Source organism: Flavobacterium fluviatile, from assembly GCF_010645065.1.
GTDB lineage: Bacteria > Bacteroidota > Bacteroidia > Flavobacteriales > Flavobacteriaceae > Flavobacterium > Flavobacterium fluviatile.
Window position 1 is genome coordinate 1 of record NZ_JAADZW010000013.1, and the last position, 57671, is coordinate 57671.

The window sequence follows — 57671 nt, forward strand, 5'->3', positions numbered from 1 at the left end:
TTCTGTAATGCTGCAACTATAGCCAATTTATCAGCTACAGGAACAGCCATCAAATGGTACGCTGCCTCAACGCTTGGTTCAGAATTGCCAACGACAACTGCCTTGGTTAGCGGTACGACTTATTACGCTTCGCAAACACTGAATTCGTGCGAGAGTACCAATCGTACAGCAGTTGCGGTAACGATCAACACTACAGCAGCACCTACAGCAAGCGCTGTACAATCTTTCTGTAATGCGGCAACTATAGCGGATTTATCGGCTACAGGAACAGCTATCAAATGGTATGCTACAGCTACGTCAGGTACACAATTATTGGCAACTACAGTTTTAGTGAGTGGAACAAAATATTATGGATCGCAAACACTGAATGGTTGCGAGAGTATATCACGAACTGAAGTTACGGCAATACTCAACATGACAGCCGCACCGACAGGAAATACAAGTCAGGAGTTTTGTAATAGTGCTAAAATTGAAGATTTAATCGTTGTAGGCTCAAATATACAGTGGTTTACTAGCGCGACAGGCGGAGTATCTTTAAATAGTAATGTACTATTAATCAACGGTGTAAAATATTATGCTTCTCAGACCATTAATGGATGTCAAAGTACAAACCGCCTATCGGTTACAGCAATAATAAAAACTGTTCCGAATCCAACAGGACCTGGAATTCAACAATTTTGTTCAGAAACTAATCCTACGATAGCAGATCTTAAAGTAAGTTCAAATATGGTGGTGTGGTACGATTCATTTACGAATGGCAATATTTTGCCTTTTGATTATCGTTTAACAGATGGAGAGACTTTTTATGCTGGAAATTATGATAGCAATACAAATTGTGAAAGTTCTTCCAGATTGCCAGTTACTGTAAAAATTGTCGAGAATAAACTGGAATATTATAATCTAATTACTGTTAATGGTAATAATCTGAATAATAAACTTACCATAAAAGGAATAGACAATTTCCCTGTGAATACTATTGAAATTTTTAATCGATATGGAAATTTAGTATGGAAGACTGATAATTATAATAATGAAAACAACTTCTTTGATGGAAAATCTAATTCAAAGGATGTGTTTATGAAGAATAATTTTTTGCCAACAGGTACATATTACTTTGTTTTAAAGTACAGAACGAATTGTAAATCCAATCAGTTAAAAGGATTTTTACAAATTGACAACAACCAGTAAATAATGAATAATTGTTTAAATCTAAAAATAGCAGCATTAATGCTTGTTGTTTTTTCAAAAGTTTATGCTCAGGCAGATGTCAAACTGTCCAGCTATTTTTTTACTCCAATGACATACAATCCGGCATATGCGGGAAGTTATGAAGGTATTTCTTTATCCGGAGTTTATAATTCCCAATGGGTTGGATTTGAAGGAGCACCTAAAACAATTGTTTTTTCAGGTCATGGTACATTTGTCAATTCTCATACCGGTATGGGACTTGATGTTATTAACGATGAAATCGGGGCAAGTAAAGAGACGAGTGTTGCAGGAAATTTTTCTTACCATTTTAACCTAAACAGCAAGTGGAAAGTTGCGTTGGGAATAAAAGCAGGGGTTAATAGTTATAAAGTGGATTACAATTTATTGGCAATTGAAAATCCGGAAGAGTATAGTGGCTTTTCAGGCACTGTAAACAATATGAATTTTAATTTTGGGACAGGTTTTTATCTTCATGATGATAAGTTTTTCCTGGGTCTTGGGATACCGAATATTATAGCTGAAAAAAACTTTAATGAAAATGTTTACATTTTATCAAACAATAATAAATTCTATATTACCACTGGCTATAAATTTGAGGTTAATCCAGACATCTCTTTACAGCCAACTATTATGACAAGACTTTCTGAGGGCGAATCACAAAGCACGATGTTTGCACTTAATTCTATATGGTCGGAGAAATTTTATGCCAGTTTAAACTTTGAACCAGGTGTTTCTGTTGGGTCCTTTATTGGTGTCAGGTTTCTGGAAAAATTTATGGTAGGCTATTCTTATGATGCATCAATTAATAGTTTCTCAAGATATAATGACGGTTCACATTCTTTTTTCGTGAATTTTAGATTAGAAGATTTTTGGAAGAGAGAAAGATGCAGTTGTTATTCTTTTTAAGTCAATCTTAAAAAATAAAATCGAATTCTTTTCTGTAATTAACTCATAAAAAAACCGGTAAGTATTGAACTTGCCGGTTTTATGTTTTATAGATTGAACTCTTATTTTTTACAAATCAAATCCTAAATTCACGCCCAATTTCATAGCAATGATTTTAGTAATTCTTTGTTTTAGTTCCGGTATTTTGATGCTTTCGATAACGGCATTTGAGAATGCGTACATCAATAAAGCTTTAGCTTCTTTCTTCGGAATTCCGCGGGACTGCATGTAGAACATGGCCGTTTCGTCAAGCTGTCCAACTGTACATCCGTGAGAACACTTTACATCATCAGCAAAAATTTCCAATTGCGGTTTTGCGTTGATTGTTGCCTTGTCACTTAATAAAATATTGTTGCTTTTTTGGAAAGCGTTTGTTTTTTGAGCTTCTTTTTCTACGAAAACTTTTCCGTTGAAAACTCCTGTCGAACGGTCAGTGAAAATTCCTTTATAATCCTGAAAACTTTCGCAGTTAGGCTGTGCGTGATTTACCAAAGTATAATGGTCAACATGCTGTTTGTCATTCAGGATAGAAATTCCGTTAAGCGTACTTGTTAGTCTTTCTCCGAAATGGTAGAAGTTTAAATTGTTGCGCGTAATGTTTCCTCCAAATGAGAAAGTATGAACAGAAGCGTGGCTTTCCTGTTGTTGAGAAACATAAGTATTGTCAATTAAATTTGCTTCACTGTTATCATTTTGAATTTTATAATAATCAACTATGGCACGTTTTTGAGCGAAAATTTCAGTAACAGAATTGGTTAAAACCGGATTTTCATTCAGACTTTGGTGACGTTCTATAATCTGAACATGTGAATTTTCACCCACAATAATCAGGTTTCTCGGCTGAACCATCAAGGCGGCTTCATTTCCTGTTGAGAAATACATTATCTCGATTGGCTTATCAGCCACTTTTTTCTTTGGAATATTGATAAAGGCACCTTCAATTGCAAAAGCTGTATTCAATGAAGTCAAGCTGTCATCTTTACTTGCAATCTGATTAAAGTACGTATCGATAACCATTTTATATTTTGGTTTGGTCAATGCCGACGACATCAGACAAACATCGATTCCGTCATGAGTCGTAGAAGACAAGTGCGAACTGAAAACACCATCAATAAACACTAATTTATACGTGTCGATTTCGTGCAAAAAATATTTTTTTACCTGATTGAATTCGATTGCATTTTCCTGCTTTGGAAAAACCGTAAAGTCATTTTTTAAGATGGCGTTTAGCGATGTGTATTTCCAGGCTTCTTCCCTTTTGGTTGGGAAACCTTTATTTTCGAAGTTTTTTATAGCATTTGTACGTATGTCATGTAAATCTGAATGTACATCGACACGCTCTTCAAAAGCCATAAAAGACGATACTAATTTTTCTTTTAAATCCATTGTTCTTTTGTTTCCTTCGGTGTTTCAGGTTTAAAGTTTCAGGTTGACTGCTGGAACTTAATTCCTTTGAAATCCATTTTATTTCAGGTTTTTTGTTTCAGGTTTTTTTACTTAAACTTATTCCCCTTGAAATCTTTTTTATTTAGGTAAGTGATAAAGTTTTTTATTTTACCGCTTAAATTTTCATAATCTTTTTTTAAAGCTTCGAATTTTTCTTCTGAAATATATTCAAAATCAAAAATCTGATATAACTGAGACCTTGTTTCTCCGGCTGAACCTTTTGCGATAGATAAAAATTGTCGAAATTCTAAATTTCCATCCCTTTCAAAACCTTCAGCAATGTTATCTATCACCGAACCCGAAGAACTTTTTATTTGATTTTTAAATCTGAGGTCAGATCTTAACTCAGTTTCAACTGAAATAAAATGTATTTCTTTTGCTAATCGTCTCGCCTCTTTCCAGATTTCTAAATCTTCAAACCTCGTAATTGTTGTCATTTCTATTTTAATAAATTTAAGTTTAAACTTACAAAATGTAATTCAACTTGAAACTAAAAAAACATGAAACTTGAAACAAAAATTTAGTTTTCTGCTTTGATCCAGTCGTATCCTTTTTCTTCTAATTCGTAAGCCAGTTCTTTTCCACCAGATTTTACGATTCTTCCGTTGTAAAGAACGTGAACGAAATCCGGAACGATATAATCTAACAAACGCTGGTAGTGAGTGATGACGATAATTGCGTTTTTGTCGCTTTTTAATTTGTTTACGCCATTTGCCACAATTCTTAATGCGTCAATATCAAGACCAGAATCGGTTTCGTCCAGAATTGCTAATTTTGGCTCTAACATTGCCATCTGGAAAATCTCGTTTCTTTTTTTCTCTCCTCCTGAAAAACCTTCATTTAAAGAACGGGATAAAAACTTACGGTCGATTTCTAATAATTCAGATTTCTCACGAATCACTTTCAGCATCTCGTTTGCAGGCATTTCTTCCTGACCGTTTGCTTTACGGGTTTCGTTGATAGCCGTTTTCATGAAGTTCGTAACGCTAACTCCGGGAATTTCTACCGGATACTGAAAAGAAAGGAAAACACCTTTGTGCGCTCTTTCTTCGGGAGCCAAATCGCCAAGATCTTCTCCGTCAAGGATCACTTCTCCGTCTGTAACTTCATAGTTTTCGTTTCCTGCAATAACAGCAGAAAGCGTACTTTTTCCGGAACCGTTTGGTCCCATGATAGCGTGTACTTCGCCAGCTTTAACTTCTATATTAATTCCTTTCAGGATTTCTTTATCACCGATTGCGGCGTGAAGGTTTTTTATTGATAACATCTTTTTTTTGTTTAAAGTTTCAAGTTTCAAGTTCTCAGTTGTGCTGAAAAGCGAAACTTTGAAAAATCTTTTATTTTAATATGATATAAAATTCTTTTTTATTGGTTGCAAAAGTAAGTTTCGGATCAAAAACTTGAAACCTGAAACATGGAACTTTTTTATCCCACAGATCCTTCCAAAGAAATCTCTAATAATTTCTGAGCTTCAACTGCAAATTCCATTGGCAATTTGTTCAGGACATCTTTACTGAAACCGTTTACAATTAAGGCAATCGCTTTTTCAGTCGGAATACCTCTTTGGTTACAGTAAAAAACCTGATCTTCCCCAATTTTACTTGTCGTTGCTTCATGCTCGATTTTTGCAGATGGATTTTTACTTTCGATGTAAGGGAAAGTATGTGCTCCGCAATTATTACCCATTAACAAAGAGTCACATTGAGAAAAGTTTCTTGCATTCTCGGCTCTCGGCGAAATCTGCACTAAACCACGGTAACTGTTTTGAGATTTTCCTGCTGAAATACCTTTAGAAATAATAGTTGATTTAGTGTTTTTACCTAAATGGATCATTTTTGTTCCCGTATCAGCTTGCTGGTAATTGTTGGTGACAGCGATAGAATAAAATTCTCCTACCGAATTATCTCCTTTAAGTACGCAAGAAGGATATTTCCACGTTACAGCAGAACCTGTTTCAACCTGTGTCCAGGAAATTTTAGCGTTTGTTTCGCACAAACCTCTTTTGGTTACGAAGTTGTAAACCCCGCCTTTTCCTTCTTTGTTTCCGGGGAACCAGTTTTGAACTGTCGAATATTTGATTTCAGCATCATCCAAAGCGATTAATTCAACTACAGCAGCGTGCAATTGATTTTCGTCACGGCTTGGAGCAGTACATCCTTCAAGGTAAGAAACGTAGCTTCCTTCATCAGCAATAACCAATGTTCTTTCGAATTGTCCCGTTCCTGCCTGATTGATTCTGAAATAAGTTGAAAGTTCCATTGGACATTTTACACCTTTTGGAATATAACAAAAACTTCCGTCAGAGAAAACCGCTGAGTTTAAGGCAGCATAAAAGTTATCTTTTTGAGGTACAACCGTTCCTAAATATTTACGAACCAATTCCGGATGTTCTTTGATAGCCTCAGAAATCGGACAGAAAATAATGCCTTTTTCTCCTAAAGTTTTCTTGAAAGTCGTTGCTACCGAAACAGAATCAACCACAATATCCATTGCGATATTGTTCATCATTTTTTGTTCATCAACAGAGATTCCCAACTTTTTGTACATTTCTAAAAGTTCAGGATCAACGTCGTCAAGAGTTTTATTTGGATCTACCGCTTTTGGAGCTGAATAATAAGAGATTGCCTGAAAGTCCGGTTTTTCGTATTGTACGTTTGCCCATTCCGGTTCGATCATTTCTTTCCAGGCACGGAAAGCCTCTATGCGCCATTCGGTCATCCACTCAGGTTCTTCTTTTTTAAGAGAAATTGCTCTTACAATCTCTTCGTTTAAGCCAATAGGGAAAGTTTCAGATTCTATATTGGTATAAAATCCGTACTCATATTCTTTGGTTTCCAGTTCGATTTTTAAATCGTCTTCGGTGTATTTGCTCATTTTTTTTTTATTGAAGATTTTAAAATTGAAGGATTTAAATATTAAAATACTTCTGTAATTAAATCTTTAAATTTTGCAATTATTTATTGTTTATAGCGAAAATGATTCTCCGCATCCGCAAGTTCTGCTTGCATTCGGATTATTGAAAACAAATCCTTTTCCGTTTAATCCTCCGGAGAATTCTAAAATTGTTCCGGCTAAATAAAGGAATGATTTTTTTTCAACTGCGATTTGTATATCATTGTCTACGAATATTTTGTCATCATCTCCCTTGTTTTTGTCAAATTTTAAATCATAAGACAAACCAGAGCATCCACCGCTTTTTACTCCTACGCGTACGTAGTCATGTGCGGCATCAAAACCATCGTCAGTCATCAAATCGATGATTTTCTTTTTGGCTGTATCAGAAACTTTTATCATTGTTTATGGTATTTGTATTTTTCTTTCGCTTTTAATCCAAAATCAAAAAAATATTGTTTTTTTAAAATGCTGGATTTCAATACTGAAATGAAATTATTTGCAAAGATACTACTTAAAAACCTTTTTCCATAACGGTTCACATTATTATAACAAATGTTAAAATAGATATAAGTTATTTAAACTGTTTATCACTAAGATTTTTCTTAAGAATCAGATTAAGTCTGAATAATTTAGATTTTAATAAAATTTACCTTGCGTTAAAATATTCGTTGATTTAAGGAATAGAAAAATTGGATTTCCTAGCTTTGTTTCATCTTTTGTAAATGAAAAACTATGAAACTTTATCCTATAGAATCAGGAAATTTTAAATTAGACGGAGGCGCAATGTTTGGAGTGGTGCCAAAAACAATCTGGAATAAAACCAATCCGGCCGACTCTAATAATTTAATTGATATTGCAGCCCGTTGTCTGCTTATTGAAAATGGGAACCGGTTGATTTTGATAGACACCGGAATGGGTGATAAACAATCAGAGAAATTTTTTGGGTATTATTCACTTTGGGGATCACATTCTATAGATAAGTCATTGGCTAAATATGGTTTTCACCGAAATGATATCACAGATGTTTTCATGACTCATCTTCATTTCGATCATTGTGGCGGAAGCGTTCAGTTGAATTCTGATAAAACCGGATATGAACCTGCTTTTAAAAATGCCAGATTCTGGACAAATGAAAATCATTGGGAATGGGCAACAAAGCCAAATGCCCGAGAAAAAGCTTCTTTTTTAACAGAGAATATCTTGCCGATGCAGGAAAGTGGCCAGCTGAATTTTATTGAAAGACCACAATCTAATTTCTTGGCGACTTCAGAAGTTGGTTTTGGAATTTTATTTGTTGATGGACATACCGAAAAACAGATGATTCCGCACATTCAATATCAGGATAAGACCATTGTTTTTTGTGCCGATTTATTGCCAACAGCCGGGCATTTGCCTTTGCCGTATGTTATGGGTTACGATACGCGTCCGCTGTTAACGATGGATGAAAAAGCCGATTTTTTAAATCTGGCAGCCGCGAATAATTATTATTTGTTTCTGGAACATGATGCCCATAACCAGATTATTACGGTAGAGCATACTGAAAAAGGAGTGAGATTAAAAGAGGTTTTTACTTGTGAGGATATTTTATAAAAGTAGAATTTTAATTTGCGCGGATTTGTGGAATTCGAGTTGCATTTTTTACTCAAGTTCCCAGCCAAAACCGGTTTGAAATACATAATCATTTTTTGAAGTGCTTGATGGAGGTTTGCTGTCAAAGTTGTATAGAAAGGATAGTTTAACATAAAAATTCAGAGGTAAATCATATTTTGTATCCAGGTTAAAGTCGGTACGGATTCTGTTATTTTCGGTTAAACTCGGAAAAACATTTAATTTGGACTGAATATCAAAATCACCTGCATCGTAAATATTTAGTTCTGTTCCCAAAAAGGCCTCTAAGCTTTTATTGGCAGAAGCTTCAGTTATATATTTTTCGTGGTTGAATGAAAGTCCTGCTGCTATACCCCAATATTTTGTATTATCATGAATAAGATATTTTCCCACACCACCTTTTGACAAAATACGCAAATCAATATCCTGTTCTGTATTTGACAATGTAGTAATGGACATTTGGGCAAAATAATCCTTTTTTAACAGTTTCGTAAAACTCAGGTCGGTATCGATCCTGCGAATAGATTCAATATCGTCCTGAACAGATTGCATCTGCTTATAAGTAGCTGTAGAAAACCATGTTCGCGCCGTATAACCCAAGCCAACGTTTATACTTAGTTGCTGGAGATTCTGAGCCTTTGTCAATTTTAAACCTACATCAAACGAGGCATCCAGACGATCCCAAAAACTATCATTAACCGCCTTAATGTAAACAATATCCTGAAGATTTACTTCTTTTCTTTCCTGATTACTCAAATTAATAACGTAAGTTTTTTTCGTTGCATAATCGGTAAACAAACCTCCATTTAATAAATCACCATTAGTTAAATTAATCATATGCGATTTATTGGAAATGATAGAGACAATATCTTTCCATTTAATCCTAAAATCGTCCTTGCTGTAATCTGTTTCAATTTCCAAAGCGCCATTTTTCATGAGTTTTATTTTTCCAACCATTACATCTTTGTTTTTTAAAACAATAGTATCGTTTTGCGCACTGGTTTTCATTAAAAATAATAGAAAAATCAGAATGGTAATTTTTTTCATTTTTATATTTGTATGTAATTAATCAATCAGTTGATAATCATAAATTTAAGAATAAAAAATAAATGTTTTTAAGATTTCTAATCAACCTCTTCTTAGAATTGAAATCTTAAATTTCATAACACATTGTTAACGTTTAGTTTTTTGTAACAAAATATCATAATTTAGTCGCATCTTTAACTTTACATTATAAATAGATACATGAGTCATATAAAACCACTTAATCTATCTGCTTTTGCATTACTTGTTTTAGCAGGCTGCAGCGCAACTTTACAAGCGCAAGTTTCAGTTCCAAAAGAATTTATAACTGCTTCTTCAGCTGTTGTTAAAAAAGCTCCGGTTACTGAAAATGAACTGAAAAGATGGTCACATCTTGATCTTATCAAAGATTCTATTCCGGGAATGAGTGTTGATAAAGCTTATGCTGAATTATTACAAGGAAAAACAGGTAAAAAAGTAATTGTTGGAGTTGTCGATTCAGGTGTTGATATCGAACACGAAGATTTAAAGGGGGTAATCTGGACAAATCCAAAGGAAATCCCGGGTAACGGAATTGACGATGATAAAAATGGTTATATTGATGATATTCATGGATGGAATTTCCTTGGCGATGTTGTCGATGAAAATCTTGAAATGACCCGCATTGTTAAAAAAGGTGATGACGGTTCTCAGCAATATAAAGATGCTCTGGCACAGTACACAGAAAAATACGAGAAAGCTTTAAAAGATAAGGAACAGGTAGATTTTTTACTGGATGTTCACAAAACGATACAAACAGCTTTAAATAAAAAGGAGTATAAAAGCGAAGATTTAAATTCAATTACCTCTACCGATCCAAAAGTGGCGAGAAGCAAAATGGTAATGACACAAATTTTTACCAATGCCGGTCCAACATTTAATCCGGAAACTGAATTAGAAGATTACAGAGAGCATGTTTACAATGAATTAAATTTCAATTTAAACAAAGAATTTGACGGCAGAAAAGTGTTAGGTGATAATGCAGAAGACATTAGAAGCACGAAATACGGAAATAATATTGTATTTGGGCCGGACAAAGAAAAAGCATTACACGGAACACACGTTGCCGGAATTATTGCACAGGTTCGCGGGAACGATTTAGGCGGAGACGGTGTTGCCAACAATGTAGAAATTTTGACTGTAAGAGCGGTTCCTGATGGAGATGAATATGATAAAGATATCGCTTTGGCTATTCGATATGCCGTTGATAACGGAGCTAAAGTAATCAACGGAAGTTTCGGAAAAAGCTTTTCTCCACATAAAAAATGGGTGTATGATGCAATAAAATATGCAAAGAAAAAAGATGTTTTAATTGTTCATGCCGCAGGTAATGACGGTTATAATATTGATGAAACCAAAAACATTAATTATCCAAACGATTCTGAAGATAATATTAAAGAATTTGCTGATAATCTGATCACAATTGGAGCTATTAATAAGACTTATGGAGAAAATGTAATTGCCGGGTTTTCTAACTTTGGAAAATTAAACGTAGATGTTTTTGCTCCGGGTGAAGAAATTTATGCAACAATTCCAAACAATAAATACAAATATTTGCAGGGAACTTCAATGGCATCGCCAAATGCAGCAGGAGTTGCGGCTTTGATTCGTTCATACTATCCAAAACTAAAAGCAGCTCAGGTTAAAAAGATTTTAATGGATTCAGGAGTAGCTCTTCCTGAAAAAGTGGTTTTAGGTGAAGAGAAACAAGAAGCTGTTTCTTCCACAGAGTCATCTAAAACAGCAAAAATGGTAAATGCTTACAATGCTTTATTGATGGCTGAGAAAATGTCAAAAAAATAATTAAAATACACTATTAATTTAATGGAAGAGCGAAAGTTCTTCCATTTTCTATTATAATTAAGATGCGAAAAATAATTCTACTTTCTTTTTTGAGTTTGGGCTTAAATTCAGTTTTTGCACAAAATTCCCCGTACTGGCAACAACACGCCGATTATAAAATGGAGGTTTCGATGGATGTAAAAAACTATCAGTACAAAGGAAAACAGGAATTGGTTTACACGAACAATTCTTCTGATACTTTGAAAAAAGTGTACTATCATTTGTTCTTTAATGCTTTTCAGCCAGGAAGCGAAATGGATGCACGCCTTCATTTTATAAAAGATCCTGACGGAAGAATGGTAACAAAAGTAAAAGGAGCAGACGGAAAAGATATAAAGCAAAGCCGAATTGAAACTTTGAAACCAAATGAAATTGGATTTTTAAAAATAACCAATTTTAAACAAGATGGCGTAACGGCACAAACAAGAGTTTCGGGAACAATTTTAGAAGTGACTTTGGCAAAACCGATTCTGCCAAATTCCAAATCGACTTTTACTTTAGATTTTGACGGACAGGTTCCGGTTCAGGTGCGCCGTTCGGGAAGAAATAATTCGGAAGGGGTTGAACTTTCCATGTCGCAATGGTATCCAAAATTAGCCGAATTTGATTTTGAAGGCTGGCACGCCGATCCTTACATTGCAAGGGAATTTCACGGTGTCTGGGGTAATTTTGATGTAAAAATCACTATTGACAAAGATTACACAATTGGTGGTTCCGGATATTTACAGGATAAAAATAAAATTGGTCACGGTTACGAAGATGAAGGCGTAAAGGTGGTTTATCCAAAGAAAGCAAAAACACTTACCTGGCATTTTATTGCACCAAATGTACACGATTTTACCTGGGCCGCTGACAAAGAATATACCCATGATATTGTAAAAGGACCCAACGATGTTGATTTGCATTTCTTTTACAAAAACAATCCAAAAACTACTGAAAACTGGAAACAATTAGAGCCTTTAATGGTTAAGGTGATGGATTATTACAATCAAAAAGTAGGCGTGTATCCATACAAACAATACTCCTTTATTCAGGGTGGAGATGGCGGAATGGAATATGCCATGTGTACTTTAATGTTAGGAAACGGAACTCTTGAAGGAATTACAGGAACTGCAACTCATGAATTAGGACATTCCTGGTTTCAGCATATTCTGGCGTCAAATGAGTCAAAGCATCCATGGATGGATGAAGGTTTTACAACTTATATCGAAGACAGTGCTTTGAATGAATTAGCCGGAGATAAAAAAGTTTCAAATCCGTTTAAAGGAAATTATGCAGCTTATTACAGTTTAGTAAATTCAGGCAAAGAACAGCCGCAAACAACACATGGTGACCGCTATGATGAAAACCGTCCGTACAGTATTTCATCTTATGTCAAAGGAAGTATTTTCCTTTCGCAATTGGAATATGTGATTGGAAAGGAAAATGTTGATGCGACTTTAAAAAGATATTTTAACGATTTTAAATTCAAACATCCAACGCCAAATGATATCAAAAGATCTGCAGAAAGAGTTTCCGGAGCTGAGTTAGACTGGTATTTGACAGACTGGGCACAAACAACCAATACAATTGATTACGGAATTGCAGCCGTTGCTGATAATTCAGGAAAAACAACGGTTACTTTAGAAAGAATTGGAAGAATGCCAATGCCAATTGATTTAAAAGTGGATTATACAGACGGCACTTCTGAAACGTTTTACATTCCGTTACGAATGATGAATTTCATTAAGCCAAATCCAAATCCAAACGACAAAAGAACTGTTTTGGAAGACTGGGCCTGGGCACAATCCAATTACAGTTTTACGATTGATAAAAACAAAACGGCAATCAAAAAAATCACCATCGATCCAAGCGGATTAATGGCTGATGTGAAACAAGCAAACAATGTTTTTGAAGTGAAGTAAAAGCTTCAAATTAAAAGTATAAAAAAGGTCCCGTGGAGAAATATATTCTAAACGGGACCTTTTATTTTAGATATTAGGTTCTTAGCTTAAATGCTCCAGCATATCTTTTGTCATCGATTCCAAATCAAATTTATGATTCCATTTCCAATCTGCTCTTGCAGCACTGTCATCAATACTTGCAGGCCAGCTGTCCGCAATTTTCTGGCGGAAATCAGGGTTATAGGTAATTTCAAATTCCGGAATATGTTTTTTAATTTCGGCAGCAATCTCGGTTGGTGTAAAACTCATTGCTGCTAAATTATAAGAAGAATGTATTTTGATTTCGTCAGCAGGAGCTTTCATAATATTGATTGTCGCAGCAATGGCATCGTCCATATACATCATTGGCATTTTGGTTTCTGATGACAAAAAGCACTCGTATTTTTTATCGGCTATTGCTTTATGAAAAATATCAACAGCATAATCTGTAGTTCCGCCACCTGGAGGAGTTGACCAGCTGATTAGGCCGGGATAACGAATACTGCGAACATCAACACCGTACGTATTATGATAGTATTCGCACCATCTTTCGCCGGCTTGTTTACTGATTCCATAAACAGTTGAAGGCTCCATAATGGTATATTGAGGTGTATTTTCTTTTGGGGTTGTGGGACCAAAAACAGCTATACTGGATGGCCAGAATATCTTTTTTATCTTTTTGGCTTTCGCCAGGTTCAAAACATGAAATAAGGAGTTCATGTTCAAATCCCAGGCAAAAGCAGGGTTTTTTTCAGCTGTTGCCGATAAAAGTGCTGCCATCAAATAAACATCTGTAATATGATGAATTTCTACCAGATGTTCAATTTGATTAAAATCCAAAGCATTAATTACTTCAAACGGACCCGAATTAACCACATCTGTATTTAATTTCCGAATATCAGAGGCAATCACATTTTCTGTTCCATAGAGCTTGCGCAGTTTTACAGTTAGTTCTGTCCCAATTTGGCCACAAGCGCCAATGATTAATATTTTTGGATTCATTTGAATAGATTTAAACAACAAATATAAAATATTCGCAAATAATCATCCATTTTTTATTGTTAAATTATGAATTTAATAATAAATAATATTGTTTTTTATTTAATTCATTCTCAAAATACTTCTTTAAACTTCTGGAAAATGGTTGTAAATCAAAATTCATAATTGTAAATTTACTTGTAACTTTGTAGCTTAATGTTTAACCTGATGAAATCCACCATTCAGAAAAAGTTTGCTCTGACAAACCTTAATAAATTAAGATGGTGATAGCATATAGGATCATTAAAAAATAAATTTTTACCTATATGAAATACAAAACAGCTCTTTTTCTGCTTTTAATTTTTATGCTGAATTCATGTCAGAATGAAAATGAAAGACGTCTTGCAGAAAATAAAAAAGAAGCAAAAAAGAAGGAAATCATTTTTAATAATATCAATAAAGAATGGTCATTTATTGACGAACCGATCAATGAAATCTCAGAAAAAAACGTAACCGACTGGAAAGAGTGGCGTGAGTTTTTAAAAGAACTGGGCGGAAAACCAAGAAAAACGATTGGTGCATTCCAAAAAAAATCTGCTGCAATTGCTAAAAAGGCAATAGCCTTAAATAATAATATTCCTGTACAATTTAATCAGCCTCAAATCAGAAGCCGAATTTCTATTTTGATAACCAAAGTAAAAATGATGGATTTATTCATTCATTTGCACAAAATTCCGGATGATAAAGTCGCTTTTTTAATTGGAGAAATCAATAAAGAATTGGTTTCATTACAGAGACAAATGGATAAAATTGTAGAGAAAAGCAAAATTCCGCAAGAAGAAGGAGAGTCCGATTTTTTAAGAATGTTAGATACTGCCCGCGCAATCCCGAATTCGATGCCGCCAGTAGATCAAAATTTGCCTAAAGTTGAGTAAAAACGCCTTATATACTACTTACGACAATCTGCCGAAAGCACAGCAGATTGCATCAGATTTACTGGAAGGAAAACAGATAAAAATGCATCTCAGCGGTTTGCTGGGATCTGCAGTTTCCTTTGTAATTCGTTCTGTTTTCAAAAAAACCGAACTGCCTTTTTTAATTGTTTTAGACAACAAAGAAGAAGCGGCGTATTATCTGAACGATTTGGAGCAAATGATCGGTGAACAGGATGTTTTGTTTTATCCTGCCTCATTTCGTCGTCCGTATCAGGTTGATGAAACTGATAATGCCAATGTTTTGCTTCGCGCTGAGGTTTTAAACCGAATCAATTCCCGAAAAAAACCGGCCATAATTGTTACGTATCCTGAAGCGCTTTTTGAAAAAGTCGTGACGCGTCAGCAATTAGATAAAAACACTTTAAAAGTATCATTGAATGATAAGATTTCAATCGATTTTATCAATGAAGTTTTATTTGAATACGAATTTAAAAGAGTCGATTTTATTACAGAACCGGGCGAATTTTCTGTTCGTGGAGGAATTGTCGATGTATTTTCTTTTTCAAACGATCATCCGTACCGAATTGAATTTTTCGGAAATGAAGTCGACAGCATCAGAAGTTTTGATGTTGAAACCCAGTTATCGGTTGAAACGCATAAAAAAATCACGATTATCCCGAATGTCGAAAACAAACTTTTTCAGGAAAACCGCGAAAGCTTCTTAGATTATATTGCGGAGCAAACGGTTATTTTTATCCAAAATACTGATGGACTTTTTAGTCAGTTAGACAAACAATTTGAAAGGGCAGAAGAAGCTTTTGAAAAACTTTCGAAAGAAATTAAGCATGCAACGCCCGAACAATTGTTTTTAAATCAGGCATCCTTTATAAAGAGATCATTAGATTTTTCTGTTGTAGAATTATCAAAACCGGTTTATAAATCTACTAAGAAATTCGAATTTCATATTCAGCCGCAGCCTTCTTTCAACAAACAATTTGATTTGTTACTGAACAATCTGAGCGACAATCATTTTAACGGCTATAAAAACTATTTATTCTGTTCGAATGAAACGCAGGCAAAACGTTTTCATGATATCTTTGAGAGTTTGGATGAAGCCAATTCAGAAAATATCCGAAAACAATATCATACGATTGTACTGCCTTTATATCAGGGTTTTATTGACGAAGAAAATCAAATAACGGCTTATACGGATCATCAGATTTTTGAACGTTATCATAAATTCAATATCAAAAACGGCTATTCAAAAAAGCAGAATATCACTTTAAAAGAGTTAACAGCACTTTCGGTAGGCGATTATGTAACACACATCGATCACGGAATCGGGAAGTTTGGCGGATTGCAAAAAATTCAGGTGGAAGGAAAAACGCAGGAAGCTATAAAACTGGTTTATGCCGATAATGATATTGTATATGTAAGCATTCATTCGCTTCATAAAATCTCAAAATACAACGGAAAAGACGGAACGCCTCCAAAAATCTATAAATTAGGATCGAACGCCTGGAAGGTTTTAAAACAGAAAACCAAAGCGCGCGTCAAACATATTGCATTCAATTTGATTCAGCTGTATGCGAAACGTCGTTTGGAAAAAGGATTTCAGTTTGCGCCTGACAGTTATCTGCAAAACGAATTGGAAAGTTCGTTTATTTATGAAGATACGCCCGACCAAATGAAATCGACGGCTGAAGTAAAAGCCGACATGGAAAGCGATCGTCCTATGGATCGTTTGGTTTGCGGTGACGTAGGTTTTGGAAAAACAGAGGTTGCGATTCGTGCCGCGTTTAAAGCCGTTGACAATAGCAAGCAAGTAGCAGTTTTAGTTCCTACAACTATTCTGGCTTATCAGCATTACAGGACTTTTTCAGAACGATTAAAAGATATGCCCGTTACAATTGGTTACTTAAACCGTTTCAGAACGGCAAAACAAAAGTCACAGACTTTAAAAGATTTAGCCGAAGGAAAACTCGATATTGTCATCGGAACACATCAATTGGTCAACAAAAATGTGGTTTTTAAAGACTTAGGCTTATTGATTGTCGATGAAGAACAAAAGTTTGGTGTAAACGTAAAGGATAAATTAAAAACAATTGCTGCGAATGTCGATACACTAACTTTAACGGCGACACCAATTCCGAGAACGCTGCAGTTTTCGTTAATGGCCGCAAGAGATTTATCGGTAATTACAACACCTCCGCCAAACCGTTATCCGATAGAAACAAATGTGGTTGGTTTTAATGAAGAAGTCATTCGTGATGCTATTTCGTATGAAATTCAAAGAAACGGACAGGTTTTCTTTATCAATAACCGAATCGAAAATATCAAAGAAGTGGCAGGAATGATTCAGCGTCTGGTTCCAAATGCGAGAGTCGGAATCGGTCACGGACAAATGGAAGGAGCAAAACTCGAAGAATTGATGTTAGGTTTCATGAACGGAGATTTTGACGTTTTAGTGGCCACAACCATCATCGAAAGCGGATTGGACGTTCCAAATGCCAATACGATTTTCATCAACAATGCCAATAATTTCGGATTGTCAGATCTGCATCAAATGCGTGGAAGGGTAGGGCGAAGCAACAAAAAAGCATTCTGTTATTTCATCTGTCCGCCGTATTCATCGATGACCGAAGATGCCAGAAAACGCATTCAGGCTTTGGAACAATTTAGCGAACTGGGAAGTGGTTTCAATATCGCGATGAAAGATTTGGAGATTCGTGGTGCGGGAGATTTATTGGGCGGAGAACAAAGCGGTTTCATTAATGAAATTGGTTTTGATACGTATCAAAAAATCATGAACGAAGCTATTGAAGAATTGAAAGAAAACGAATTCAAAGATTTGTATCCTGAGGAAAATGACATAGACACAAAAGAATACGTAAAAGACATTCAGATCGATGCCGATTTTGAGCTTTTATTTCCGGATGAATACATCAATAACGTTTCGGAGCGTTTGGTTTTGTACAACGAATTGGGTGCTATAAAAGACGAAGCAGGACTACAGGAATTTGAGAAAAAACTGATTGACCGTTTCGGGCCATTACCAAAACCTGCAGTTGCTTTATTAAACAGCATCCGCATAAAATGGATTGCAACGAGAGTCGGAATAGAGAAACTGGTCCTGAAACAAGGGAAAATGATTGGTTATTTCGTCTCAGATCAGCAATCTGATTATTACCAATCAGCGAAATTCAGAAACGTTTTAAATTTTGTTCAAAAACACAGCACGCTCTGCAAAATGAAAGAAAAACAAACCGTAAACGGATTACGTTTGTTATTGACTTTTGATAATGTAAAGTCAATAAAACGGGCTTTGGAACTGATGGAATTATTTGATTAGTAATTACAGTTAATAATCTAAGAATTAAATCATGCCACATTCCACATTACTTTCTATTCCTTAAGCTTTTGTAAAAGTTGTAGAGTTTAGATTTTTTTTTTAAATTTTTCGTTTGTATTTTTATACTTCTTTTAAATGCTAGTTTTTTAATAGTCAGATAATTATAGTAATTAATTTTGTATTTTCCCCGCTTATTATTATCATATTCTCTGATTATTCTCAAGTAAACTTGTTCTAATTGGGTCACTATGGAGAGAAAATCAGCTTCTTTCCGAATAAAATTTGAGACTTTAGAAATGTTTTCACAATCATATTTCCTGATTTCATTAACAATGAGATCCGTTTGTATTTTACGGGTCATCAGTTTCATTCCAAAGTTATATTTTCTGTAATGTGACATGTTTTCTGGTGTCACCATCCCAGCCAATCCTCTAAAATCACATACAATTACTGCTGCACCGGTAGCCATAGATTCAATTGCGGCTTTAGCTTTTGCAAACACAATATCATATTGTCCAAGAATATCTTCAGGGATCATAGTAGCATTATGATTACCGCTGCCAATCAATTCTATTTCGATGCCTTGAGATAAACAGGCTTCTCTTATCGGCGGAAAAATATCTGTTTGAGACATATAATTAGAAAAGGCCAAAGCTTTTTTTGGTATTGGCGAAATAACTTCTCTTTGTTTAAAACGTGATAAATTTGCCCAGTTATAAATTACTTCAACATCCTCATCTGCAAACCCATTTTCAAGACAATAACGTTCTTTGCAATTATAATCTACAGCGGCATATTGTAAAATGTTAGGATGTTTAAAAGGATAGTCCATTACATTTGTCCTGTCATGGATAAAAAACAGAATAGGTGTTTTTTTAAAGAAGCGTGCAGCTTTTATGGCAGTTAAATTGTGATGGGCATGGATACAATCAGGTTTCTGTTTTATTTTTTTTAAATCCGTACAAACGTGTATTCCCTGTTGTAACAATGTTTCTGCCAGGTGACCCATTATATAAGTAAATACTTCAACGTGATGTCCGCGTTTATATAATTCTATGGCTAAATCGTGTACATATGTTTCTGTGCCAGAGGGTTTGTTTAAAACATAATTTGTAATTAAAATATTCATTACTTAATTAATTATTATGCATCAGACAAATTTCAGCAATTGGCTTGATGTGTTTCTCAAACTCAATACAATTTTTATATGCTCCTGATGCCACTCTTTTTCTTCCTACTTCTTCATAATAAGGATAGTCCGTCTCCCAGTTAATAATTTGTTTTAAGTCTGTAATTTGACCGTAGAATTCCCAGGCAAAGGATGAAATACCGAAGCGTTCAATAGCCATCTCTATTTCTGATTTTAATTCAGGATAATTAAGTCCAGCCTTTATTTTCATGTTAAGTTCAAGTTCATTAAGTTCAAGAGATAAAGTGTTAGGGCTTTCTTTTTGTGACAAAACATCTGGTGCTTTGTCAAGTACGAAATCGTAATTTTGAATCGACTTTGAAGGATTTATGTTTTGCAACTCATCAACAATCCCATTAATCATGTATCTGCAAATATCATGGGTTGGATTAAACCCCTCTAATGCGTCACCATATATTTCATCGTAATTGCTTTCTTTTACCGAGAATAGTAGTTGATTTTTTGCCTTTTTAATTTTATCCAGGTCACCAGATAAAATAATGTTATAAAGCTCTTTATCAGTAAACGGGGAAAAAGAATTTTTGAATGTTGCACCTAATGACTCTATTAGCTTTATAGACTGATGTAATCTCGAATCATTGTTTTGTCCGGACCCATCTGTTATAATGTAAACATCTGGTTTTAAATCTTTTAAAAATTTGAACGCTCTTAATTCATGACCAGGATGTCCAATTATCAACGCTGATTTCTTTCCCATGCTGTAACTTTTTTTCTGTTAATTTTAAAAAAAAACAAAAATAATGAAATTATAATAGTATCCAAATGAAACATGAGTAAACACACAATTCATAAATTACTTTCTTAAGTTTAATGTATGTGAGGGAAAACGTTGTTAAGTTAAGCTGAAATCAATAATACCTTTTTGATTTTCAGTTGATTTACGTTTTATTTGATTTGTAACTTTATGATTTTCAGGAATAGTTATTTTTAAAAGTAAAAAAATCACCCGGGGGAAGGTGATTTAATTGGTAAATTGGTTTTTTGGTTTAGATAGTTCATCATGATAACAAAAAGATTCGCATCTATTTACGCCAGCTTTTTGTTTTTCTGATAATATTTTAAAACATGATGGGCACAATGATTAAGTTCTTAAAACTTGTGCTTTTTTCATGATATTATTTGTCTAGCTGTGATTTTCAATTCAGTCTCCCTGTATTTTACTATTAGCATCTGCTCCTGCATTAATCAATGTTGTCCTGCTGTCAAAATATAGTATAATTCATTTTCATTATGACAAATATATAAAAATATTTTTCGCAATGATTGATATATAAAAAAACTTATAATGTTTTTTAATTCTTTATTTTTTTTGAAATTAAAAAATATTGCTAATTTATTTGAGAAATTTTGAATTGCGAAACTTTATTATAAAATAAAAAAAATACTTTTATCAGGAATTGAATGATTTTTATTTTCTTAAGAGACATTTGGTAAATTTTGATAGCCCAGATTAGCTCTTCTTCTGTAAATTTGCAATATGTCTGAAACTCGGGTTTATCGAAAAATAATCCATGTCGATATGGATGCTTTTTACGCTTCGGTAGAGCAAATGGATAATCCATCTTTGCGGGGAAAGCCTATTGCGGTTGGTGGGTCAGAAAATAGGGGAGTTGTTTCTGCGGCAAGCTATGAAGCCAGAAAATTTGGTGTCAGAAGTGCTATAAGTGGTGTTTTGGCCAAAAAATATTGTCCCGAAATTATATTTGTTCGCCCTCGTTTTGATCGCTACAAAGAAATTTCGTCTAAGATTCATAAAATCTTTCATGAATACACAGATATGGTTGAACCACTTTCGCTTGATGAAGCCTATCTTGATGTAACTCAAAATAAAAAAGGAAATCCAAGCGCCTCTTTATTGGCTCAGGAAATCAGATTGCGGATTTTAAATGAAGTTGGCCTTACAGCCTCTGCAGGTATTTCAATTAATAAATTTGTAGCAAAAATTGCCAGTGATTACAATAAACCCAATGGTCAAAAAACAGTAAATCCTGATGAAGTAATTCCTTTTCTGGAAGATTTGCCTATTAGAAAATTTTATGGTGTAGGAAAGGTAACAACTGAAAAAATGTACCAGCTGGGTATTTTCACAGGTTTAGATTTAAAAAGCAAATCGCTTGAGTTTTTGGAAAAACACTTCGGGAAATCAGGAAAATTTTATTATTATGTGGTTCGTGGTATTCATAACAGTGAAGTAAAACCTTCACGAAATACAAAATCTGTAGCATCAGAACACACTTTTGATGTCAATCTGACCTCTGAAATTTTTATGTTGGAACAGTTAGAAAAAATAGCTGCCTCTCTGGAAAAAAGATTAAAAAGATATAATGTTTCAGGAAAAACAGTGACACTTAAAATTAAATACAGCGATTTTACGCAACAAACCAGAAGTAAAACGCTGCCTTATTTTATCTCTGATAAAAGCCTAATTCTTGAAACTGTTGAAGAGCTGTTGTATCAGGAACGAATGAAAGATTCTGTAAGATTGTTGGGTATCTCTTTGAGTAATCTCAATACAGAACAAAAAAAAGCGGTAGTTGTACAGTTGAAGTTTGCATTTTAAATGGATAAAAACCGGAATGTTCCTATAGATTTTTGGTTAATATAAGATATAAATTATTTTTATGAATTCTATGAATGAACCTGAAAAACCTTTTGATGAATCTGAAGCAAAGTTAAATTGCTATTCAGTTCCGGTACTTAGTTGGGATTTTCATTATGAATCCATAAATGAACTGAAAACATTTTCTTCCGATTTAAAAAGAATCAAACGTATTTCCAATATATTTAAATGGGACTTAACTAATTTAGATATAAATGAACGATTGAAAGACGAGGTTGTTATAATCACTGATCCGGAACTAAAAATAATTTTTGCTTCTGAAGGAATTGCTAAAATGACAGGTTATACTGAAAAAGAAGTTTTGGGAAAATTTCCCAAAATGTTTCAGGGCCCTTTGACTTCAGCTTTAGTTTTAAAAGAAATCAGAATTGCAATTGAAAAACAAATTCCTTTTGAAAAGACACTTTTAAATTATAAAAAAAACGCAGAAACTTATGATTGTCATATTCATGCTTTTCCGGTTTTTAATCTTAAAGGAGACTTATCACATTTTTTAGCTTTTGAAAAAGCGGCATAAAAAAAGCCTTTCTGAATTTCAAAAAGGCTTTTAAATTATTGGGAAGAAATTAATCTCTGCTTGCAAATTTTGATAATAATCTGAGGAATTCAATGTATAACCAAACTAAGGTAACCATTAATCCCATAGCGCCGTACCATTCCATAAATTTAGGCATTCTTTGCTGGGCACCCTTTTCAATTTGGTCAAAATCCAAAAATAGGTTTAGTGCAGCAACAATGATTACAAAAACACTAATTCCGATACTCATCAGTGAATTTCCATGATGTACAGGCGTATAGTCTGTAAACATAGAAACAATCCAGGATATTAAATAGTAAGTTGCTATTGCCAGAGTAGCAGCAATCACAACTGATCTGAATTGTTCGTTTACTTTTACTATCTTAAATTTATACAATCCCAGACAAACTAAAAATGTAACTAAAGTTGCTCCTACGGCATTAATTACGATTCCGGGAAATTTAACTTCGAAAATGGCAGAAATTCCTCCGATAAACAAACCTTCAAATAATGCATAACCTGGAGCCAGGTAAGGAGAGGCTTGTGGTCTGAATGCTGAAATTAAAACTAAAATAAAGGCAACAATTGCACCACCAATAGTTGGCAGCATTGCATTCATTCCGTTAAATGCCATCCACCATGTCAGCATTGCTCCGGCACATAACAATAAAAATAAAATAGCTGTTTTATTGATAGTCCCGGATATAGTCATATCCTGATTATAATCAATAATTTGTGCTTGATGCACTTCTTCAGCTTTTGAAACAGCGTTTGATGAGAAACGTTTGTCGCTTAAAAATGGATTTTTCGAATTGAAGTTCATATTTCTAATACATTTATTTGTAGTCAAATATAAGTAGTTTTTTTGATGTGCAATTGTTTCTGTAAACTTTTTAACATGATTTTTTCTTCTGAATAAATTCACTTAAAAGCAAAAATCCATCCTCAGGGAGAATGGATTTTTTATGTATCTGGATTGAGATTTTTAATTCAATAAGTCTAAAACTAGTGATGGAAATAAACCTAAAACAATATTCAGTGTAATCGAAACAACCGCCACAGCGTAAATAAGAAACGGTTTTCCGGTGCGCTCCTCATTAGGCTCTTTAGAATACATAGCCAGTATCAGTTTGAAATAATAACCAACGCTAATTATAGAATTAATGACAGCTACTATTACAAGGATAATATGACCAGCCTGAATGGTTTGATTAAACAAAAATAATTTGGCAAAAAATCCTGAGAAAATCGGAATCCCGGCCATAGATAATAATGAACCGGTTAATATCGCAGCCAACAGCGGATTTGTTTTTCCTAAACCGTGAAAGTTCGTAATATCTTCGTTATGCTGATTTTTACATACATATAAAATTACACTAAACGCTGCGATACCAGCTAAAGCATAAGCTGCAGTATAATATAATAGAACTCCTGCAGAAGCTGCAACAGTCAGGAAAGTCATTAACATGAAACCTGCATGAGAAATCCCTGAGAAAGCCAGCATACGTTTTACATTTACCTGACGCAATGCCATGATGTTTCCAACGGTCATGGAAGCAATTGAAATAATTACTATGATATTCTCGAAAGTGTGTAAATGATCCTGATTTTCTAAAGACGGTATTAAATTTAAACCTGAAATTAATTTAAACAGAGTTGCAATTGCGACTACTTTTGCCAAAGTACTCATTAAGGCAGTGGTCAAGGCAGGAGAGCCTTCATAAACATCCGGGGCCCAAAAATGAAAAGGAACTGCGGCAATCTTAAATAACATTCCGATGGTTACCAAAATCATTCCGATAGGAAACCAGATCGGCAGTTCGGCGGATAAAGAAAATTCGCTGATTTCAACTACATCGAAACTTCCCATTGCCCCGTAGATTAGACAAATTCCGAATAAGATAATTCCTGATGCGAATGATCCCATCAAAAAGTATTTCATACCGGCTTCGTTGCTTTTCAGATTCAAACGTTCGCTTGCGGCAAGAACATAAAGTGCAATAGACAAAATTTCAATTCCTAAGAAAAACATAGCTAAGTTTCCAAACGAAACCATAGCAACGGCTCCTGCTAATAAAAATATTTTTATAGCAATAAAATCAGAAATTTTTGTCTGATGGTTTTCATAAAAATTATGGCTTAACGCTACAAGAAAAATAGTTAAGATGACAAACAATGATGAAAAGGCAGTAGAGAATTTACTCACTGTTATCATATTGTAGTAGTAACTTTCTGTTGATCCAAATTCATAAAAATTAAGCGCCAATACACCCAATAAACCTAAAATGGTAAATGGAACGATGCCCTTTCTGAAATTTAGAATTTCAAACAATAGGCAGAAAACACCTAATCCTGTTATAGCTATTAATGTATTCATTTTTGTTTTTTTGATTTAGGAAATCTAAAACGCCCTAATTTATTTTATTTAAAATATTAATTTTTATTGATAACGTTTAAAATTGTTTCTAAACTTGGTGTAATCAAATCTGTAATTGGTTTTGAATAGAAACCAAAGAATAACAAAACAGCAATTATTACAGCAAATGAAATTCCTTCGTTGAGGGTAACATCTGCAAAAGTTTTAGAATTGGTTTCACCCAACATGACGTGCTGGAACATTCTTAGCATATAATAAGCTCCTAAAATAATGGTAGTTCCCCCAAGAATAGCAAACCAGATATTGATTTGGGAAAGACTGTATAATACTGTAAATTCTCCAACAAAATTAAACGTACCAGGCAAAGCAACAGAAGCCAATACCAAAATCAAAAACATGGAGGTAAATTTAGGAGCCTGGGTACGAATACCACCCAATTCTGAAATGTTTCTGGTTTCAAATCTTCTGAAAATTACTTCAGCGGCGTAGAACAAACCAACAACTACAAAACCGTGAGCAATCATTTGCAGAACCGCTCCGCGTAAACCATCAAGAGTTAAAGTGTAAGATCCCGCAGCAATTAATCCTACGTGGGCAAGAGACGAGTAAGCTAATAATTTCTTTAAATCTTTTTGTCTTAAAGCTACGATTGATCCGTAGATAACGCCTGCAATTCCTAAACCAATAAAAATATAAAGATATTCTTTTGCAGCAAGCGGTGCTATCGGCAATTGCCAGCGAATTACACTATACAATCCCATTTTAAGCATGATACCGGATAAAAGCATTGTTCCAACAGTTGGTGCTTTTTGGTACACATTTGCCTGCCATGTGTGGAAAGGAATAATTGGAATTTTAATAGCATAAGCGAAAAAGAAAGCTAAGAAAATCCAGAATTGCTCACAGGAAGATAATTCTAATTTATATAAATCTTCAATTAAGAAACTTCCGTTTGCTTTTTGAGATAAATAAATGAAAGCAGTTAACATGAATAATGAACCGGCAAGTGTGTAAATAAAGAATTTAACCACTGCTTTTCTGCGTTCGTCCGCATCTCCGTTACCCCAGATCAGAGCAATAAAGTAAATTGGAATTAAAGCTAATTCCCAGAAAATGTAATATAATAAACCATCAGCAGCCAGGAAGGTTCCTGTCATTGCAAACGCCATGAACAAAATTAATCCATAAAAACTTTTAGCATTTTTATATTCATTTCCAAAAGAAGAAAATATGATGATCGGGGTTAACGCCAGAGTTAATAAAACCATTGCTAGCCCAAGTCCGTCAGCATTTAAAGCGAAAGCAATTTTAGGCTGAGTAATCCAGTTGCAGATTACACTGATATTTACACCAGCATTATAATTATTCAATAATACAACTGAACATCCTAAAGCTGCTAAACTAAATAGTAAAGCAACTTTTGAAGCTAGTTTGTCACCAGAAAAATAAGTGGCAAATGCACCAATTAAAAGTATAATTAATATAGTAGAAACGTTCATAGTGATAAATATTATTGAGCTAAAAATATATAGGATACGATGGCACAAAGACCTAATACAAAAACAAAAAGATATAATCCAATACTTCCGGTTTGTATTTTTTTACCCTGAAAAGCTAATTCGTCTGTTATTTTTCCTAATCCGAAAACAAGTGTCGATAAGCCAGTTTCGATATAGTCTCTGAAGAATACTGATAATCCGTTTACAGAACGAACAAATATGGCATCATAGATTTCATCAACGTAATATTTATTATACAAAACTTTGGTTAAACCAGTAATGTTTTCATCTGATTCAGGAACATTATTTTGTTTGAAATATTTGATGTAAGCAATTAAAATTCCTAATAATCCGCCTAAAACAGCAACACCCATTAAAGTATATTCTGTGGTACCTAAATGCTGCTCTTCTCCGGCCACTTTCGTGAAAAGAGGAGCCAGATATTCATTTAGCCAGCTGTTTCCAGGAAGGCTGATCAGTCCTCCAAAAGTTGCTAAAATCGCCAGAATCATTAAAGGAAAAGTAATCAATGCCCCACTTTCATGTAAATGATGTTTTTGTTCTTCAGTTCCTCTGAATTCTTTAAAGAAAGTTAAGAACATTAAACGGAACATATAGAAAGCTGTCATAATAGAAGCAACAGATCCAACAACGTATAACGGAATACTGTGGTGGAAAGCTGTCAATAAGATTTCATCTTTAGAAAAGAATCCTGAAAAAAACGGAACTCCTGAAATGGCCAATGAAGAAATCAACATGGTCCAGAATGTGATTGGCATTGCTTTACGCAACCCACCCATTTTACGCATATCCTGCTCGCCATGCAATCCGTGAATTACAGATCCTGAACCTAAGAATAAACATGCTTTAAAGAAAGCGTGAGTGATTACGTGAAAGACAGCTACTTCATAAGCGCCAAATCCTAAGGCTAAAAACATTAATCCTAATTGTGAAACAGTAGAGTAAGCCAATACTTTTTTGATATCGTTTTGAACTAATCCGATTGTAGCGGCAACTAATGAAGTGATAGCACCAATAACAGCAATTACAGTTTGAACATCTGGCGCTAAATCGAATACGAAATTTAATCTCGTTACCATGAAGATACCAGCAGTTACCATTGTTGCAGCGTGAATCAAAGCAGAAACCGGAGTTGGTCCGGCCATCGCATCTGGTAGCCAGGTGTACAACGGAATTTGAGCAGATTTACCGCAAGCTCCAATAAACAAACATAAAGCCGCTAAAGAAAGTAATGGCAAATTTAAGTTTGAAGCCCCGGCAATTGCAGTTTTCAAAGTTGCATAATCTAATGTAGAGAACATCGATCCGATGATGAACATTCCGATTAATAAACCTAGATCCCCAATTCTGTTCATGATGAAAGCTTTTTTCGCTGCATCATTGTAATCCTGGTTTTTATGCCAGAAACCAATTAATAAGTACGAACAAAGTCCAACACCTTCCCATCCAATGAAAAGTACTAATAAGTTGCTTCCAATTACAAGCGTAATCATAAAGAAAACGAACAAATTCAGGTAAGAAAAGAATTTGTGCAGGTTTTCGTCATCGTGCATGTAACTTATAGAATATAAGTGAATCAAAGATCCGATTCCGGTTACGAACAATAACCAAAGAACTGATAACTGATCTAATAAAAATCCAAGATTGATTTTTAAGTTACTAATCTGAATCCAGTCAAATAAAGTAACCTCTATCGCTTTTCCGGTTGTGGTAATCTGATTAAAAAGTAAAAGGGTAACGATAAAAGAAATGGCTACAGCCAAAGTTCCAATTGTTCCTGAAACTGTTTTGCCTAAGCTTTTTCCAAAGAAAACATTGATTAAAAATCCTAAAAAAGGAGTAAGTACTAAAAGTAAAGCTAAATTGGTATCCATTTCCATTTATCCTTTTAAATTTTTTAAATTATCGATACTAATCGAACCTAAATTTCTAAAGATCGAAACTAAAATAGCCAATCCAACCGCAACTTCAGCCGCTGCAACTGCCATCGAAAAGAACACGAAAACCTGTCCCTGGGCATCCTGATGATAAGTTGAAAAAGCCACAAATAAAAGGTTTACTGCATTAAGCATGATTTCGATAGACATGAAAACAATAATAGCATTTCGTCTGTACAATACACCAAAAATACCAATACAAAAAAGTACAACACTTAAAAAGATGTAGTTTTCTATACCTATTTGATTTAATATATTATCCATTATTTTAATTTTTCTTTTTTAGACAATAATACTGTTCCAATCATTGCCACCAAAAGCAAAATCGAAGCAAATTCAAAAGGGACCATATATTCGTTCAGCAATATTTTACCCAAAACTTTAATAGACTGGAAATCCTCTCCGGTTGAGTCATATCCACCAACAATTGGCTTGGAGTTGATAAAAATGGCAATCAATACAATAAGAATTAAACAGAAAGAAACGATGGCTCCCAAACGGGTAATTCTCGGCCTGTGTACCTGATGGCGTTCGTTCAGGTTCATTAACATGATCGTAAACAGAAAAAGAATCATAATCGCACCAGAATAGACTATAATATGTACAATAGCTAAAAACTGAGCATTTAATAATAAATAATGACCTGCAATCGAGAAGAAACAAATTACCAAATAAATCGCAGAATGAATAGGATTTCTGCTAAAAATGGTCATAAAAGCGGTTGCAATTGTAATAAAAGCTAAGAAACAAAATATAACTTGTACAGTAGTTGCGTGAGCAAGATCAGGAATATGTATCATTTAATTAGCGTTATTAAGTTGAGCATTTTTGATAGCCATTTCCAAAGGCATCACTAATCTGTCTTTTCCAAAGATAAAATCTTCTCTTTCGTAACTCGAAGGAACCAATACTTTTGAAGTTGTCAGATAGATAGCATCTTTTGGACAGGCTTCTTCACATAAACCGCAAAAAATACAGCGCAGCATATTGATTTCGTAGATCTCGGCATATTTTTCCTCCCTGTACAAATGCTTTTCGTCAGCTTTACGCTCGGCAGCTTTCATAGTAATCGCTTCAGCAGGGCATGATAAAGCACACAAACCGCAGGCAGTACAGTTTTCCCGTCCTTGTTCATCACGTTTCAGCATGTGCTGGCCACGGTAAACAGGACTCATTTCACGAACTTGTTCCGGGTAATGAATAGTAGCTTTTTTCTTGAAAAAGTGTTTGATCGTAATCAATAACCCTTTTACAATCGCCACAAGATACAATCGCTCCCAAAAAGTCATCTCTTTATTAGAGACCAACTTTTTTCTACCCGATAATGATATAGTTTCTATTGACATTTAAAGTATATTTTGTGATTCAATTTGATGATTAGACCAAATCCAATCTATTTCATTTTTTATTTAGTAGCTAATCCTGCTATCCGCTGTATCTTTTATGGTGAACCCCACCATAAAAGGATGCCGCTGCTATCAGGGCTAGGGCTTTACGGTTATTAGAACCCTAAGAAAGCAGCCAGATCGTGTCTTAAAATTACAATTCCGGTTACGATGATATTTGCAATTGACAAGGGAATCAAAATTCGCCATCCCAAATTCATTAACTGGTCATATCTAAATCTCGGAATCGTCCAGCGAACCCACATGTAGAAAAAGATCCAGAAACATATTTTAGCAAATAAAACTGCTATTCCTAATATGTTAGCTGTATTTACACCAACATTTTCTACCATCCACTGCATTCCCGGATAATTATATCCTCCAAAAAACAATACTGAAATAATAGTCGCAGAGATAAACATATTGGCATATTCAGCAAATAAGTAGAATCCCATTTTCATAGATGAATATTCAGTATGGTATCCGCCAATCAATTCCGATTCACATTCTGCCAAATCAAAAGGTGTTCTGTTGGTTTCTGCAAAGGCACAGATAAGGAAAATAAGAAAAGACAAAGGCTGATAAAAAACATTCCAGTTCATTCCGGCCTGTTGCTCAGAGATTTCTTTTAAGCTTAAAGTTCCGGTCATCATCAACAAGGCAATCATCGACAATCCCATAGCAACTTCATAAGAAACCATTTGTGAAGCAGCACGAACCGCTCCCATCAATGAGAACTTGTTGTTTGATGCCCATCCACCAATCATGATTCCGTAAACTCCAACTGAAACAACGCCAAAGAAGTATAACAAAGCAATGTTGATATCGGTAGCCTGTAATAAAATATCTCTTCCAAAAAGATGTAGTCTGTCTCCCCACGGAATAACAGCACTGGTCATCAAAGCAGTACTCATGGCAATTGCCGGCCCTACAACGAATAAAAATCTGTTTGGTGTATTCGGGAAAAATTCTTCTTTCGAAAATAATTTTAAACCATCAGCAAGAGGCTGCAATAATCCTCCCCATCCGGCGCGGTTTGGTCCTACACGATCCTGCAAAAAAGCAGCAACTTTACGCTCTGCCCAGGTAGAATACATGGCCATAATCATCGTTACGGCAAATACCACTACAATAACAACGCTTTTCTCTAAAATAAATGCACTATCTACCATCGTTAAGAATTTTTGTTGTTAGCGTTTAACGGAATTTCAGCCATACTGATCTTTTTACGGTCAACATCTCTACCCAAAAGAATATTCTTTTCGGTGTTGATTTGTACTTTCTCTAATTTTTGAGTGTAGTTGTTTTGGTTGATAACAGAATCTTTTTCAAATTCTCTTGGTCCTTCAATCACCCAGTCATTAACATCTTTATGGTCAAAACGGCAGCTGTTGCAGATAAATTCTTCTACTTCATGGTACTCATCTTTACGACCCGTAACACGCTGAATTTCGCCTCCAAACATCCAAACGGTAGTTTTACCACAGCATCCCGGAGTGGTGCATTCCCTGTGTGCATTGTAAGGTTTGTTGAACCAGACTCTTGATTTGAAACGGAAAGTTTTATCTGTTAAAGCTCCAACAGGACAAACGTCAATCATGTTTCCTGAGAATTCATTGTCGATTGCTTTTGAGATTCCTGTAGAAATATTAGCGTGATCTCCACGATCCAATACGCCGTGGACTCTGTTGTCTGTCAATTGATCTGCAACTTGTACACATCTTTGACATAAAATACAACGGTTCATGTGCAGTTGAATATTTGGACCGATATCTTCCGGTTCAAATGTTCTTTTTTCTTCGATATAACGTGATTTTGGATTTCCGTGTTCAAAACTTAAATTCTGCAAATCACATTCTCCGGCCTGATCACAAATTGGGCAGTCCAGCGGGTGATTGATCAACAAAAATTCCGTTACAGATTTACGGGCTTCTGTCACGCGGTCAGAAGATTTACTGTTGACCTCCATTCCGTCCATACATCCTGTTACGCAGGAAGCCATTAATTTTGGCATTGGTCTTGGGTCAGCTTCACTTCCTTTGGAAACTTCAACTAAACAGCAACGGCATTTTCCGCCGCTTCCTTTTAGTTTTGAGTAATAACACATGGCTGGCGGAACCAGATCTCCTCCAATCATACGTGCAGCCTGCAGGATGGTAGTTCCTGGCTCTACGTCAATACTTTGACCGTCTATGGTTACTTTCATCTCTCTTAATGATTTGAATGTCGAAAGTTTAGCTATTCAAAAGATTTGCTGTCCTTTTAATATATAACTTCGTAATTCTTTTATATTTTTATTATACGATTACCTTACCGCCTACCAAATGTTTCACTTGCGAAAATGGTTCAGCAACAAAATGATCTCTGTGTTTTATTTTTTCCGGGAAACGAACATGGTATTCAAACTCATCTCTGAAATGACGAATCGCTGCTGCTACCGGCCACGAAGCCGCATCACCAAGTGGGCAGATCGTATTTCCTTCAATTTTGCTTTGAATACTCCATAACAACTCGATATCTTCCTCACGGCCCTGACCGTTTTCAATTCTCCATAGTATTTTTTCCAGCCATCCGGTTCCTTCACGGCAAGGGGTACATTGTCCGCAGGATTCGTGATGGTAAAAACGTGCAAAATTCCAGGTGTTTCTTACAATACAGGCTCTGTCATCGTAAACAATAAACCCGCCAGAACCTAACATCGATCCGGTAGCAAAACCACCATCACTCAAAGATTCGTATGTCATTAAACGGTCTTCGCCATTTGCAGTTTTGAAAATCAGCTCTGCAGGTAAAATTGGCACAGATGAACCACCCGGAACCAAAGCTTTTAAAGGTCGGCTTGTAGACATTCCTCCCAGATATTCATCAGAATTCATGAATTCATCAACGCTTAAGCCTAACTCTATTTCGTAAACACCAGGGTTTTTAATGTTTCCTGAAGCTGAGATTAATTTCGTTCCTGTTGAACGGCCAAGACCAATTTTAGCATACTCATCACCAGAATTGTTTATAATCCACGGCACAGCTGCAATAGTCTCAACATTGTTAACCACTGTTGGGTTTGCCCAAAGACCTGATACAGCCGGGAAAGGCGGTTTGATACGAGGGTTTCCTCTTTTTCCTTCCAAAGATTCAATAAGCGCAGTTTCTTCTCCGCAAATGTAAGCTCCTGCTCCGCAGTGCACATATAAATCTAAATCGTAACCTGTACCTAATATATTTTTTCCTAACCAACCAGCAGCTCTTGCTTCGTTGATTGCTTTTTCCAAAATTTTGAAAACCCACATATACTCTCCACGGATATAGATGTAGGAAAGGTTTGCGCCAAGTGCAAAACTTGAAGTAATCATTCCTTCTATCAATAAGTGAGGAATAAATTCCATCAAATAACGATCTTTGAAAGTTCCTGGCTCAGATTCGTCAGCGTTGCAGACTAAATGTCTTGGTTTTCCGGATTTTTTATCAATAAAACTCCATTTCATTCCAGCCGGGAAACCAGCCCCACCACGACCTCTGATTCCTGATTTTTTTACTTCTTCAACAACTTCGTCAGGAGTAAGGGTTTTTAAAGCTTTTTCCACAGAAGCATAACCGCCGTTTTGACGATAGACTTCATAGGTCTTAATACCCGGAATGTTGATTTTGTCTAATAATATTTTCTTTGACATCTTATTTATCGTGTAATATTATTTTATCATCTCTGCAATCAGCGATTAACTGATCGATTTTTTCCTCTGTCAGTTTTTCTTTGTAGAAATCGCCTAACTGCAACATCGGAGCGTATCCGCAGGCACCTAAACATTCCACACCGGCAATGGTAAACATTCCGTCCGGAGTTGTTTCACCCATTTTAATGCCTAGTTTTTCAGAAGTGTAGTCCATTAAATTTTCAGCACCATTTAAACAACAACAAGAAGTCTGGCAAAATTCGAACATGTATTTTCCAATTGGTTTTTGGTTGTACATAGTGTAAAAAGTAACCACTTCGTAAACCTCAATTGGTTTGATATGTAAAATTTCAGCAACTTTATCCTGCAATTCGATACTCAGCCAGTTATCATGTGCATCCTGCACTTCGTGCAAAACAGGCAACAGAGCTGATTTTCTTCTGTCTTCAGGATAATGACTGATTAATTCATTGATGCGATTCATCAATGCTTCAGTCATATTTATTTCTTGTTTGTACTGTTTTCTTTCCATTTTTTTCTAAATCTGAAATCTAAAATCGTTAATCAACAATCTGAAATCTTTTAAGCGTCTAATTCTCCGGCAATTACATTTAAACTTGACAAAATAACAATTGCATCCGATAGTAAAGCCCCTTTAATCATTTCAGGATAAGCCTGATAATATATAAAGCAAGGTCTTCTGAAATGCAATCTGTATGGAGTTCTGCTTCCGTCTGTGACTAAATAAAATCCGATTTCTCCATTTCCTCCTTCAACCGGATGGTAAATTTCTGCAACCGGTACAGGAACTTCTCCCATTACAATCTTAAAGTGATAAATCAGGGATTCCATTGAAGTGTAAACGTCTTCTTTGGGAGGCAGGTAATAATCAGGAACTTCTGCATGATATTCGTTTCCTGGAGGCATTTTGTCCAACGCCTGACGAATAATGCTTAAACTTTCCCAAACTTCAGCATTACGAACACAAAAACGATCGTAAGTGTCACCTGATTTTCCAACAGGAACTATAAAGTCAAAATCCTCGTAAGATGAGTAGGGCTGTGCAACACGAACGTCATAATCAACTCCCGCAGCACGTAAGTTTGGTCCTGTAAATCCGTAAGCCATTGCTTTCTCTGCCGAGATTGCGCCTACGTTTACAGTTCTGTCAATAAAAATTCTGTTTCTCTCGAACAGGTTTTCGAATTCTTTCCAAACAGGAGGAAATTCTTCAAGGAAAGTATTCAGTTTTTTGAAAGCTTCAGGAGACCAGTCTCTTTCAAAACCACCGATTCTTCCCATATTGGTTGTCAAACGGGCACCACAAATTTCTTCGTAGATTTCGTATATTTTTTCTCTAAACTGGAAAACGTACAGGAAACCGGTATAAGCACCAGTGTCAACACCTAAAATCGAGTTACAGATTAAGTGATCTGTAATACGGGCGAGCTCCATTACGATAACTCTTAAATATTGAGCTCTTTTTGGAACTTCAATTCCCAGTAATTTTTCTAAAGTCATCCACCATCCCATATTATTGATAGGAGAGGAGCAATAGTTCATACGGTCTGTAAGAGGGGTAATTTGGTAAAAAGGACGGTTTTCAGCAATTTTTTCGAATGCTCTGTGGATGTAACCAATGGTCGGTTCAGCTTCCAGAATTCTTTCACCATCCATCAACAGGATATTCTGAAAAATACCGTGGGTAGCCGGATGTGTAGGACCTAAATTCAGAACTGAAAGCTCGCTTCCGTCTTCGTTAAGTTTGTCCTTTATTATTTTAGCATATCGATGCTCTGGTGATAATAATAGTTCTGACATTTTATAATGTTGAATTATTTATTTTTTAGCAATTTGTTGTTGTTCTTCCAAAGAATCTGTCGTCTTTATCCGTTCTTCCGCTGTCTTCCATTGGGAATTCCTTTCTCATAGGAAAAGAGACCATTTCGTCCATGTTCAGAATACGTTTCAATTGTGGATGCCCAATAAAGTTTATCCCAAAGAAATCATATGTTTCTCTTTCCATCCAGTTTGAACTTAAGAAAATATTTGAAATCGTTTTGATTTCCGGTTTCTCGCCGTTAAGATACACTTTGACTCTGATGCGTTTGTTGTCGTACCAGTTATGTAAATGATATACAATAGCAAACTGACGTTCTGATTCGTTATCCGGATAGTGAACACCGCATAAATCAGTTAGAAAGTGGAAACGTAAATCAGTATCATTTTTCAGGAAAAGAATCACGGCTGTAATTTTATCAGCTGAAACCTCTAAAGTGAAAATATCTCTTTCTTCATGAAAGTTAAAAACATCAGTATTGAATGTTTGTACAAGTTTATCCTGGATCAGTGTATTTTCTAAAGCCATTTTATGAGATATTATAGGAAGCTAATAATTCCTGGTATTCCGGAGAGCTTCTTCGTCTCACAGATTCGTTTTTTACCAATTCCTGCAGTTTCATTACGCCGTCAACAATTTGTTCGGGTCTTGGAGGACATCCAGGCACGTAAACATCAACCGGTATCACTTTGTCAATACCTTGTAAAACAGAGTAAGTGTCAAAAATTCCGCCTGAAGAAGCACAAGCTCCAACAGCAATTACCCAACGAGGCTCAGACATTTGTTCGTAAACCTGTCTTAAGATTGGTGCCATTTTTTTAGAAATAGTTCCCATTACCATTAACATATCAGCCTGACGGGGAGAGAAACTCACACGTTCAGAGCCAAATCGTGCCAAATCGTAATGTGATGCCATAGTTGCCATAAATTCGATTCCGCAGCATGAAGTCGCGAAAGGCAATGGCCAAAGAGAATTCGCGCGTGCCAGACCTACAACGTCATTTAGTTTTGTGGCAAAAAAACCTTCACCAACAACACCTTCAGGAGGGGCAACCATATTTACATTTGAATCGCTCATTTTATTTTAGATTTCTGATTTCTGATTTTAGATCTTAATAAATCTTGAAAATAGAAAATCAATTTTTTAAATCAGTTTATTTTGAGTTCAAACTTTAAATTGAAGCAGGCTTTAGATAATCTAAAATCTACATTCTAAAATCTGAAATCTCTTATTATTCCCAGTCTAAAGCTCTTTTTTTGATGATATAGAAAAAACCAATTAAAAGCAAAGCCATAAAAACAATCATTTTCAGCATTCCTTCAATTCCCAGCTCTTTAAAATTTACGGCCCATGGATATAGGAAAATAACTTCTACGTCAAACAATACAAACAAAATGGCTACAAGGAAATACTTTACTGAAAACGGAATACGGGCATTTCCAACAGATTCGATACCACATTCGAAGTTTTTGTCTTTTGTTTCTGAAGTTCTTCTTGGGCCTAATTTTCCGGAAATAATGATAGTGCCCACTACGAAGCCAACAGCCAGTATAAGCTGCATTAATATAGGTAGATAGCTGTATTGATCAGATTGCATAAACTTAGGTTTTTTACTTAAAAAATAGCAACAAAGATAGCTTTCAACTCTGTAAATCACAAGCTAAAAAATGATTTAAGTATAGTGCATAATATGGATTAAGTGTAATTTTTACTGATTATAAATAAAAGGTCAGACTTTTGCATTTTTTTAACAAGAAACCAAAAAAAAACGTTTCGAAATAAATCGAAACGTTTTCTAACCATTCAGAGGCAAAAAAAATAAAATGCTATATTTTTCTTAGATTACTGCTACTTTAGCAGCAACTTTCCCTTTTCTTCCTTCTTCTTCTTCGTAGCTTACACGGTCACCTTCGCGTAATTCTTCCGCGTTAATTCCTGAAGCGTGAACGAAGATGTCTTTTCCTGTTTCTTCGTCTGTAATGAATCCATAACCTTTAGACTCATTGAAAAATTTTACTGTACCTGTACGCATTGTAATTGTAATAATAATTTATAATAAAGCAAATGTAACATATTAACTGATACAAAAGACATGTACGTGTTAATTTTTTGTAAAAAATATTGATTTACAGTGATTTCTGTGTTTTTATTACTTAAAAATTCATATGAATATCTTTAAATTTAGATTCATTTATTAAAAATAAAGCAATTTCAACACTTATTTTATTGTAATAAACGGACTACTTATTAAAAATTCGATTTTTTTGAAATTCTTACAATAATTTCAAAAAAAGAAAAAAGAGCGACATAAATCAGTCACTCTTTCTATTTTTTTCTTGTAAAATTTTATTTAACTATTTCAAATCCAGTTTAATCGATAATTCTTTGAGTTGGGAATCATCAATTGCAGCTGGTGCATCAATCATCACATCGCGGCCTGAATTGTTTTTAGGGAAAGCAATAAAATCCCTAATCGTTTCCTGACCTCCTAAAATAGCAACTAATCTGTCTAAACCAAATGCTAAACCTCCATGTGGCGGTGCTCCAAACTGAAATGCATCCATTAAGAACCCGAATTGTGCTTTTGCTTCTTCTTCGGTAAAACCTAAATATTTGAACATTAACTGTTGTGTCGCTTTATCGTGAATACGGATAGATCCTCCACCAATTTCATTTCCGTTTAAAACCATATCATACGCATTTGCACGAACTTTTCCTGGTGCTGTTTCTAACAATGCAATGTCTTCTGGTTTTGGAGAAGTAAACGGGTGGTGCATGGCGTGGTAACGGCCGCTTTCTTCGTCAAATTCCAATAATGGGAAATCCACAACCCATAGCGGAGCAAATTCTTCAGGATTACGTAATCCTAAACGTGTTGCTAATTCCATACGAAGTGCAGACAGTTGTGCACGTGTTTTGTTTGCAGGTCCTGAAAGTACAAAAATCATATCGCCTGGCTTTGCTTCCGTTGCTTTTGCCCAATTTGTTAAATCTTGCTGATCGTAAAATTTATCTACAGAAGATTTAAAAGTTCCGTCTTCGTTGCATTTTACATAAACCATTCCGGATGCACCAACCTGAGGACGTTTTACCCAGTCAATCAATCCGTCGATTTCTTTACGGGTATAATTTCCGGCTCCGGGAACCGCAATTCCCACAACCAACTCTGCTGCATTGAATACAGGGAATTCTTTATGTTGTGCAAATTCGTTTAATTCGCCAAATTTCATTCCGAAACGAATGTCCGGTTTGTCGTTTCCGTATGTTTTCATGGCATAGTCGTAGGTAATTCTTGGGAATTTATCTACTTCAATACCTTTGATTTCTTTTAATAAATGTCTTGTCAATCCTTCGAAAATATTCAAAATATCTTCTTGCTCCACAAATGCCATTTCGCAGTCAATTTGCGTAAACTCCGGCTGACGGTCTGCACGTAAATCTTCGTCACGGAAACATTTCACAATCTGGAAATATTTATCCATTCCACCAACCATCAAAAGTTGTTTGAAAGTCTGTGGAGACTGCGGCAATGCATAAAACTGTCCTTCGTTCATTCTGCTTGGAACAACGAAATCTCTTGCTCCTTCCGGAGTTGATTTGATTAAGTATGGCGTTTCAACTTCGCAGAAATCTAAATCTGACAGATATTTACGAACTTCCATTGCCACTTTGTGGCGGAATAACAAGCTGTTTTTTACCGGGTTTCTTCTGATATCCAAGTAGCGGTATTTCATTCTGATGTCTTCTCCGCCATCAGTTTCATCTTCAATTGTAAATGGAGGAGTTAAAGCTGAATTCAGGATTGTTAATTCTGAAACTAAAATTTCGATTTCACCAGTCGGAATGTTTTTGTTTTTGGCTTCGCGCTCAATGACAGTTCCTTTTACCTGAATTACAAACTCTCTTCCCAGCGTTTTTGCTAATTCGAAAACAGTTGTATCGGTACGGCTTTCGTCAAAAATAAGTTGTGTAATTCCGTAACGGTCACGTAAATCAACCCAATTCATAAATCCTTTATCACGTGATTTTTGCACCCAGCCCGCAAGTGTAACTTCGGTATTAATATTTGAGGCGTTTAGCTCGCCGCAATTATGACTTCTATACATTGATGAAAATTTTAGACTGCAAAAGTAAACACAAAATTCAAATTAATACAGAAAAGTAATAACATGATGCTTTATAAATTTGAAATATTTTGTTAACGCCTAATTTTCTTACATAGAATTTCTTTAGCTTTGGAACTCAAAATAAATACTTCCATTATGAAAAAAGCTATTCTTTTAACTCTAATTATGTTCAGCATTTTTAATGTTAATGCACAAACTAAGGATAAAATCAAGTTTACTGCTAAAATTGCGAATAGAAACAGCGATACTTTAGTTATTCGCGGCGCTAATAATTTTAGTCAAATCATACCTGTTGATAAAAAAGGCATTTTTGCAGCTACTTTTGAAGCCCCGAAAGGATTTTATCAATTTTCTGACGGAACTGAAGTTTCCGGTTTGTATTTGAAGCCTAATTCTGAAGTTAATCTGACGATGGATGCGAAACAATTTGATGAAACGATTGTTTATAAAGGAAAAGGGGTAGATGAAAGCAATTTTCTGGCTCAATATACTCTGAGCAATGAAAAATTTCAAAATGAAGCTTTTTCTAAGAGTGAAGGAGAGTTTAAAGCGCTTTTAGATGCAAAAATAAAATCGGATGTGGAAAATATTGAAAAAGGGAAATTTGATCCTGAGTTTCAAATGGCTTTGAAAAATTCATTTGCACAATTTAGCCAATATGCTGCACAGACGTATGAAAGCACAGCAAAAGCGAACAAACTGAAAGGAACACCTTCGCCGGATTTTGATTATGAAAACTATAAAGGCGGCAAAACAAAGCTTTCTGACCTGAAAGGGAAATATGTTTACATTGATCTTTGGGCAACATGGTGCGGGCCTTGCAGGGCAGAAATTCCTTTTTTGCAAAAAATTGAAGAGAAATACCATGGCAAAAATATTGAATTTGTCAGCATTTCAATTGACAAAGCTAAAGACAATGAAAAATGGAAGAAATTTGTAGCTGATAAAAACTTAGGTGGAATTCAGTTATTTGCAGACAAAGATTGGGAATCTCAATTTGTTATGAGTTATGGTGTAACCGGAATTCCAAGATTTATATTGATTGATCCAAAAGGGAATATTGTAAATCCGGATGCAGAAAGACCTTCATCTCCGGATCTTGAAAAACAATTAGACGCATTATTGAACTAAAATATTTACATAATTCATGAAATTTACAACGTTATCGTAATTTTTAGCCATCTTTAAAAATCCCAGTAAAACCAATGCCTGAGCATTGGTTTTTTTATATCCGGATCATTTCCAATGTTAAGCTTTTATTTAATGTTACCAAATTGTTAAGCAAAAGTTTTTTTAATGTAAACAATTAATTATATTTGATAAAGATTTGATAACATTAATACCTAAAGATATGAAAAAGTGTGTAATTTTAGTTGCAATATTGTTCTCTGGAATTTTAGTTGCACAAGAAACAAAACCTGAATTAGAAGCTGTTGGAAATAAAGTAAGAGCTACTTATTATTATGAAAATGGAAAAGTACAGCAGGAAGGCTTTTTTAAAGAAGGTAAATTGGATGGCGTCTGGGTATCTTATGACGAAAATGGAAATAAAAAAGCTATCGCAGAATATTCAAACGGATTGAAAACCGGAAAATGGATTTTCTTTAATGACAAAAACATTTGCCAGGTAGATTATTCTAACAGCAAAATTAATTCGGTTAAAAATTTAGAAGAAAAAGTTGTTGCTCAGAGAAATTAAGTTAATTTCAGTAACTAAAAAAGGAGAAAATTGAATTCAATTTTCTCCTTTTTTTATATTTCTGCTGCTGTATTATCTTTTGGTTTTAATGAAAAAGCAACATATAGTGTAATTGATGCCAGCACAATCCAGAAAACATCAATAAAGAAAATCTGAATCCTGTTTTGCAGGAAAGAACTCCAAAACCAGTTTCCGGTAACGATTCCATTTGTAAGCGGAATTAAAAAGCCTAAAACACTTCCTGAAATCAGGCACCATTTATTGGTAAAAGCATCATTCTTTTTAATGATAAAAAAGACTGTTAATACTAGCCATCCTATAAAGTAAACGCTGTAAAGATCAGACTGGCTCAAATGAAATAATTTTACAGATATAAAAGCCAATGCTGTAACAGGGTACATGCTTAAGCAAATAGCCAGATAAATACGGACAACTCCTTCATTGAAACGGCGTTTTTTTTCGGGCATGTTTTTTTTATCTCTTGCAATCAGCCAGATCATAACGCCTGAAATAATTACAAAGCAGGTTATAATTCCTAAAACAAAGCTTACTATTTTCAGGGCATAGCCACCGTAGTCACCAAAATGGATGCGGTATAAAACATTTTTAACAATATCTAAATAATGATTTTGTGTTTCAGGGTTTTTCCTTGCAACTTCTTTTCCGTCAGCAATGCGGTAAACTACTTTTCCGATTCCCGTAAATTTTTTGGTTCTTAATAATTCGCCTTCAACTAAAACATGCATGTTGGTATCGCCGTAGTTCTGAATCATTACACGGGTAATTTCAAAATCCTTCCAATTACTTTTTGCTTTAGAAACTAACTTATTGATGTTAAAAGGGGCTGCTAATTTTTTGTTGTCAAACTTAAACTCAGGATCTGTATATTCGAGTTCTTTGTATAATTTATCCTGATCGCCTTTGTAAAGTGTCATAACTGCAGGAGCCACGATGAGAAGTTTAATCATAAAAAAAGCACCAGTCACTGCATATACAAACTGAAAAGGCAACCCAATCATTCCTAATGCTGTATGCGCATCAGTCCATAATGTTTTAAGCTTTTCTTTTGGGCGAAATACATAAAAATTAGACACAATTTTTTTCCAGTGTAACAAAACCCCGGTCACAATTGCAAATAAGAAAAACAGAGCAATAAAACCGGAAAGGTAATATCCTACAGGATACGGAATCTGAGCGAGGAAATGAAGACGATATAAGAACTCTCCAAGAGAATACGATTCTTCGTAGGTTGATGTTTTATAATTTTTGGTATCCAGATAAAAAAAACTGCCTTCTTTTTGTTTTGCTGGTGCCAAAGTATCTTTGGTCCCTTCTGCATAAATGTTTACCCTTCTTTCGTTACTGTGTTTAGAAATGGTGATATTTCGACCGTGCAGAATATATTCTTTGTCAAGTATTTTTAAGGCAGCATCGTAGTTTAAATCAATTTCCCGTGAAACAGGAGCTGATTCATTTTTTTCCCAATTGATGATTTCGTCCCTGAAGAAAGAAAATGAACCGGCAAAGAAAATCACAAAAAGAACGACGCTGATAACAATTCCGCTAACAGTATGCGTATGAAAATAAATATTATAATTACGATTACTCATGGGTTATTATGCAGTTGGATTATAGGTTTGTCCCAGATATATTAAAAGAGAGAAAATGATTGAAAGGGATATGTAAACCATCCAGATTTTCCATCCATTTTTGGCTAAAAAAGCAATAACCATGAATGCTACCCAAAGAATGAAACCACTAAAAGCCATTGTGATGAGTATATCAGCTCTGTTGAACCATGAAGCTAATGCTAAATGAAAGGTAACCGAAACAAAGTAACCGCCCAATATGGCAGCTGTAATTTTGGCAAACCTTTGCCATTTAGACTGAGTTAAGTATTTAGGATTTGCAGGCATGGTTTAGGCGTAATAAAATTCTAATAAAGCGACAATTATGAAAAGGCATAACAATGTTATTCGGCTTATTTTTTTGAGCGGCGCCAATATCACAATTAAACTTCCAACGGCCATTAGCTGAATAAAAAACATCAAAGTCCCGCAGCCCAGTGATTTTGTAGAAAGCCAAAACAAATAGGCAGATAAAAGCAAAACTAATCCTGTGATTTTGGTTTGTTTTGGGTTTTTCTGCATCCATTTTTCAAAACCTAAATCATAAGATAAAATAGCTCTTTTGGAAGTGTAATATAAAGTGTAAAAAGCTAAAAAAACGATAAGACTTGCTATTGTTATCATAATCCGAAATTTATGCAGCAAATTTAGTTTTTGAAGTAACACAAAACAAATTATTTTTATTTATTCCAAATAAGATGCGGGTTACTGTTATAAAAATAAAAAAACCTGCTCAAATTAATGAAACAGGTTTTTTACAAATCAAAAATTAAATTTATAACGATTAATGATTATGTTTCGGAGTGAAACCATCTTCGCTCATTTCTAAGTGGTCGTAATCGGCTTTCATTTCTGCATCGTAATCTACTTTTTCATCTTTGCCCATTCTTCTTAAAATAGAATCAAACAATGAATATACTACAGGAACAATAATCAAAGTCAGGAACAATGATGATGTTAAACCTCCGATAATTACCCAGGCCAGACCGTTGTTCATTTCGGCTCCGGCTCCTTTTGCAATTGCGATAGGAATCATACCAAAAATCATCGCTATAGTGGTCATCAAAATCGGACGAAGACGTGCATGGTTTGCCTGAATTAAAGCATCATGCGTATTGACTCCTTCTGCTTTTCGCATATTGGCAAAATCGACAATCATAATTGCATTTTTCGCTACCAGACCAATCAGCATAATCATACCAAGCATGGTAAAAATATTCAAAGAATTTCCTGTCAAAGCCAGAATTACCATAACTCCGATTAATGCCAGCGGAATAGAGAACAGTACCACAAAAGGATATACAAACGAATCGTATAATGATACCATTACCAGATACACAAGAATAATAGCCGCTAACAGCGCAATTCCTAAGGTACCAAAACCTTCAGTCTGGTTTTCCATATCACCACTCCAGATGTAGCTTACACCTGCGGGTTTGGTTTTTTCGTTATCCATAAACATGGCTGCCCATTCGTTAGCCACATCTCCTACCGGACGTCCTACTACTTTTGATTTTACCTTTACAGATGGCGCTTTATCCCTACGTTCTAACAAACTCGGTCCTGAACCCATTTTTACATCTGCAAACTGGCTCAAACGAATTTTTTCTCCCTGAGGATTTGTAAACATCAGGTTTCTTACATCTTCAATTGATTGTCTGCTGGCGTCTCCAAAACGAATATTGATATCATATTCATATTCTCCTGCTCTAAATTTACCATCAGTATTTCCGCTGAAAGCCGTTTGCATGTTCTGTCCCACACTAGCTAAGTTTAAGCCTAAAGAAGCCATTTTATCTCTGTCGATATTTACCTGAACCTCCGGGCTGCCACCATCTGATGACAACTCAGCATCAACTGATCCCGGTACTTTTTTCAACAACTCCAAAATACGATTTGCTTCTTTATTCGCTGTTGCATTATCCGGACCTGTAACTACCATTTCAATTGGTGCCGCATCAGCTCCCATTAATCCGATAGGTGCTGTTTTAAATTCAACACCTGTGAATTTTTCTTCTAGTGCTCTTTTTATTTTAGCCGATTTAATATCGGTACTTTCGTCACGCAGGGATTTGTCAACTAAATTTACCTGAATTTCAGATTGGTATAAAGTAGCCTGAGCTGCCCCAAAACCAGTAGATTGTTGTCCCACAGTAGTAATCATATCCACTACTTCTTTATCATTTCTAAGGAATTTTTCGACGTCTAACGTCAGCTGATTGGTTTTTTCAACCGAGGCATCTTTGGTTAATTCCATTTGTACCAGAAACTGACCTCTGTCTGTTTTAGGGAAGAATTCACCACCAATGAATCCACCGCCTAGTAAACCCATAGTAGTAACAATAAGAAGTAAGAATGTCAAAACAACACTCATAACTCTTCTAAGAGTTGTTTTCAGGCACCACTCTAAAATTCCGGAAATCCAGTTTGTGAAAGTATCCAATTGTTTTTCAAACCAGAGAATAAATCTTTCAAAAGGATTTTTACCCGTTAAATGAACCAATTTTCCATATCTTGAAGACAACCACGGAATAATGGTGAAAGACGCTAATAATGAGAACATAGTTGCAATTACTACGGTCACACAAAATTGTGCTAAAATATCAGATACCAATCCGGAACTCATCGCAATTGGCAAGAACACCACCACAATTACCAGTGTGATAGCAGTTACTGTAAATCCAATTTCTGAAGCTCCATCATAAGCTGCACGAATTCGGCTTTTACCCATTTCCATGTGACGGTAAACGTTTTCTAAAACCACAATCGCATCATCCACCAGGATACCAACCACCAATGAAAGTCCTAATAAACTCATTAAGTTTAAAGTATAGCCCATTAAATACATTCCGATTACGGTTGCGATTAATGAAACCGGTATAGAAACCATTACAATAAAGGCATTACGGATATTATGCAAGAATAAGAGCATTACTGCTGCCACCAGAATAATAGCTAAAAACAAGTCAAAAATTACGTGGTCAGCTGCTTCTAATGTAAAATCGGTGGTATTATCCACAATTTTTACTTTTATAGCTTCATTTTTAAAACTTCCTTCTACCTGACCAATAGTTTTTTGAATTAATTCAGAAACCGTTACCGCATTCGCATCGGATTGTTTTTTAACCTGCATTAAAATGGTTGGCAACTGATTGTATCGTGCTACTTTTTCAGTGTCTTTTTGAGAATCAAAAACGGTTGCAATATCTGAAAGTCGTACCTGTGCTCCGTTTTTATTAGAAACCACAAGATTATTCATTTCGGCAACATCTCTGTACTTTCCTGAAAGTCGGATAGTTGCTCGTGAAGTTCTTGTTTTTAATGCCCCAGTTGGGAAATCAAGGTTTGAAGTCAAAATTGCCTGTTGTACATCGCTTATAGAAAGTCCGTAACCCTGCATTTTCTTTTCATCCAAATTAACCTGAATTTCTCTTTCCTGACCTCCGACAAGATCAACCTGCGCCACTCCGTTTACACGTGAGAATATGGGCTCAATTTTCTTGTCTAAAAGATCGTATAATTCTTTATTGTTCAGCTTATCACTAGAAACACTCATGGTGATAATGGGAAGATCATCTAATGAGAATTTTTGAAGTGAAGGCGCATCAACATCTTCAGGAAGATCTCCCAAAATAGCGTTTACTTTTCTTTGCGCGTCATTCATGGCATAGTTGACATCAGCTCCGGTATTCAGCTGAACCATTACTACCGACAAACTTTCGTATGATGAAGCTTCAACTTTTTTTACGTTTTCCAAAGCACCAACGGCATCTTCAATCTTTCGGGTTACCGAAGTTTCTACCTCACTTGGCGAAGCTCCAGGATACACCGTGGAAATGGTTACCATGTTGGTTTCAAATTTCGGAATCAACTCATACCCCATCATGGAGTAGCTTAACAAACCTCCCAGAGTAAGAATCGTAAAAAGTACGATTACCAGGGATGGTCTTTTGATCGATATTTCTGCTAACTTCATTTTTTAATTACTTTATGATGTTGATTTTAGAACCGTTTTCAAGATTAATTTGTCCGGAAGTCACGACTTTATCTCCTTCGTCCAATCCGCTTAAAATTTGAACTTTGTCACCGTACACTTTTCCTGTTTGCACTTTAATTAATTTGGCAGTATCGTTGTTTACTACAAATAATTGTCCGGAACTTACTCCTCCAACAAAAGCAGTAGCCGGAACAGTCATCAGGTCTTTAGTTTCTGAACTGTTGCTAGTGTTAAATGTAGCTGTAGCATACATACCTGCTTTTAGATTTCCTTTATTTTGAACTTCAATTTCTACAGGGAAATTTAAAGAGGCGTCACTTTTTGCCGCTATGAAAGTTATTTTTCCGCTAAAAGTATCATCAGGCAAAACATTTACATTAATCGAAACGTTTTGGCCAAGTGAAAGTTTTCCAATCTGACTTTCATCTACCAATACAGAAAGTTTTAAAGAATTAATATTAACGATTTCAAATAAAGATGTACCCGGTGCAACTACCATTCCGGGCTCTACCATTTTTTTATTAATGGTTCCGCTGATCCCTGCTCTGATTCTGCTGTCGTTTACCCTAACTCCCTGAGATTTTATTGCAGCTTGCGCATTTTTCAGTTGTAATCTTGAGTTGTCTAATTGCTGTTTGGTAACACCGCCAGTTTTATAAGCATTTTCGTAGCGCTGGTTATCAGCAATAGCATTTTGCAAATTATTTTGAGCTATCGTTAAATCTACCTCAATTGCATCTCTTTTGATAGTAGCTAAAGTTTGTCCGGCAGAAACTCTTGAGCCTTCTTTTACCATAACACTAACAATTCGACCGGAAATATCAGCTGACTGGTTCATTTCCTGTTTCGGTATAAAAGTACCATTTGCCGTATAATCGGTATTGATATTTTCTTTACTGACTGCAATTACGTTTACATTGATTTTATCTACCTGCTTCGCAACTTCTGCGACTTCCTGTTGCTGTTTTTCTTTGTTACCAATTATTTTATAAGCTGCCAGACCTACCAAAACAGCAGCTACAATAATATATATTAATGTTTTTTTCATTTTTAGTTATTTATTAGTGATTTTAATTGTCCTTTTGATTTGATTAGAGATATTTCAGCAATTTTATAATTTAAAACTGCTCTGGTAAAATTGTTCTGAGCTTCAAGTGATGCGTTTTCAGCATCTAATAAATCGGTTAAAGATGCTAATCCCTGAAGGTAATTGTTTTTTGTATTGCTTAGGATTTCTTTAGCTAACCGCATATTTTCTTGTTGATTTTTAATCGTGACAAGATTATTATCAATCTGAGCTATGGCATTTCTGTATTCTAAATCAAGAGAAAGCTTGGTATCTTTGATGTCCTCCTGCAAAGATCTGATTTCAACATCAGCCTGTCTTACTTTGGCACGGGTTCCGAAACCAGTAAAAATAGGTATATTGAGGTTTAATCCGATGGCAGAGTAATCAGACCAGTACACACCGTCTTTAGGTTTTGCAAACCAGGGCATTTCAGGTCCCTGACCTAAATAATTATATCCGGCAGTTAATGAAAGTGTTGGGTAATATCCTGCTTCAATTGCTTTTTTATTGAATACCAAAAGCTCTTCCTGTTTTTTCAAAAGCTGATACTCCGTTCTGTTTTCAATATTTGGCTCTTCTGTTAATGCAGCAGGAGCCACTTCAAATTCTTCTTTTGGCAACTGGATTACTGTTTCAATCGGCATTCCCATATAAAACTTCAAAGCATTTTCCTGTAATTCAATCTGATTTTTAATTTGCTGACGCTCAGTATCGATGTTCGAAAGTTTTACAATGATACGGTCAAGGTCGATTTTTTTAGCCAGTCCGTTGTCAAATTGTCCCTGAACAATATCGCGTACCTTTGCACTATTTACATAATTACTGTCAAGCAAAGTCAGTCTCTCCTGTTGAACGTAAACAGAATAATAATTGTTTGCCACTCTTTCGATAACCTGTTCTTCAGTTAACTGATCGTTTATTTGATAAAATTCACGTGTCGATTTTGCAGCTTTTAGTCCGGTAAAGACAGACTGGTCAAATATGGCCTGTGTTAAAGTAACTCCCGCAACAGAAGTCCATTTTTGGCCAAAAACAGCCTGGATAGTAGTGCCTGGCTGATTAAATCCTGCTCCGTCAATAACCTGAGTCTGTAAAATGGGATTGTATGTTAAGTTTCCGTTTGCGCTAATTTGAGGCAATGCTCTTGAACGTATTTCCTGAATCTGATATTCGCTGTTTTCAACCTGAAGCTTGGATTTTTTCGCATCAGCTTTATTTTGAAGTGCATAATTCACAGCTTCCTTCAGGGTTAAAGTGGTAATTTGTGCGTTGGCTGATAAACCAATTGTACACAAAAAAATAAAAATTATTCTTTTCATATATTTATAGATTGACGATTTTATTGGGTAATTTTTTTTAATTGTTTTTCTAGTTCCTGTATTCCTTTTTCGGTAGCCATGGCTCTGGTATGGTATTCCAAAGCTTCTAATTCTATTTCCTGGGCTTCCCTTTCCGAAATTGTATTTTCATTAATATGAAAGATTAAAGTATAATAAAATTTCACATAGATATCAATGTTCAGATCCTCACGGTAAAATCCCTCCCGGATCCCTTTTTCAATATTTGCCCTAAAATATTGAGTACACTGATTAATTTCTTTTGTTAGAACATTCTTATAAATTTCGGGATAATGCTTTTTTAACTGATAAATAGGAGAGGTATCACTGTTATTTTTGAACATATCACGAAACATCTCCCGGATTTCAAAATTTTCCTGAATCGAATTATAGTCTTTGGCGACAATGGTGTCAATTAAATCATGAACCTGTTTGTGAACCATTGCCGTACTTTCTTCTACTAAAACTTCCTTATTGCAAAAGTATTTGTAGATTGTTTTTTTCGAAATACACATCTCTCCCGCAATATCATCCATTGTAACGCTTTTAAACCCCAGTTTTAAAAACAAATCACTTGCTTTCGATATAATTTTCTCTTTCATTTTGATTTTCAATTGTATCACAAATATAATCAGGAAACTAAAGTTAAGAAAAAAGTTTCCGATATATTTGTAATAATTTTACATTAACTTATTCATTAAGTAAGATTTATATGCTGAACTCTAAATTGGCAATAAGTTTGATATCTTTTCCTAAAGCTAAGCCCCCGTTGTGATTATATGAGTTGTAGTCTAGTCCAAAATCCTGGCGTTTTATATCTCCCTTGATTTCAAAAGCTACTTTTTTCTCGCCGTTATAAGTGTTTTCACCAATAAACTCTGCATCTAGTTCAACAACCCTTGTTACATCTTTTATAGTCAAATCACCTTTAAAAAAATTAATATTATTATTCACCTTTTGAAAAGAAGTCGATTTAAAACTGATAATCGGATGCTCGTTTACATTAAACAAATCATTTAACTGTAAGTGCGAATCGATTTGTTGGAAACTGTCATTTTTGTTGTTTATGTCTAAAGAAAATTCAACAGAAGCATCTTCAATTTCATTGTCCTCTATCTTTACATAGCCATTAAATTTGTTTGTGTTTCCTCCCAAATAGGCAATTATCGAATGTCTCATTTTTATTAGAACATCTGACTGGCTGGAATCTACTGTCCATGTTGTCTTCATAAATCTTTGATTTTATTGAGTTTATAAATTACTCAAACCACAATGGAAACTTTAAAAGTGTTTAGGGTTTCCGATTGCAAATATAAGAAGGAAGCTCAAAACACCAAAAAAGTTTCCATGTTTTTTTAAAGTAAATTTAAGAGATTCAAATGAGTAAAATGTGTATTGATTTTTTGGGATAAAATATGATTTTTAGTTTTAACACGATATTATAACTTATTTTATAAGTAGTTGATTGTGTTTGTATAGTATTGCTTTTTGTTAAAATAATACTACAAAATTAATGGCTTTACATTTATTTTTAGATTACTATTTAACCATAAAAATTATAAAAATGAAAGAAAAGTATCTATTTCTATTAATGTTTTGCTCACTAACCATGATTGCTCAAAAAAGAGCAGGCTATAGTAATAACCTGGGGAAGATTGATTTTGAAGTTTCTCAGAAAATGATTGCTGTAGAAGAAAATACTTTGCAAAAAATGAAGTCTACAGAAAAAATAATCATTAAAGGCAGGAATTTTAAAATTATAGAATCAAAAGAAACCGAATATGCTTCTAAAATAAGCGAGATTAGAAAAGGAGGTATTAAAACAGAGCCCGTTCTTATATATTCAAATGGTGCTAAACAAATATGCAGAGGTGAAATTATAATTAAAACAAAATCAGCGGATCAGCTCTCCAGGATATTAAAAGGGATAGAATATAGCGCAACAAAGAACGAATATGTAAAAAATCAATATAAAGTAAAAATAAAGAACTATGATACCTTTAAAATATTTGAATTGGTAAGTTCATTAGCAAATGATGAAAGAATAGATTTTGTGGAGCCAAATTTTATAAGTCTGGAATCTTTTCAAACAATAGACCCTTTATATGCATCACAATGGTCTATAAGCAACAATGGTTATCTGGGAGGTACAATAGATGCAGATATGGATGTTGAAGAAGCTTGGGCCTACTCCAACGGTGATGGAGTAAAAGTTGCCGTACTTGATATTGGTGTAGATTTGACACACCCGGATTTACAGGCGAATTTACTTCCTGGCTTTGATGCAGTTTACAATGCTGCAGGAGGGGGATATGTATATAATGGCCAGATAAGTGCTCATGGAACTGCTTGTGCAGGTATAATTGGTGCAGTGTCAAATAATATTGGAACCGTTGGAGTAGCATATAATTCAAAAATAATTCCGGTAAGAATTAGCGAGGCAGGCAACATTGATGCTGACGATGCTGCACTTGGGATTAATTGGGCAAGCACTTTTGGTGAAGCTGATATATTAAGTTGTTCTTGGGGATTATCGAGTCCTTCAAATAATTTAACAAATGCAATTAATTATGCAGTGAGTAATGGTCGCAATGGTAAGGGGTGTATAGTGCTTTTTGCAACTGGAAATGGTAACGGGGAAGTAAGTTATCCGGCAAGTTTACCAAATGTAATTGCAGTAGGGGCAACCAGTCAGTGTGACCAGAGAAAATCACCCGCTTCTTGTGATGGTGAGAATAATTGGGGTTCAAATTATGGAACAAATCTTGATATTGTGGCTCCGGGTGTTAAGATAGCTACGACAGATATACAAGGATATTTTGGGTTTGATACCAATGGGGATTATATGTCAACATTTAATGGTACATCTTCTGCTTGTCCTAATGCAGCTGGTGTTATGGCTTTAATTCTTTCTTTAAATCCAAACTTAACCAGTGCTCAGGCAAGACAAATTTTAGAAAGCTCGACTGATAAAATTACAAGTTACAGTTATACAGCAAATGTTTCTGGGCAGCTTAACGGAACCTGGAATAATGAAGTTGGTTATGGAAGAATAAATGCATTAAAAGCTATGAAGGTTTTGTCTCCATATGAGCTTTATGGAGGGAATAATGTTTGTAATGCACCGTCACAAACTTTTGTGGGTATTACGCCAACTCCTCCCGCAGGTTCAACAATTACATGGACTACATCTTCAAATCTTATTGTAAGCAGTACCTTGCCTCCTTCTACAAGTAATACTCCTCAAATATTAGTTCAGGGTAATTTAGCTCAGGGTGTATATCAAACGGGTACGGTAAAGGCAGTTGTTAATGGTATATCCACCCCGATCAGAACTGTAAACGTTGGTCAAAAGCCCTTTAATTTTAGTCCGCAAAAATCTACGGCATATACAGAACATTGTGATCCTACTCATCATTATGTCGCTATAGATGTTATAAACTCTGACACCTCTGTGAATTACACCTATACTTTTGGAAATTTTATGACCGGAATTGTTAATCCTGGTGTTACTTATACCCAACTCACTCCTACACGCTTTCTCTTTAAGATACCTTTAAACAAAATTCCATCGGGTCCTAATCCTGTTTTCGGTTTTTCTATATCAACAACAGGAGCCTGTAGTACAATTCCATCTACGAATTATGGCTTAATTGTAGTACTTAAACCTTGTAATAGTCAATTTGCTTTGGCTAAATTAGAAACAGAGACTTCGTCAAAATCTGCTAATGTTTACACTGTTTATCCAAATCCTGCGATTAGCATTTTGAATATTTCCTTGTCTGATGAGAATTTGATTCTTTTAAAAACAGCAAAAATTTCAGCTATTCTTTATGATATGAATGGGCAGCCGAAAACACATGTATCCGTTATAAATAATTCAGCAAGCCTCGATGTTAGTAAGCTTGAAAAAGGAATTTACATTCTTAAAATTGATGTCAACGGTAACATCGAAGATCATCAGGTTGTTATAAAATAAGTTTTGACTTCTAACACCTCCAGATTTTGGAGGTGTTTTTTGTTTGACGTTAATTTTAAATAATAATTTAGATTTTTATTTCTGATACATAAATTCATATTTTGAATTGTATCTTTGGGCCTCGTTAATCAGATTTTCATTTTATGCACAATATTAGCCAGTACCAGGATTTTTTCATTGATTATCTAAAAAGCCAAAAAATAAGTAAGGAGCCTAAAAATCTTTATGAACCTATTGAATATATTTTAGGACTTGGCGGCAAACGGATGCGTCCGGTACTAACTTTAATGGCTGCAGAAGTTTTTGATGCAAATTATAAAACAGCGCTTCCGGCAGCAATGGCAGTAGAAGTTTTTCATAATTTCTCCTTAGTTCATGATGATATTATGGATGATGCGCCTTTAAGAAGGGGACAGGTTACGGTTCATGAAAAATGGAACCTGAACACAGGAATCCTTTCCGGAGATGCGATGCTTATTCTGGCATATCAGTATTTTGAACAATACGAACCGGAAGTTTTTAGGGATTTAGCAAAGCTGTTCAGCAAAACGGCTCTTGAAGTTTGTGAGGGTCAGCAATGGGATGTTGATTTTGAGACCCGTACAGATGTTATCATTCCTGAATACCTGAAAATGATTGAATACAAAACGGCTGTTTTAGTTGCTGCGGCCATGAAAATGGGGGCAATTGTAGCAAAAACGTCTGAAAAAGAAGCTGATCTGATTTATGATTTCGGACTTAATTTGGGATTGGCTTTTCAGCTTCAGGATGATTATTTAGATGCTTTTGGAGATCCCGAAACTTTTGGAAAACAAGTAGGAGGTGATATTATCGAAAACAAAAAAACCTATTTGTACTTAAAAGCGGTTGAGTTTTCTACTCCTGAAAAAGCGGCGGAATTGCAAAAGTTATTCACTTTGCAGTTAGAAGATAACGCTGATAAAATAGAAAATGCCAAAACGATTTTTAATGAATCCGGTGCATCACAGGCTACACAGAAAGCCATAGAAATGTACACTTTTAGAGCTTTCGAAACGCTTGAAAAAATGGATATCAACACAGAAAAGAAAAAGATCCTGAAGACTTTTGGTGTAAATCTAATGGGCAGAAAGGTTTAATACTCAAATTATGGACGCCACAGTAAATAATCTTTTTTTTACCGACAGAAATAGTAATGCGAGAATGCAGTTGATTTTTGCGGTATGTTTTCCCTTTTTCACCCTTTTTGCTTTAGGAATTGACAGTATTGCATTTAATGAATATTATTTTGACGGCAGACAAATCACAAATGTTTTAGCGATACTTTATTTTTCTTTTTTCTTTTGGGTTTCCGGTTCTTATCTAAGGAAACTCATGTTTGTAATGGTTTTTTTGTCTTATATTGGAGAAGTGATTTTTTGTACTTTACTCGGAATGTATAATTACAGGACAACGGTTATTCCGTTGTATGTGCCATTTGGTCATGCGATTGTATATGCTTCGGGTTATGTTTTTGCGCATACAGAATGGGCGGTTAAAAATGATGTGCCCCTAAGGAAATATTTTGCAGTTGGATTTGCTTTATTATTTTTATCTGTCGGAATCCTTCTGAAAGATGTTTTTTCACTGATTTTCGGACTGCTTTTCTTTTGGGTTTTAAAGAGAAAAAAATGGCAGAATTTATATTATTTCATAGCCCTTTGTGTTATATTTATTGAACTTGCCGGAACCTATTTTCAATGCTGGAAATGGATTCCCAAAACTTTCGGTTTAATTCCGGCTGCCAATCCGCCAATGGGAGCTGTGTTTTTCTACGCAGGCGGGGACGTACTTTTGTCTAAAATTGTAGATTATTGGAAATCAAAAAAGATAGTTAACCAATATTAAATTGTTATTGAATTGATTTTAAAATTGCCATTGACTTTTGCCATTGCCATTGAATTTTGTAATTAAAAAAACCTATGTATGTTTCGCCGTTAAATACCGATTTGTTGTTTGAAGAAGCTCAAAAAGATTCTTTATACCTGAACTTGATTGAGCAGCTCAATAAAGATTTTAATCTGGCAAACGAAGGAATTGATTTTCCGCTGAGCATCACTCCGGAGGAATTAAAGATTCAGCTTCACGAAAAAATCTACCGAATGATTCAGTACAAATTTGCTGAATATCTGAATTTGCTCTACATAATTGATGTTCCGGAAAACGAAATTAAACAACTCGACGGATCAGATTTGGTTATTCTGGCCGAACAAGTTTCTTTTTTGATTTTGAAGAGAGAATGGCAGAAAATTTGGTTTCGAAATTTCTACAAATAAATTATTCAGTTACCAGAATACTATAATTTTCAGGTCTTACGATTTTTTTTAGTTTATCTAATTCATCGGGAAAACCAAATATACTTACATCTATTTTACTTCCTATAATCTGGAATCGATTGCATTTAAAGCAAATTTTTGAAATGCCAATTATTCTTCCCCTCTTTTTAAAAATAAAAATATCCCTATATTCTGCAATACATGCAGCTGCATCAGGAATTGGTAAATCTTTTTCACTAAATACAGATTCAATCCTTTTCTGTTGTTTAATGTTTAATTTTGATTTTTTATAATTGTGCTTCAGTAAAATTTTCTCAAAATCTTCTGGAATATTATCTGGATAATACCCAACAAATAAATCACTGAATTCAAGTTCTTTTTCAGTTTTATTATCTTTTCTTATAAGTTTATAAAAATCATCATCAGAAAAATTTAAATAAAAATGTTCAATTTCATCCGAATCAAAAAAAGGTCTTAATTCTTTTTTGACTGTTTTTTGGTTTTCAGAATCCGTCTTTTTATAATTATTACAACTTGAAATGATTATAACTGTAATTATAAAGATGTATTTTTTCAAATCTTCACGTTTTAAATAACTTAGAAACTTAGTATCTTAGAACCTTAGCGCCTTCAAAAACTAAAAATACACCCTCACAAAAGGCATAAAACCAGAGCCGTACAAACTTTTATCTTCGTCAAACAGTACATCATATCGTGCCCCAATAGTAACGTTTCCGGTTCGGTAGCCTGCGCCCAGATATAAGGCCGTATTCCAAAAATTATCTGAATAAGATGGATAGAGAGGTGTTTCATCAAAATCTCTGTTTACTCTTACCTGCTCCAGTTCGGCAGATAATTGAACTTGAGGAATTGGATTTACAAATCCAATAAGGCTTCCTCCATAAACAAAAGATTCATATTGGTTTTTTGATGACAGATAGCCAAACTGCAAGCCAACACCAACCGAAACAATTTCGTTCACATTATAAATAGCACTCGGCATGACCGAAATATCGGTATAACCTGAACCAAATCCGAGACCTAATCCGCCTCCAAATTGCACCTTGTCCCAAAAACCCGGGGTGTTGTCAATAGTATAGTTTTGTTGTTGGGCAATAGACGAACTTGACAATAACAGTGTCAAAATCACAAAAAATGATTTGAAAACGATTGAAAGATGAATTTTCTTCATAGTTTAGGCTATTTTTAACAAATTTTTACGTAAAAGTACGTAAAAAAATCATTTAAATAATATCGATTGTTGTACTTTTGCCGTTCTATATAACAAAAAGTATATTCACTCAAATATTATGGATAGGTTTTCATTTTTAAATGCAGCGCATACCGAGTTTTTTGCACAATTATACGATCAATATTTAGTAAACCCAGACAGCGTTGAGCCTAGCTGGAGAAGTTTTTTTCAGGGCTTTGACTTTGGACAGACAACTTATAATGATGAAAATCCTGTGCAGACAATCGTTGAGTATGTAACTACTAACGACAATACAGATTACAGTAAAGTTTCTGAAAAATTACAAAAAGAATTCAACGTTTTAAAATTAATTGATGGCTACCGTACGCGTGGTCATTTGTTTACTAAAACAAACCCGGTTCGTGATCGCAGAACTTCATCGCCAACTCTGGATATAGAAAACTTCGGATTAACAACTGCTGATCTTTCCACAGTTTTTGATGCTGCTCAGGTTATTGGGGTTCCTCCTTGTACTTTGCAGGATATCATTACACGTCTTAAAGCAATTTATTGTCAGCATATTGGAGTTGAATATATGTACATCAGAAATCCTGGTGTTGTAAAATGGATTCAGGACAAATTAGGTGTAAACAACAATCAGCCTGATTTTTCTAAAGAAGAAAAACAAACTATCCTTGCTAAACTCAATGAAGCTGTTTCTTTCGAAAACTTTTTGCATACTAAATATGTAGGTCAAAAACGATTTTCATTAGAAGGTGGAGAATCTATCATCCCGGCTCTAGATGCTTTGATCGAGCAGGCTGCAGAAAAAGGAGTGGAGCAGTTTGTAATGGGAATGGCTCACCGTGGCCGTCTGAACGTTTTGGCAAACATCTTCGGAAAATCAACTCAGGATATCTTTAGCGAATTCGACGGTAAAGATTACGATCAGGAATATTTTGACGGTGATGTAAAATACCACTTAGGTCTTACTGCGGACAAAAAAACACGATCAGGAAAAAGCATCAATATCAATTTGGCACCAAACCCTTCGCACTTGGAAACGGTTGGAGCAGTAAT

Annotated in this window: 52 protein-coding genes (1 of these 52 running past the window's edge); 16 read left to right on the forward strand and 36 right to left on the reverse strand. The window is 35.0% G+C overall.

All coding sequences use genetic code 11. The features are described from left to right. Both GXM17_RS13365 and GXM17_RS13370 read left to right on the forward strand, forming a co-directional pair. Positions 1-1188, forward strand: a 1188-nt coding sequence (locus tag GXM17_RS13365; protein ID WP_163399828.1) for a T9SS type B sorting domain-containing protein, incomplete at its 5' end; no start/stop codon positions are given. A 3-nt stretch (positions 1189-1191) separates the two neighbouring features. Next, complete coding sequence (locus GXM17_RS13370; RefSeq protein WP_163399829.1) at positions 1192-2115, forward strand: PorP/SprF family type IX secretion system membrane protein; 924 nt, start codon at positions 1192-1194, stop codon at positions 2113-2115. Between the two features lie 108 nt (positions 2116-2223). Here GXM17_RS13370 and sufD read toward each other — a convergent pair whose 3' ends face one another. From sufD to GXM17_RS13395, 5 genes are all read right to left on the reverse strand, one after another. Continuing rightward, a complete protein-coding gene (gene sufD, locus GXM17_RS13375; RefSeq protein ID WP_163399830.1) occupies positions 2224-3540 on the reverse strand; it encodes a Fe-S cluster assembly protein SufD in 1317 nt (438 codons plus the stop codon). Positions 3541-3647: 107 nt separating this feature from the next. Beyond that, a complete protein-coding gene (locus GXM17_RS13380; protein ID WP_163399831.1) occupies positions 3648-4037 on the reverse strand; it encodes a four helix bundle protein in 390 nt (129 codons plus the stop codon). A gap of 83 nt (positions 4038-4120) precedes the next feature. After that, positions 4121-4867, reverse strand: coding sequence for a Fe-S cluster assembly ATPase SufC (sufC, locus tag GXM17_RS13385; protein WP_163391696.1), 747 nt, complete (start codon positions 4865-4867; stop codon positions 4121-4123). Between the two features lie 158 nt (positions 4868-5025). Further along, positions 5026-6474 carry a Fe-S cluster assembly protein SufB gene (gene sufB / locus GXM17_RS13390; RefSeq protein WP_163399832.1) on the reverse strand — a complete coding sequence of 483 codons (1449 nt, stop codon included), beginning with the start codon at positions 6472-6474 and terminating at the stop codon, positions 5026-5028. Positions 6475-6564: 90 nt separating this feature from the next. Continuing rightward, positions 6565-6894 (reverse strand): HesB/IscA family protein, encoded by a 330-nt coding sequence (locus tag GXM17_RS13395; protein ID WP_163399833.1) that lies wholly within the window; start codon positions 6892-6894, stop codon positions 6565-6567. 333 nt (positions 6895-7227) lie between these two features. Between GXM17_RS13395 and GXM17_RS13400 the strand changes: the two genes are divergently transcribed. Beyond that, positions 7228-8085, forward strand: a complete 858-nt coding sequence (locus GXM17_RS13400; RefSeq protein WP_163399834.1) for an MBL fold metallo-hydrolase — start codon at positions 7228-7230, stop codon at positions 8083-8085. 48 nt (positions 8086-8133) lie between these two features. On the opposite strand, the gene GXM17_RS13405 is transcribed toward GXM17_RS13400, so the two are convergent. Further along, on the reverse strand, positions 8134-9150 hold the full coding sequence (locus tag GXM17_RS13405; RefSeq protein ID WP_163399835.1) for a DUF481 domain-containing protein: 1017 nt from the start codon (positions 9148-9150) through the stop codon (positions 8134-8136). Between the two features lie 198 nt (positions 9151-9348). Here GXM17_RS13405 and GXM17_RS13410 point away from each other — a divergent pair, with 198 nt between their 5' ends. Together GXM17_RS13410 and GXM17_RS13415 are read left to right on the forward strand one after the other, a co-directional pair. After that, on the forward strand, positions 9349-10968 hold the full coding sequence (locus tag GXM17_RS13410; RefSeq protein WP_163399836.1) for a S8 family peptidase: 1620 nt from the start codon (positions 9349-9351) through the stop codon (positions 10966-10968). Between the two features lie 62 nt (positions 10969-11030). After that, positions 11031-12911 carry a M1 family metallopeptidase gene (locus tag GXM17_RS13415; protein ID WP_163399837.1) on the forward strand — a complete coding sequence of 627 codons (1881 nt, stop codon included), beginning with the start codon at positions 11031-11033 and terminating at the stop codon, positions 12909-12911. Between the two features lie 81 nt (positions 12912-12992). Here GXM17_RS13415 and GXM17_RS13420 read toward each other — a convergent pair whose 3' ends face one another. Beyond that, complete coding sequence (locus GXM17_RS13420; RefSeq protein WP_163399838.1) at positions 12993-13931, reverse strand: L-threonine 3-dehydrogenase; 939 nt, start codon at positions 13929-13931, stop codon at positions 12993-12995. 302 nt (positions 13932-14233) lie between these two features. Between GXM17_RS13420 and GXM17_RS13425 the strand changes: the two genes are divergently transcribed. Continuing rightward, on the forward strand, positions 14234-14842 hold the full coding sequence (locus GXM17_RS13425) for a hypothetical protein (RefSeq protein ID WP_163399839.1): 609 nt from the start codon (positions 14234-14236) through the stop codon (positions 14840-14842). After that, entirely contained in the window at positions 14835-18194 is a 3360-nt protein-coding gene (gene mfd / locus GXM17_RS13430) for a transcription-repair coupling factor (protein WP_163399840.1), read from the forward strand. The genes GXM17_RS13425 and mfd overlap by 8 nt, the downstream gene beginning before the upstream one ends. Positions 18195-18240: 46 nt before the next feature. Here mfd and GXM17_RS13435 read toward each other — a convergent pair whose 3' ends face one another. Together GXM17_RS13435 and GXM17_RS13440 are read right to left on the reverse strand one after the other, a co-directional pair. Further along, positions 18241-19323: a glycosyltransferase family 4 protein gene (locus GXM17_RS13435; RefSeq protein WP_163399841.1), complete on the reverse strand. Its 1083-nt coding sequence runs from the start codon at positions 19321-19323 to the stop codon at positions 18241-18243. A 7-nt stretch (positions 19324-19330) separates the two neighbouring features. Further along, positions 19331-20101 carry a hypothetical protein gene (locus GXM17_RS13440; protein ID WP_163399842.1) on the reverse strand — a complete coding sequence of 257 codons (771 nt, stop codon included), beginning with the start codon at positions 20099-20101 and terminating at the stop codon, positions 19331-19333. A gap of 780 nt (positions 20102-20881) precedes the next feature. Between GXM17_RS13440 and dinB the strand changes: the two genes are divergently transcribed. Both dinB and GXM17_RS13450 read left to right on the forward strand, forming a co-directional pair. Next, the gene (gene dinB, locus GXM17_RS13445; RefSeq protein WP_163399843.1) at positions 20882-21964 is read left to right on the forward strand and encodes a DNA polymerase IV; all 1083 of its coding nucleotides are present in this window, start codon (positions 20882-20884) and stop codon (positions 21962-21964) included. A gap of 61 nt (positions 21965-22025) precedes the next feature. After that, positions 22026-22541: a PAS domain-containing protein gene (locus GXM17_RS13450; protein ID WP_163399844.1), complete on the forward strand. Its 516-nt coding sequence runs from the start codon at positions 22026-22028 to the stop codon at positions 22539-22541. 49 nt (positions 22542-22590) lie between these two features. On the opposite strand, the gene GXM17_RS13455 is transcribed toward GXM17_RS13450, so the two are convergent. From GXM17_RS13455 to aspS, 17 genes are all read right to left on the reverse strand, one after another. Then, entirely contained in the window at positions 22591-23364 is a 774-nt protein-coding gene (locus GXM17_RS13455; RefSeq protein ID WP_163399845.1) for a Bax inhibitor-1/YccA family protein, read from the reverse strand. 162 nt (positions 23365-23526) lie between these two features. Continuing rightward, positions 23527-24918, reverse strand: a complete 1392-nt coding sequence (locus GXM17_RS13460; RefSeq protein ID WP_163399846.1) for an NADH-quinone oxidoreductase subunit N — start codon at positions 24916-24918, stop codon at positions 23527-23529. A gap of 56 nt (positions 24919-24974) precedes the next feature. After that, positions 24975-26417, reverse strand: coding sequence for a complex I subunit 4 family protein (locus GXM17_RS13465; RefSeq protein WP_163399847.1), 1443 nt, complete (start codon positions 26415-26417; stop codon positions 24975-24977). 11 nt (positions 26418-26428) lie between these two features. After that, positions 26429-28312, reverse strand: coding sequence for an NADH-quinone oxidoreductase subunit L (gene nuoL / locus GXM17_RS13470; RefSeq protein WP_163399848.1), 1884 nt, complete (start codon positions 28310-28312; stop codon positions 26429-26431). A 6-nt stretch (positions 28313-28318) separates the two neighbouring features. Further along, complete coding sequence (gene nuoK / locus GXM17_RS13475) at positions 28319-28639, reverse strand: NADH-quinone oxidoreductase subunit NuoK (RefSeq protein ID WP_110346628.1); 321 nt, start codon at positions 28637-28639, stop codon at positions 28319-28321. Beyond that, positions 28639-29175: an NADH-quinone oxidoreductase subunit J family protein gene (locus GXM17_RS13480; protein ID WP_163399849.1), complete on the reverse strand. Its 537-nt coding sequence runs from the start codon at positions 29173-29175 to the stop codon at positions 28639-28641. The genes nuoK and GXM17_RS13480 overlap by 1 nt, the downstream gene beginning before the upstream one ends. After that, complete coding sequence (locus tag GXM17_RS13485) at positions 29176-29721, reverse strand: NuoI/complex I 23 kDa subunit family protein (protein WP_163399850.1); 546 nt, start codon at positions 29719-29721, stop codon at positions 29176-29178. Between the two features lie 155 nt (positions 29722-29876). Next, positions 29877-30932: an NADH-quinone oxidoreductase subunit NuoH gene (nuoH, locus tag GXM17_RS13490; RefSeq protein ID WP_163399851.1), complete on the reverse strand. Its 1056-nt coding sequence runs from the start codon at positions 30930-30932 to the stop codon at positions 29877-29879. Positions 30933-30934: 2 nt separating this feature from the next. After that, a complete protein-coding gene (locus GXM17_RS13495; protein WP_163399852.1) occupies positions 30935-31966 on the reverse strand; it encodes an NADH-quinone oxidoreductase subunit G in 1032 nt (343 codons plus the stop codon). Between the two features lie 91 nt (positions 31967-32057). Next, positions 32058-33428, reverse strand: a complete 1371-nt coding sequence (nuoF, locus tag GXM17_RS13500) for an NADH-quinone oxidoreductase subunit NuoF (protein WP_163399853.1) — start codon at positions 33426-33428, stop codon at positions 32058-32060. 1 nt (position 33429) lies between these two features. Continuing rightward, complete coding sequence (locus tag GXM17_RS13505) at positions 33430-33960, reverse strand: complex I 24 kDa subunit family protein (protein ID WP_163399854.1); 531 nt, start codon at positions 33958-33960, stop codon at positions 33430-33432. Between the two features lie 50 nt (positions 33961-34010). After that, positions 34011-35249, reverse strand: coding sequence for an NADH-quinone oxidoreductase subunit D (locus GXM17_RS13510; protein WP_163399855.1), 1239 nt, complete (start codon positions 35247-35249; stop codon positions 34011-34013). A gap of 25 nt (positions 35250-35274) precedes the next feature. Then, a complete protein-coding gene (locus GXM17_RS13515) occupies positions 35275-35796 on the reverse strand; it encodes an NADH-quinone oxidoreductase subunit C (protein ID WP_163399856.1) in 522 nt (173 codons plus the stop codon). A gap of 1 nt (position 35797) precedes the next feature. Next, positions 35798-36346 carry an NADH-quinone oxidoreductase subunit B gene (locus GXM17_RS13520; RefSeq protein ID WP_163391742.1) on the reverse strand — a complete coding sequence of 183 codons (549 nt, stop codon included), beginning with the start codon at positions 36344-36346 and terminating at the stop codon, positions 35798-35800. Between the two features lie 154 nt (positions 36347-36500). Next, the gene (locus tag GXM17_RS13525; RefSeq protein ID WP_163399857.1) at positions 36501-36866 is read right to left on the reverse strand and encodes an NADH-quinone oxidoreductase subunit A; all 366 of its coding nucleotides are present in this window, start codon (positions 36864-36866) and stop codon (positions 36501-36503) included. Positions 36867-37106: 240 nt separating this feature from the next. Continuing rightward, positions 37107-37301, reverse strand: a complete 195-nt coding sequence (locus GXM17_RS13530) for a cold-shock protein (RefSeq protein WP_007137066.1) — start codon at positions 37299-37301, stop codon at positions 37107-37109. Positions 37302-37623: 322 nt separating this feature from the next. Further along, entirely contained in the window at positions 37624-39375 is a 1752-nt protein-coding gene (gene aspS, locus GXM17_RS13535) for an aspartate--tRNA ligase (RefSeq protein ID WP_163399858.1), read from the reverse strand. Between the two features lie 156 nt (positions 39376-39531). Between aspS and GXM17_RS13540 the strand changes: the two genes are divergently transcribed. Beyond that, the gene (locus GXM17_RS13540; RefSeq protein WP_163399859.1) at positions 39532-40527 is read left to right on the forward strand and encodes a TlpA family protein disulfide reductase; all 996 of its coding nucleotides are present in this window, start codon (positions 39532-39534) and stop codon (positions 40525-40527) included. A gap of 220 nt (positions 40528-40747) precedes the next feature. Further along, positions 40748-41095, forward strand: a complete 348-nt coding sequence (locus tag GXM17_RS13545; protein WP_163399860.1) for a toxin-antitoxin system YwqK family antitoxin — start codon at positions 40748-40750, stop codon at positions 41093-41095. A gap of 53 nt (positions 41096-41148) precedes the next feature. Here GXM17_RS13545 and GXM17_RS13550 read toward each other — a convergent pair whose 3' ends face one another. The 8 genes from GXM17_RS13550 to GXM17_RS13585 all read right to left on the reverse strand — a co-directional run bounded on the left by GXM17_RS13550 (position 41149) and on the right by GXM17_RS13585 (position 50356). After that, positions 41149-42705: a PepSY-associated TM helix domain-containing protein gene (locus tag GXM17_RS13550; RefSeq protein WP_163399861.1), complete on the reverse strand. Its 1557-nt coding sequence runs from the start codon at positions 42703-42705 to the stop codon at positions 41149-41151. Between the two features lie 6 nt (positions 42706-42711). Further along, positions 42712-43011 (reverse strand): hypothetical protein, encoded by a 300-nt coding sequence (locus GXM17_RS13555; protein WP_163399862.1) that lies wholly within the window; start codon positions 43009-43011, stop codon positions 42712-42714. A 3-nt stretch (positions 43012-43014) separates the two neighbouring features. Beyond that, positions 43015-43347 carry a hypothetical protein gene (locus GXM17_RS13560; RefSeq protein ID WP_163399863.1) on the reverse strand — a complete coding sequence of 111 codons (333 nt, stop codon included), beginning with the start codon at positions 43345-43347 and terminating at the stop codon, positions 43015-43017. 160 nt (positions 43348-43507) lie between these two features. After that, positions 43508-46699 (reverse strand): efflux RND transporter permease subunit, encoded by a 3192-nt coding sequence (locus tag GXM17_RS13565; RefSeq protein ID WP_163399864.1) that lies wholly within the window; start codon positions 46697-46699, stop codon positions 43508-43510. A 7-nt stretch (positions 46700-46706) separates the two neighbouring features. Beyond that, positions 46707-47768, reverse strand: a complete 1062-nt coding sequence (locus GXM17_RS13570) for an efflux RND transporter periplasmic adaptor subunit (protein WP_163399865.1) — start codon at positions 47766-47768, stop codon at positions 46707-46709. A gap of 2 nt (positions 47769-47770) precedes the next feature. Further along, complete coding sequence (locus GXM17_RS13575) at positions 47771-49108, reverse strand: TolC family protein (protein WP_163399866.1); 1338 nt, start codon at positions 49106-49108, stop codon at positions 47771-47773. A gap of 20 nt (positions 49109-49128) precedes the next feature. Beyond that, complete coding sequence (locus GXM17_RS13580) at positions 49129-49728, reverse strand: TetR/AcrR family transcriptional regulator (protein WP_163399867.1); 600 nt, start codon at positions 49726-49728, stop codon at positions 49129-49131. A 106-nt stretch (positions 49729-49834) separates the two neighbouring features. Continuing rightward, entirely contained in the window at positions 49835-50356 is a 522-nt protein-coding gene (locus GXM17_RS13585) for a YceI family protein (RefSeq protein WP_163399868.1), read from the reverse strand. Positions 50357-50690: 334 nt separating this feature from the next. On the opposite strand from GXM17_RS13585, the gene GXM17_RS13590 reads away from it, so the two are divergent. The 4 genes from GXM17_RS13590 to GXM17_RS13605 all read left to right on the forward strand — a co-directional run bounded on the left by GXM17_RS13590 (position 50691) and on the right by GXM17_RS13605 (position 55399). After that, positions 50691-53105: a S8 family serine peptidase gene (locus GXM17_RS13590; RefSeq protein ID WP_163399869.1), complete on the forward strand. Its 2415-nt coding sequence runs from the start codon at positions 50691-50693 to the stop codon at positions 53103-53105. A 143-nt stretch (positions 53106-53248) separates the two neighbouring features. After that, the gene (locus GXM17_RS13595; RefSeq protein WP_163399870.1) at positions 53249-54223 is read left to right on the forward strand and encodes a polyprenyl synthetase family protein; all 975 of its coding nucleotides are present in this window, start codon (positions 53249-53251) and stop codon (positions 54221-54223) included. A 10-nt stretch (positions 54224-54233) separates the two neighbouring features. Continuing rightward, positions 54234-54971: a hypothetical protein gene (locus GXM17_RS13600; protein ID WP_163399871.1), complete on the forward strand. Its 738-nt coding sequence runs from the start codon at positions 54234-54236 to the stop codon at positions 54969-54971. Positions 54972-55045: 74 nt separating this feature from the next. Continuing rightward, the gene (locus tag GXM17_RS13605; protein WP_163399872.1) at positions 55046-55399 is read left to right on the forward strand and encodes a hypothetical protein; all 354 of its coding nucleotides are present in this window, start codon (positions 55046-55048) and stop codon (positions 55397-55399) included. Between the two features lies 1 nt (position 55400). On the opposite strand, the gene GXM17_RS13610 is transcribed toward GXM17_RS13605, so the two are convergent. Together GXM17_RS13610 and GXM17_RS13615 are read right to left on the reverse strand one after the other, a co-directional pair. Next, positions 55401-55976, reverse strand: coding sequence for a hypothetical protein (locus GXM17_RS13610; RefSeq protein WP_163399873.1), 576 nt, complete (start codon positions 55974-55976; stop codon positions 55401-55403). A 60-nt stretch (positions 55977-56036) separates the two neighbouring features. Continuing rightward, positions 56037-56591, reverse strand: a complete 555-nt coding sequence (locus GXM17_RS13615) for a hypothetical protein (RefSeq protein ID WP_163399874.1) — start codon at positions 56589-56591, stop codon at positions 56037-56039. Between the two features lie 118 nt (positions 56592-56709). On the opposite strand from GXM17_RS13615, the gene GXM17_RS13620 reads away from it, so the two are divergent. Continuing rightward, positions 56710-57671, forward strand: the 5' portion of a protein-coding gene (locus GXM17_RS13620) for a 2-oxoglutarate dehydrogenase E1 component (RefSeq protein WP_163399875.1). Its footprint extends 1816 nt past the window's final position; only the first 962 of its 2778 coding nucleotides appear in the window; its start codon is at positions 56710-56712; the stop codon falls past the right edge of the window.

Bases quoted from the DNA above. Each gene is read 5' to 3' on its own strand.
- GXM17_RS13520 (WP_163391742.1), bottom strand. From the start codon at position 36,346: ATGAGCGATTCAAATGTAAATATGGTTGCCCCTCCTGAAGGTGTTGTT.
- GXM17_RS13580 (WP_163399867.1), bottom strand. From the start codon at position 49,728: ATGAAAGAGAAAATTATATCGAAAGCAAGTGATTTGTTTTTAAAACTG.
- GXM17_RS13570 (WP_163399865.1), bottom strand. From the start codon at position 47,768: ATGAAAAAAACATTAATATATATTATTGTAGCTGCTGTTTTGGTAGGT.
- GXM17_RS13480 (WP_163399849.1), bottom strand. From the start codon at position 29,175: ATGATACATATTCCTGATCTTGCTCACGCAACTACTGTACAAGTTATA.
- GXM17_RS13515 (WP_163399856.1), bottom strand. From the start codon at position 35,796: ATGGCTTTAGAAAATACACTGATCCAGGATAAACTTGTACAAACATTC.
- GXM17_RS13465 (WP_163399847.1), bottom strand. From the start codon at position 26,417: ATGAACGTTTCTACTATATTAATTATACTTTTAATTGGTGCATTTGCC.
- sufB (WP_163399832.1), bottom strand. From the start codon at position 6,474: ATGAGCAAATACACCGAAGACGATTTAAAAATCGAACTGGAAACCAAA.
- GXM17_RS13605 (WP_163399872.1), top strand. From the start codon at position 55,046: ATGTATGTTTCGCCGTTAAATACCGATTTGTTGTTTGAAGAAGCTCAA.
- GXM17_RS13615 (WP_163399874.1), bottom strand. From the start codon at position 56,591: ATGAAGAAAATTCATCTTTCAATCGTTTTCAAATCATTTTTTGTGATT.
- GXM17_RS13575 (WP_163399866.1), bottom strand. From the start codon at position 49,108: ATGAAAAGAATAATTTTTATTTTTTTGTGTACAATTGGTTTATCAGCC.
- GXM17_RS13525 (WP_163399857.1), bottom strand. From the start codon at position 36,866: ATGCAATCTGATCAATACAGCTATCTACCTATATTAATGCAGCTTATA.
- GXM17_RS13440 (WP_163399842.1), bottom strand. From the start codon at position 20,101: ATGGGAAAGAAATCAGCGTTGATAATTGGACATCCTGGTCATGAATTA.
- GXM17_RS13455 (WP_163399845.1), bottom strand. From the start codon at position 23,364: ATGAACTTCAATTCGAAAAATCCATTTTTAAGCGACAAACGTTTCTCA.
- GXM17_RS13460 (WP_163399846.1), bottom strand. From the start codon at position 24,918: ATGAATACATTAATAGCTATAACAGGATTAGGTGTTTTCTGCCTATTG.
- GXM17_RS13590 (WP_163399869.1), top strand. From the start codon at position 50,691: ATGAAAGAAAAGTATCTATTTCTATTAATGTTTTGCTCACTAACCATG.
- GXM17_RS13530 (WP_007137066.1), bottom strand. From the start codon at position 37,301: ATGCGTACAGGTACAGTAAAATTTTTCAATGAGTCTAAAGGTTATGGA.
- GXM17_RS13485 (WP_163399850.1), bottom strand. From the start codon at position 29,721: ATGTCAATAGAAACTATATCATTATCGGGTAGAAAAAAGTTGGTCTCT.
- GXM17_RS13600 (WP_163399871.1), top strand. From the start codon at position 54,234: ATGGACGCCACAGTAAATAATCTTTTTTTTACCGACAGAAATAGTAAT.
- GXM17_RS13550 (WP_163399861.1), bottom strand. From the start codon at position 42,705: ATGAGTAATCGTAATTATAATATTTATTTTCATACGCATACTGTTAGC.
- GXM17_RS13380 (WP_163399831.1), bottom strand. From the start codon at position 4,037: ATGACAACAATTACGAGGTTTGAAGATTTAGAAATCTGGAAAGAGGCG.
- GXM17_RS13435 (WP_163399841.1), bottom strand. From the start codon at position 19,323: ATGAATATTTTAATTACAAATTATGTTTTAAACAAACCCTCTGGCACA.
- nuoF (WP_163399853.1), bottom strand. From the start codon at position 33,428: ATGTCAAAGAAAATATTATTAGACAAAATCAACATTCCGGGTATTAAG.
- GXM17_RS13370 (WP_163399829.1), top strand. From the start codon at position 1,192: ATGAATAATTGTTTAAATCTAAAAATAGCAGCATTAATGCTTGTTGTT.
- GXM17_RS13560 (WP_163399863.1), bottom strand. From the start codon at position 43,347: ATGATAACAATAGCAAGTCTTATCGTTTTTTTAGCTTTTTACACTTTA.
- GXM17_RS13450 (WP_163399844.1), top strand. From the start codon at position 22,026: ATGAATTCTATGAATGAACCTGAAAAACCTTTTGATGAATCTGAAGCA.
- GXM17_RS13395 (WP_163399833.1), bottom strand. From the start codon at position 6,894: ATGATAAAAGTTTCTGATACAGCCAAAAAGAAAATCATCGATTTGATG.
- GXM17_RS13510 (WP_163399855.1), bottom strand. From the start codon at position 35,249: ATGTCAGAACTATTATTATCACCAGAGCATCGATATGCTAAAATAATA.
- GXM17_RS13415 (WP_163399837.1), top strand. From the start codon at position 11,031: ATGCGAAAAATAATTCTACTTTCTTTTTTGAGTTTGGGCTTAAATTCA.
- nuoH (WP_163399851.1), bottom strand. From the start codon at position 30,932: ATGGTAGATAGTGCATTTATTTTAGAGAAAAGCGTTGTTATTGTAGTG.
- GXM17_RS13505 (WP_163399854.1), bottom strand. From the start codon at position 33,960: ATGGAAAGAAAACAGTACAAACAAGAAATAAATATGACTGAAGCATTG.
- dinB (WP_163399843.1), top strand. From the start codon at position 20,882: ATGTCTGAAACTCGGGTTTATCGAAAAATAATCCATGTCGATATGGAT.
- nuoL (WP_163399848.1), bottom strand. From the start codon at position 28,312: ATGGATACCAATTTAGCTTTACTTTTAGTACTTACTCCTTTTTTAGGA.
- sufC (WP_163391696.1), bottom strand. From the start codon at position 4,867: ATGTTATCAATAAAAAACCTTCACGCCGCAATCGGTGATAAAGAAATC.
- GXM17_RS13405 (WP_163399835.1), bottom strand. From the start codon at position 9,150: ATGAAAAAAATTACCATTCTGATTTTTCTATTATTTTTAATGAAAACC.
- nuoK (WP_110346628.1), bottom strand. From the start codon at position 28,639: ATGGATAATATATTAAATCAAATAGGTATAGAAAACTACATCTTTTTA.
- GXM17_RS13410 (WP_163399836.1), top strand. From the start codon at position 9,349: ATGAGTCATATAAAACCACTTAATCTATCTGCTTTTGCATTACTTGTT.
- GXM17_RS13540 (WP_163399859.1), top strand. From the start codon at position 39,532: ATGAAAAAAGCTATTCTTTTAACTCTAATTATGTTCAGCATTTTTAAT.
- GXM17_RS13545 (WP_163399860.1), top strand. From the start codon at position 40,748: ATGAAAAAGTGTGTAATTTTAGTTGCAATATTGTTCTCTGGAATTTTA.
- aspS (WP_163399858.1), bottom strand. From the start codon at position 39,375: ATGTATAGAAGTCATAATTGCGGCGAGCTAAACGCCTCAAATATTAAT.
- GXM17_RS13555 (WP_163399862.1), bottom strand. From the start codon at position 43,011: ATGCCTGCAAATCCTAAATACTTAACTCAGTCTAAATGGCAAAGGTTT.
- GXM17_RS13400 (WP_163399834.1), top strand. From the start codon at position 7,228: ATGAAACTTTATCCTATAGAATCAGGAAATTTTAAATTAGACGGAGGC.
- GXM17_RS13420 (WP_163399838.1), bottom strand. From the start codon at position 13,931: ATGAATCCAAAAATATTAATCATTGGCGCTTGTGGCCAAATTGGGACA.
- GXM17_RS13565 (WP_163399864.1), bottom strand. From the start codon at position 46,699: ATGAAGTTAGCAGAAATATCGATCAAAAGACCATCCCTGGTAATCGTA.
- GXM17_RS13495 (WP_163399852.1), bottom strand. From the start codon at position 31,966: ATGAAAGTAACCATAGACGGTCAAAGTATTGACGTAGAGCCAGGAACT.
- sufD (WP_163399830.1), bottom strand. From the start codon at position 3,540: ATGGATTTAAAAGAAAAATTAGTATCGTCTTTTATGGCTTTTGAAGAG.
- GXM17_RS13425 (WP_163399839.1), top strand. From the start codon at position 14,234: ATGAAATACAAAACAGCTCTTTTTCTGCTTTTAATTTTTATGCTGAAT.
- GXM17_RS13595 (WP_163399870.1), top strand. From the start codon at position 53,249: ATGCACAATATTAGCCAGTACCAGGATTTTTTCATTGATTATCTAAAA.
- GXM17_RS13585 (WP_163399868.1), bottom strand. From the start codon at position 50,356: ATGAAGACAACATGGACAGTAGATTCCAGCCAGTCAGATGTTCTAATA.